Source organism: Actinoplanes sp. DH11, from assembly GCF_020873875.1.
In the GTDB taxonomy this organism is placed as follows: domain Bacteria; phylum Actinomycetota; class Actinomycetes; order Mycobacteriales; family Micromonosporaceae; genus Actinoplanes.
On sequence record NZ_JAHWGU010000001.1, the window covers coordinates 396,489 to 453,740 of the forward strand.

Consider the following 57,252-nt stretch of genomic DNA (forward strand, 5'->3'; position numbering starts at 1 on the left):
GCGTAGGGAGCGCGTGCTCGGCACGCGCTCCCCACCGGGTATCGGCAGGTCTCAGCGGTCGAGGCCCTCGATCGGCTCCTCGAGCAGGCGCGGGTCGTCGATCTTGTCGCGGGGGGCGATGTCCGGCGACACGGAGGCCGAGGGCTTGGCCGCCGGCGCGTGGGCGCCGCCGTGCTTGTCGGAGCGGTGCTTGTCCGAGGGGTGCTTGCCGGAGGACTTGGCGGCGGAGTGGGCGCCCGGCGCGGCGGCGGACTGGTCCGGGGTGGGGTGGGCGGCCTCGGCCGGAGCGCCTGCGGCGCCCGGTGCCGATCCGCCCGGTGCCGCCGCGCCCGGTGCTGCTGCGTCCGGGGCTGCTGCGTCCGGGGCTGATCCACTCGGAGTCGCAGCGTCCGGAACTGCGCCCGGAGCGGGCGAACCAGGGGCAGGCGAACCCGAGTCGGATGTACCTGGGACGGACGAAGCCGGAGCCGGAGTCGACGTGCCGGCGGCCGGGGTGCCGGGGGAGGCGGCCGCCGCGGGCGGGACTTCGACGGAGCGGGCGGGCTGGGGCTGGACCGGGGAGCCGCCGAGTGGCAGGCCGGAGATGTCGGTGCTGAGGTCGTCGAGGTTGTTCCGGAAGCCGCCGACCGGTACCGCGCCGCCCAGACCGGCCGTACCGAGCCCGTCGACGACGGGAGCCCCGGTGCGGGCCCGTTCGCGGCGGTTCGGGGCGGCCGGGGTGCCGGTGTCCTGGGCGACCGGCACGCCGTCCGGACCGAGGGTGGCGACCGCCGGCAGGCCGTTCTGGACCAGGTGGTCGAAGGGCAGGTTGGCGAACTCCCGGGCGAGGATCTCGCCGGTGACCGGGATGGGGCCGGTGGCCTTGCCGCCGTTCCGGGTCTGCTTGCCGCTGTCCGGAAGGGTTCCGCCGACCACGTCGGCGGTGGGCAGCGCCCGGGCCGGCTTCTGATTCTCCAGCCGCGCCGAGCCGGCGGCACCAGCTGCGCCGCCCAAACCGTCGGTTCGCCCGATCGAGTTGTCACCCGGCCGTACTGCCAGGAGCGGGCCCTCGCCCGCCCCCAGGTCGACGAGCGGTTCGCCGCTGAGCGGATCGGAGGCGAGGGGGGTGTGCAGCCGCCAGTTGCCGGTCTGTTCCAGGGCCTGGCCCAGGGGGCTCAACGGTTCCCGGCCGGCGTCCGGCACCGGGTTCGTGTCCGCGAGGGCGGGCGCGGCCCCGAACAGGAGGATCCCGCCGGCGAGCGCTCCGGCACACCACAACTTGCGCACTGATTTTCTCCAAGCCACTTCGGACGATGGGCTGGGTCAATACCCACCAAGTCGGACGAATGGGTTCGGATGGGGCAACGAGTGGCCCCGGGCAGGGGTTCCGGCTGACTACGATTCGCAAACGTGAGTGTCGTGCCGGCGAATGATCGTCCCGAAGCATCAGAGTCCGATAGGGACAGTCGCCCCCACCTGGTGCTCTGTGGCGCCGATGCGCTCGTCTACACGCTCGCCGAGGAGCTGGCGAACTCGCGGCAGCGGATCCGCATCACGGTGATCACTCCGCGTCGCCTCCGGTCCGACGTGCCGGACCTGGCCGGGCTGGCCGACCGGGACGTGGAGTGGCACAAGGCGGACAAGCTGGACGAGCGGGCCTTCGCGGAGGCCGGGCTGGCCGGTGCGTCGGCGCTCGCGCTCGTCATGCCGGACGACATGACGAACCTGCACGCCGCGCTCTGCGCCCGGGAGGTGGAGGAGACGCTGCGGGTGGTGGTCCGGATGTCCAGCCGCGGCCTGGCCAAGAGTGTGGACCGGCTCTTCCCGGACTGCGCGGTGCTCTCCGACGCCGAGATGGCGGCGCCCGCCTTCGTCGCGGCGGCACTGGGGGAGGTCGCGCCGACCCACTTCAGGCGCTCCGACCGTACTCTCTATGTCGCCCACCGCTCCGATGTCCCGGCCCGCCGCGTCGTGCTGACCCTGACCGTCACCGATGCCGCAGGCGAGGTCAGCGTGCTGCCCGCCGAGCCGGAGCCGCGCTGGATGCTCCCCACCGACCTGGTCCTGGCCGAGGCCGTCGGCCGCCCGCCCGGGGAGGACGTGACCCGGCGGCTGCTGACCCGGGCCGGTCGGCGGCGGCGGCCGTTCGCCACGTTCGGGCGTGCCGTGCGCGCCGCGCTGAGCCGCAAGCTCGGCATCGCTGTGATGATCACGATTGCCACGACTCTGGTGGCCGGCGCGGTCCTGAACAGCTACGAGAAACAGCCGCACGGCCTGTGGGGACAGATCTACGTCACCCTGCTGACCGCGGTCGGCTCGTCCGATGTGGAGGCCGACCGCAACTCGGTGGCGCAGGCCGCCCAGCTGGTGCTCACCCTCGCCGGTCTCGCGCTGATTCCGCTGATCACCGCGGCCGTGGTGGACGGCATGGTCAACGCCCGGCTGGCGCTCACCCAGGGGCGGCTCGCGAACGAGTTGCGCGACCACGTGGTGCTGGTCGGTCTCGGTACGGTCGGCACCCAGGTGATGCGGCAGCTGCACGACCTCGGTGTGCGGGTGGTGGCGATCGACCGGAACAAGAACGCGGTCGGCATCAAGGCGGCGCAGCACCGCGGGATCCCGGTGATCGTGGGGGACGCGTCCGCCGACGAGACGCTGCGGGCCGCCGCGATCGACACCTGCCAGGCGCTCGTCGTGCTCTCCACCAACGACCCGGTCAACCTGGAGGCGGCCCTGCGTGCCCGGGCCAACCACGAGGACCTGCGGGTGGTGCTGCGGCTCTTCGACGACGACTTCGCGCAGCGGATGGAGTCGGCGTTCCAGATCAACACCTCGCGCAGCGTCTCCCGGCTGTGCGCGCCGGTCTTCGCGGCCGCCCTGCTGGAACGCGACGTGCACGCCACCATCCCGGTCGACCGGCACGCCGTGCTCGTCGCCACGGTCACCGTCGCGGCCGGATCCCACCTGGACGGCGCGCCGCTGGAACACGCCGACCACCCGGGTGAGGCGCGGGTGCTGGGCATGTCGGCGGCCGGGCAGGAATGGATCGACTGGGTGCCGGACCGGCGCCGGGTGCTCGCCGAGGGCGACCGGGTGCTGGTGGTGGCCCGCCGCGGTGGGCTGCGGGCCCTGTCCGAGCTGGCCGGCCCGCCACTGACCAGCAGTCCTGACCGGCCGGACCGGACCCGCTAGAGCAGCCCGGCCTCGGCGCTGCTCAGCTCGTCCGCCTCGACACCGAGCACGGCCTGCTCGTCCGGCTTGTTGACCAGGACCTCGCTCAGGTACGACTGGACGGTCGGCCCCATCCCGACATCCCGGCCGGCGCGCTCGGAGAGCAGCCACTTGTGCTGGATGATCTGCGAGAAGATCTCCTGCGGCTCCAGCTTGTTGCGCAGGTTCGCCGGCACCGCGCGGACCACCGGCTCGAAGACCTCGGTGAGCCAGCGGTGCGCGGCCTGCTGCTCGTCGGTGAGGTGGCTCTCGGCGCGATAGGTGTCCAGGTCGTTGAGGAGCTGACGGGCCTGGTTCTCCTCGGCGTCCAGGCCGGTGAGCCGCATCAGCCGCCGCGTGTGGTACCCGGCGTCGACGACCTTCGGCCGCACCCGGTAACCGCCGTCCACGGTCGACATGGAGACCTCGGCGACGTCGAAGCCCATCTCGTTGAGGCGGCGGATCCGGCGCTCGATGTGGTGCCGGGCGTCCTTCGCGACCTCCTGCTCGTACGTCACCTCGTGCCACAGCCGCTCGTAGCGCGCCACGATGTCGTCGACCACGGACTCCGGGTCGATCGACTCGTGCAGCAGCTCGGCGGCCTGCAGGTCGAGGCATTCGCCGAAGATGTTCAGCCGCAGGATCTCGATGTCCTCGCTGCGCTGCCCCTCGGAGAGCTTCGGGTAGAGGTTGCCGGTCTCCGCGTCCACCAGGTAGGCGGCGAAGGCGCCCGCGTCCCGCCGGAACAGCGTGTTCGACAGCGAGCAGTCACCCCAGGAGAAGCCGGTCAGGTGCATCCGCACGATGAGGGCGGCGAGCGCGTCCAGCAGGCGGTTCATCGTCTCCGGTCGCAGCACCCGGGAGAAGAGCGCACGGTACGGCAGGGAGAACTGGAGGTGCCGGGTGACGAGCACGGTCTCCAGCGGCTCGCCCTCCTTGGTCTGCCGGTCGGTCGCGATGGCGATCGCCTGCACGGCCGGGAAGTCGATGCGTTCCAGGGCACGGAGCAGGTCGTACTCCTTCTCGGCGATCCGCTCCCGGGTCTCCTTCATCGCGTAGACGGTCCCGTTCAGCTTGACGAACCGGACGACGTGCCGCGAGATGCCCTGCGGCAGCGCGACCAGATGGTCCGCCGGCCACTCCTCCAGGGGAATGTGCCACGGCAGGTCCAGGAGCGCGGGGTCGATGAGGGCGGAGGTGATGCGCACCGCCCAAGTGTGCCCGTTCGCCCGGCGCGTCGCGTCCGTACGTGGCTCGTTACACAGGTGCGAAACAGCCGACGACGTACGGGAGTGGCATGCGACGCAAGACAGGCATCGTCATCGGAGCGTGCACCGCCCTCGCGCTGGCCGGCTCGGCAGCCACAGTGGTGCTCACGCGTACCAGCGATCGCCCGGTCGGCATCTGGCACGAAGCGCCGGCGGTGGCCCGTACCCCCGTGGCGGCGCGGGCGGAATCATCCGCCGCGACCGGCACCGCGGTACCCGGCGCGCCGCGCACGCCGGGCGCGTCGCGGACCGAACAGGCCACGGTGACACCGAGCGCGGCAGCGTCCCCGGCGGTCACTCCGGGCACAGTGGTCCCGCCGGACACGCCCGGCACACCGGGTGCGACCAAGGGCAGCGGCGTGCCCGTGCCGGGCAGCGCGGAACGGCCCGTGGAGTCGGCCGCCGTGACCAGCCGGGAACGGGTCGGCGAGTTGCTGCCGGTCAGCCGGGTCCTGGAGTACCTGACCGGTCCGAAGCGGGAGAAGTTCCACTATCCCGGTGCGTCGTACGTGAAGCTGCACTTCGACCGGATGGCGATGCTGCCCGGCGACTACCTGACCGTGTCGAACCCGAGCCGGACCGAGAGCTACCGCTACGACGCGCCGGAGAAGCTGAACACCGGCGAGGCGGACCGGTGGGCCATGTCGATCACCGGGGACACCGCGATCGTGGAGATGCACCGGGCGGTCAACCCGCTCGGCCTCGGCGATCTGCTCGGCTCCCTCGGTGTCCGCGTCGACCAGGTGGCGCGCGGCTTCGACCGCAAGGAGCTGCGGCGCGAATCCCGCCGAGCCGGATCCGGGCGCGAGCAGTCGGCCAGGCCGGGGCGCGAGCCGGCCAGGCCGGGGCGTGGGCAGGCGGCCGGTCCGGGCCGGGAGGAGTCCGTCTGCGGGGCCGACACCTCCGGCGACGCGGTCTGCTACCAGTCGGCCGACCCGATCGCCTTCACCAAGTCCAAGGCGATCGCCCGGCTACTGATCAACGGCACCGAGCTCTGCACCGGCTGGCGGATCGGCGCCAAGAACCGCATGATCACCAACAACCACTGCCTGACCTCCAACGGCGAGGCGTACGACACCGAGGTCTGGTTCAACTACCAGTGCGCCAAATGCGGCGGGTACGACGTCTTCAAGCCCACCAAGGTCTGGGGTGACAAGGTCGTCGCCACCGACCGGACACTCGACTACACGCTGTTCTCGGTGGACAGTTTCCCGTCCGTGGAGAAGTTCGGCTACCTCATGCTGGACACCGCGCGGCCGGCCCGCGGCCAGGAGCTCTACGTGCCGCAGCACCCGGCGGGGGAGCCCACCCGGATCGCCGGCGCCAAGGGTGACAAGGCGAGCAACTGCACGGTCGAGAACCCCGACTACACCGGGTACGCGGCCCACTCCGACGTCTCGTACTTCTGCGACACCGCGGGCGGCTCGTCCGGTTCACCGGTGCTGTCCCGGCGGACCAACAAGGTGGTCGCGCTGCACCACTTCGGCGGCTGCCCCAACTCCGGTGTGCGGGGAGACCTGCTGGCCGCGAGGTTGCGCCCGTACCTTTAAGTTGTGGGCGTGGTCGAGACGAGCGTGATCCGCGGACGGCGTCCGATGACGTGGTGGCCCGACCTGCTGGCCGTGGCCGCCTTCGCCGGCCTGACCGCGGCCCTGGCCGCCGGTCACCTGCTCGCGTTCGACCAGCGGGTCGCCGACTGGGCGCTCACCCACCAGCCGGGTTTCGTCCACTGGCCGGCCCGGGTGCTCAACTACCTGGGCCAGGGCGGGCAGGTGCTGACCCCGGTCGCGCTGATCCTGACCGGCCTGCTGTTCTGGCGGACCCGGTCGGCCCGGGCGCTGCTCCCGTTCGCGGCGGCGTTCGTGCTGACCTACCTCACCATCGGCCCCGCCAAGATCTTCTTCGACCGGGCGGCGCCGCGCTTCACCGGGCCGGAGAAGACGGTCCTGTTCAACCCGCACGCCGACGGCATCTACGCGATGAGCTACCCGTCCGGGCACATGGGCAACGTCCTGGTCTGGTACGCGGTGATCGCCCTGCTCCTGGCGGCGGTGCTGCGGCGCCCCCTGAACCGCACCGAGTGGCTGGCGATCCGGGTGGCCCCGGTCGTCATCGTCTTCCTCACGACGGTCTACCTGGGCTACCACTGGGTCACCGACTCGGTCGCCGGGGTGCTCCTGGGCGTGGTGCTGGCCCGCCTGATCGACCGCATCCCCTGGGACGCGGTGCCACTGCCGGCGGCGCTGCGGCGGTGGAATCACCCCAGCGGATTGCCGTGAACTACCAGATGTGTGACATCTGGGCTACCGACATTGCTGTTTACGGCAAAGTCGGGCGCTCAGACTGGTGCGCCTCCGCGGAGTACCTGCTTGAGCCGCAGGTCGGCGTCGAGGACGACCAGGTCGGCGCGCAGGCCAGGGGTGATCGCGCCGCGGTCGGTCAGGCCGAGCAGGCGGGCCGGTGTGGTCGAGGCCATCCGGGCCGCGTCCGGCAGCGGGATGCCGGCGGCGACCGCGTTGCGCAGGGCCGCGTCCATGGTGAGGGTGCTGCCGGCGATCGAGCCGTCGCGGACCAGGCGGGCCACCCGGTCGGCGACCACGACCTCCTGGCCGCCCAGCTCGTACTGCCCGTCCGCCATACCCGTGGCGTCCATCGCGTCGGTGACCAGGAGCGACCGGCCGGGTCCGGCGCTGCCCGCGGCGAACGCCAGCATGCCGGGGTGCAGGTGGATGTTGTCCGCGATCAGTTCGACGGCGGCCGTCGAGGAGAGCAGGCCGACCACCGGGCCGGGTTCGCGGTGGTGCGGCGGCCGCATCCCGTTGAAGAGGTGGGTGGCCACGCTCGCGCCCGCTGCCACGCCGGCCAGCGTCTGATCGTACGAGGCGTCGGTGTGCCCGATCGCCGCCAGCACGCCGTGCTCGCGCAGGAACGCGATAGCTTCCAGGGCGCCGGGCAGTTCGGGGGCGACGGTCATCATGCGTACCGCTCCCTCGCCGGCCTTGACCAGTTCGATGAGCTCGCCCGGCACCGGGTCACGCAGGAACTCGGGGTTCTGGGCGCCGCAGCGGACGTGCGAGAGGTACGGGCCCTCGAAGTGGATGCCGGCGAGGACGCCTTCGGCGACGAGCGGGCGGTACGCCTCCGTGGCGTCCCGCATCAGCGCGAACGGCGAGCTGACCAGGCTGGCGAGCAGCGTGGTGGTGCCGTGCGAGAGGTGGAAGGCGGCGGCGCCACGGGCGGCCGCGGCGTCACCGGTGGTGAAGGTGTGCCCGCCGCCGCCGTGGCAGTGCAGGTCCACGAAACCGGGCACGACGATGTCGGACCGGTCGTCGTGCGCTCCGCCGGTCTCGACGGCGCTGATCACGCCGTCCGAAACGGCGACGTGTCCGGGGACGACGCCGGTGGGTGTCACGATGCGGCCCGAGAGGCGGGTCATGTCAGCTCTCCTGGAGCGGGTCGGCGGCAGGCGGGACGAGGGCCAGTGAGTCGAGGGCGAGCAGGGCCGCGCCGAGGCAGCCGGCGGTGTCGCCGAGCGCGGCCCGGACGATCTCCGGCGGGCGGTGGAAGGTGACCCGCTTCGCGAACGCGGCACGGACCGGCCGGAGCAGGTCGTCGCCGGCCTCGGCAAGCCCGCCGCCCAGCACGACCACCCCGACGTCGTAGAGCGCCTGCGCCGTCAGCAGGCCGTCGGCGAGGGCCTCGACCGCGTCCTGCCACACCGTGCGGGCCAGGTCCTCACCGCGGGCGGCGCGGGTGGCCACGTCGAACGCGGTGGCGTCGGGGTTGCCGGACAGTTCCGCGTACCGCCGCCCGATCGCCTTCGCCGAGGTCTCCGCCTCCAAGCAGCCCCGCAGTCCGCAGCCGCACGGCGTACCGCCCGGCCGGACCACGACGTGGCCGAGTTCGCCGGCCGCGCCGTGCGCACCGGGATATCCGGACCCGTCCACCACCAGCCCGGCCGCGATGCCGGTGCCGATCGCCACGAAGAGCACGTGCCGGCGGCCACGCCCGGCGCCGAGGCGGGCCTCGGCGAGGGCACCCACGCGGACGTCGTGGCCGAGCGCGGCGGGCAGGCCGAGGCGCTGCCGGGCCAGGTCACGAAGGGGTACGTCGCGGAAGCCGACGTTCGACGACCAGACGGCGACCCCGGACACCTCGTCGACCACCCCGGGCACCGCGATGCCCACCGCGACCGGGGTGAGCCCGTCGGCGCGTGCCTTGTCGGCCAGCGACCCGGCGATCTCCAGGATGTTCTCGGTGACCGCGGCGGGCCCGCGCTCGGCCCGGGTGGGGTGCCGTTCCTCGTGGTGGACGGTGCCGTCCGGGCGGACCAGCGCGCACTTCATCCCGGTGCCGCCCACGTCGAGGGCGAGGACGGCCTCGGTCATGCCAGGATCACGGATCTGCTGAGGTTGCGGGGGTTGTCCGGGTCGAGGCCCTGCGTGGTGGCCAGGGCCACGGCGACACGCTGCGCCAGGATCAGGTCGGCCATCGGGTCGAGTGGGTCACGACCGCCGAGCCAGCGGCCCAGGGAGGCGTAACCGCCATGGTGCCGGCTGTGCAGGAACGCGGCGCCGGTCCGTTCCACCTCGTCGGCCAGCCCGGTCGGGACCTCGCCGAACGCCCACACCACGCGGCGCGGCCCGGCGATCGAGATCGGGCCGTGCCGGTAGTCCATGGCCTGGTAGGACTCGGTCCAGAAGCCGGCGGTCTCCCGGCACTTGAGGGCGGCCTCCTCGGCGATGCCGACGGTCCAGCCCCGGCCCAGGAAGGTGATCTGGTCGACGAGGGCGGGGTGCACCGGCAGGGGGAGCCGGACGGCGACCTCGGCGTCGGTGGCCGCGGACTCCATGTCCTCGCCGAGGTGGGCCCGGAGCAGCGTGAGCACGCTGGTGGCGAAGCGGGTCTGCACCACCGACTGCTCGTCGGCGAAGTCCAGCACGACGGCGTGGCGGGCGATCCGGGCGGCCGGCTGGGTGCCGTCCGCGGTGAGCACGGTGACCGGGGCGTTCTCCCCGAAGCCGCGCATCACGTCGAGCACCTCGGTGGTGGTACCGGATCGGGTGATGGCGACGAGCCGGTCGTAGCGCCGACCGGCCGGGAACTCGGAGGCCTGGAACGCGTCGGTCTCGCCCTGGCCGGCCTGCTCGCGGAGTGCGGCGTACGCCTTGGCCATGAACCAGGAGGTGCCGCAGCCGACGACCGCGACGCGCTCTCCGGCGGTGGGCAGACCCGGTGACGTTCCGGCTAGTTTCGCGGCCTGCCGCCAGCATTCCGGCTGGGTGGCGATCTCCGCTTTCACATGGGTCATGGCTCGGTTCCTCACCGGTAGTTGCTGCGCATTCGCGCTCGGTTCCCGGGACTTTCGCGCGTTATTGTGCTCATGGCGTTGCCGTGGGGGCAAGTTCCCCGGGCCCTTTGCGCACCGCGTCGCTTTGCTTCCGGGCCTTTCGCGCACTAATGTGCACACACTTATCATGAAACGTGCAGCTGGGAGTGTCGGGTGGACCGGTACGCGCGGTGGAATGCCCTGCTCGAGCTACTCACGGAGAGCGGCCGGGTGACAGTCGAGGAGGCCTCCGAGCGCCTCGACGTGTCCCAGGCGACCATCCGCCGTGACTTCGATCAGCTCGCACAGCAGCAGATGATCACGCGGACCCGGGGTGGCGCCGTTGCCAACGGAGTCTCCTACGACCTGCCGCTGCGCTACAAGAGCGCGAAGCACTCCGCCGAGAAACAGCGCATCGGTGAGGCCGCCGCCAAACTCGTCACCCCCGGCACCGTGGTCGGCCTCAACGGCGGCACCACGATCACCGAGGTGGCCCGGGCGCTGGCGGTCCGCCCCGACCTGAACGCGGTCGGCGAGGGTGCCCAGCTCACCGTCGTGACGAACGCGCTCAACATCGCCAACGAGCTGCTGGTCCGCTCCCGCATGAAGATCGTGGTGGCCGGCGGCGTGGTCCGCCCGCAGTCCTTCGAGGTGGTCGGCCCGCTCGGCGGTGCCCTCCTCAAGGAGGTCACGATCGACATCGTCCTGCTCGGTGTCGACGCGCTCGACGTGGAACTCGGCGCGGCCTCCCACCATGAGGGCGAGGCCGCGATGAACAGCCTGATGGTGGCCCGCGCCAAGAAGGTCGTGGTGATCGCCGACTCGTCCAAGCTGGGCGGTCACGCGTTCGCCCGGATCTGCCCGATCTCCAAGGTGGAGACCCTGGTGACCGACTCCGGCGCGCCACCGTCGGTGGTGGCCGCCTTCCGGGACGCCGGGGTCGAAGTGATCACCGCCTGACGATGCGGGGGAGCGGCGTCACGGGCTTGCGGGAGTGGCCTGACGGGCCTACGGGAGTGGCGCTCTTGCCCTAGTGTGCGGCGAATGACCGCCGTACTCGAGATATCAGGGCTGCGGAAGACCTATCGCGGCCGCAAGGGGGTCCGTAACGCGCTTGACGGCTTCGACATGGTTGTCGAGGCAGGTCAGGTGCACGGGTTCCTCGGGCCGAACGGCTCCGGCAAGACCACCACATTGCGTACGCTCCTCGGGCTGATCAAGCCCAACGACGGCCGGATGGCGATCCTCGGCCGGGAGGTCCCGAGGCATCTGCCGGCGGTGGCCCGCGAGGTCGGCGCGATCGTGGAGAGCCCGCAGTTCTTCGGCAACTTCACGGCCGAGACCACGCTGTCCCTGCTCGCCGACGCCGGCGGCGTGAACCGCAATCGGGTCCACTCGGTTCTCGACCTGGTCGGGCTACGGGACCGGTCCAAGGAGCGGGTGAAGACGTACTCGCTCGGCATGAAGCAGCGCCTCGCCGTCGCCTCGGCGCTGCTCAAGGAGCCGAAACTGCTGATCCTGGACGAGCCGGCGAACGGACTCGACCCGGGCGGCATCCGGGAGATGCGCACGCTGATGCGGACCCTGTCGGAGTCCGGCATGACGGTGCTGCTCTCCAGCCACATCCTCGGCGAGATCCAGCTCATCTGCGACTCGGTCACGATCATCTCGGCGGGACGGCGGGTCACCTCGGGATCGGTCTCCTCGGTGCTGGCGCAGCACACGTCGGGCGGGGTGCGCGTCCGCCTGGAGCCCGGTGTCGACCTGGTCGGTGCGGCGCAGCTGCTGCGCGCGGCAGGTGCGCAGGTCAACCTCGAGAAGGACCACTTCACCGTGGGGAACGCGAGCAACCCGGCGCAGATCACCAAGCTGCTGGCGGAACGGCAGATCTACGTGAGCGAGCTGAGCCCGGTCGCGGCCGATCTGGAGGAGGTCTTCCTGGAGCTCACCGGCACCGCGCCGGTGGCCGGGCACAGCCGGCAGGTGGACGAGACCGTGATGAGCGCCGGCAAGGGTGGGTGGGGACAGTGAGCCTGGCTCGTGCGGAATCCCGGCGGCTGGTCAAGCGGCGGCTGACCAAGGTGATCGTCATCGGTGTGCTGCTGGTGCTGGCCGCGGTCGTGGCCGGTTCCTGGTTCAGCAGCGAGAAGGTCGGCGCGGCCCAGGTGGCGGCTGCCAAGGCCGAGGCGGACCGGAATTACCAGGAGGCACTGCGCAGCGCGGCGGCGGACAAGGAGAAGTGCCTCGCCGCCCAGGGCACCCCCGAGGCGTCGCAGTGGCCGGCGGACTGCAACCAGCTCTTCACGCCGACGATCGAGGACTACAACTACGAGTGGTACATGCCGGCGACGTTCGTGCTGCGCGAGGAGTTCCCCCTCATGGTCGCGGTGTTCGCGCTGGTGCTGGCGGCGGCCGCGTTCCTGGTCGGGGCGTCCTTCGTGGGCGCCGAGTGGAACAGCGGCGGCATGATGAACCTGCTGCTCTGGCGGCCGCAGCGGCTCCGCGTGCTCGGCACCAAGCTGGCCGTCTTCCTGGGCTGGGTGACAGTCCTGGCGCTGGTGCTCGGCGCGGCGTGGACCGGGTTGTTCCGGCTGCTCGCCGAGTACCGCGGCTCCACCGAGAACATGACCTCGGGAGTGTGGCAGTCGTTCGGGCTGACCGGGCTGCGCGGCCTCGCCGTGATCCTGGCGGCCGGCGCCCTCGGGTTCGCGCTGGCCTCGCTGGGCCGGCACACCGGCATGGCCCTGGGCGCGCTCGTCGCTTTCGGCGCCCTGGACATCGGCGCCTACATCATGGCCAGTCTGGCCGGGCTGTCGTTCCCGGACCTCTGGTTCGTGCCGTACTGGTTGATCGCGCTGCTGACCAAGGAGTTCGTCACCACCGACTGGACGTCGTGCGACTACTCGTCGACGGCCGGCTGCGAACCGGCCACCTTCACCATGACGTGGCAGACCGCGAGCATCGGGCTGGCGGCGGTGACAGTGCTCATCGTGGGTGCCTCGATGCTGACGATGCGCAAGCGCGACATCACGTGAGGTAACGTGCGCGGGGGTCGCCGATCGCGTTTATGCTGGTGGCCCCCGCGTAGATCCGTGCCTGCCGATGCCCTGGGAGTGCCATGCAGCCCGCCGCCGAACCGACCGGAGACCAGCCGGTCGAGGAGCAGCAGCACATCCCGGCCCCGCGCAGCCCGGAGCCGGCCGATCCGTCCGATTCAGTCGAGACGTCCGATTTGGCTGAGGCGTCCGATGCGGCCGGGCGGTTCGCACCGGCAGAGCAGGCCGAGGCGGCGCCGAAGGCTGCTCCGGCTCTCACCGAGCGCGAGGAGCAGATCATCGCGTTCGAGTCGAAGTGGTGGAAACACGCCGGCGCCAAGGAACAGGCGATCCGGGACACCTTCGATCTCTCCTCGACCCGCTATTACCAGCTGCTCAACGCGCTGCTCGACAACCCGGCCGCGCTCGCGCACGACCCGGTGCTGATCGGCCGGCTGCGGCGGCTGCGCTCCGCACGGGCACGCACCCGCCGCCGCTGACGCGGCTCACGCCCGACCCGACTCGCGGCCGGACGCGATTCACGGCCGGACGCCGGTCATGGCTGGTGCGTTTCCGCGTACGCCTCCAGCCAGGCCACCTGGGTGGGGTCCAGCGACGCCCGCACCCGCCGCCGGGCGGCCGCCACGTTCGCCGCGGTCACCGTCGACGCCTCCAGCGAGTCCCGCATCGCGGCCAGCGCCGACTCCCGGATCAGCGCGGCGCAGTCGGCTGCCGAGAAGCCCTCCAGGTCGGCGCCGAGTTCGTCCAGGTCGACCGCCGGATCCAGTGGCACCGACCGGGCCGACGCCCGCAGGATCGCCGCCCGCGCCTCGCCGTCCGGTGGCGGCACGTAGACCAGCCGCTCCAACCGGCCCGGCCGCAGCAGTGCCGGGTCGATCAGGTCCGGCCGGTTGGTGGCGCCGATGACCACGACGTTGCGCAGGTCCTCCACCCCGTCCAGCTCGGTGAGCAGCGCGGCCACCACACGGTCCGCGGTGCCGCCGTCGGTGGCCTGACCCCGGGTCGGCGCGAGCGCGTCCACCTCGTCCAGGAAGACCAGGGTCGGCGCCGCCTCCCGGGCCCGGCGGAACAGCTCCCGCACCGCGCGCTCGCTGTCACCCACCCATTTGCTGAGCAGCTCGGCGCCCTTCACCGACAGCACGTTCGCCTTGCCGGTGCCGGCGATCGCCTTCACCAGGTAGGTCTTGCCGCAGCCGGGCGGGCCGTAGAGCAGCACGCCGCGCGGCGGTGACACCCCGAGCCGGGCGAACGTGTCCGGGTAGGTCAGCGGCCACAGCACCGACTCGGTGAGCACCTGCTTCACCTCGACCATGTCGCCGACGTCGTCGAGCGTCACCTCGGCCACCTCGAGGGTGGACTCGGCCATCGAGGTGGGGCGGACCACGTCCAGCGCCGCCTCGAAGTCGGCCATGGTGACGGTGGGCGAGTCCGGCACGGTGCCGTTGCCGACGTGACGCAGCGCCGCGCGCACCCCGGCCTCGCGGGTGAGCGCGCCCAGGTCGGCGGCGACAAATCCGGGGGTACGCCCGGCGACGTCGTCCAGGCGCACATCCTCGGCGAGCGGCATCCCGCGGGTCAGCACGCCCAGCTGCTCGCGGCGCATCGCCGCGTCCGGCAACGGGACGGTCAGCTGCACCGCGAGCAGGTCCGGTGCCCGCAGCGCCGGATCCACCGACTCGGGCCGGCTGGTCGTGCAGATCACCGCCGCGCCGCCGGCGACCGTCTCCGCCACCACCTGCCGGAACACCGTGGAGATCGGGCCCGGCTCCTCCCGCGGCGCCAGCGACTCCACGTCCGAGATCAGCAGGACCGCCGGGCGCTCGGCGAGCACCTCCCGGCCCAGCTCCCGCAGCCGGGCCGCCGCCGCGTTGTTGGTGAGCGCGGCCAGCTCCGGGCCCCAGACCGGGTGCACCTTCGCACCGACCTCGGCGCCCACCGCCCGGACCAGCGCCGACTTGCCGGAACCGGACGGTCCGGAGATCAGCACGCCGAGCGTGACCTTGGTGCCCAGCCGAGCCAGCACCTCACCGTGGTTGAAGCCCAGGTCGAGCAGTTCTTCCAGCTCCTTGGCCTGGGCGCGGAGGCCGGGCAGGTCGTCCAGGCCGGGCGGCGGCACCTCCGGGTCGGTGGAGGCGGGTGCGCCGGTGACCGGCGAGACCGCGGCCGGCGTCGGGCCGGCCGTGACCGGACCGTCCTGCCAGGCCACGACCGTGTCCATGGTGACCAGCGCGGCGTCCGGGCCGGACAGTTCGGTGACGGTCAGCAGGGCGCTCGTCCACGCGTACCCCACCCGGTTGGCGAGGCTGCGCCGCGCCGCCTCGACCAGGCCGCGGTCCGCCGCGCCGGGCAGCACGTCCTGCGGGAGCAGCGAGACGTCGTCGCCGGTGCTGACGACCTTGCCGAGCAGGGCCAGGCGCAGCATCTCCGGTGACACCACCGCGACGATCTCCACCGGACCGGTGAGCGTCACCCGGCGTGCCTCGACCACCGGTGCCGGTGTGACGGTGACCTGGCCGCCGTCGCGCAGGCCCAGGTTGCCCAGGATCAGGTCGTCGGCGTAGAGCAGGGCCCGGCTCGCCGACGCCTCCGCCCGGGCCACCAGGCCGGCCGTGGTGCGTGCGCCGGTGAGGCGGACCGGATCGCCCGGCCGCAGCGCCAGCGCGGCCATCACCTCCGGGTGCAGGCGGACGATGCCGCGGCGCGCATCGAGCGCGGCCGGCCGCAGCGTCACGGTCAGCGTGAGATCGTCAGCCACGCGGAAGCCTCCGGGTTGATCGTCAGGGCCCTCGGACGTCCACGCTATCCGCCGCGCGCCCCTCGGGCTTGCCTGCGGGTTCACAGGCATCGCTCAGCCGGTCCGGACTAGCGTGGGCGCCATGTCTGCCCTGACCGCCGGGTTGCGCAAGCTGCCCCGGCTGACCCGGCGCCGGGCGATCGTCGCCGCGGTGGTTCTCGTGCTGCTCGCCGCCGCGGCCGTCTGGGTGGTGCGCTCCGACGACCAGGAGTGGATCGCCGAGGACCTGCGCCTGACCGTCCGCTCCGGCCCGGCCGGTGACGAGCCGGTCGACCTGGACGCGCGCTTCTACCTCCCGGAGGGCCGGTCCGGCAAGGTTCCGGCGGTCCTGCTGGCGCACGGGTTCGGCGGCACCAAGAGCTCGGTCAGCTCGGACGCGGAGTCCCTGGCGTCCCGGGGCTACGCGGTGCTGACCTGGACCGCCCGCGGGTTCGGCCGCAGCGGCGGGGAGATCCACCTGGACAACCCGGACTACGAGGTCAAGGACGCCCAGGGCCTGCTCGACTGGCTGGCGGCCCGCCCCGAGGTGGCGACCGACGCGGCCGGCGATCCCACGGTCGGCGTGGTCGGCGGGTCCTACGGCGGCGCCCTCGCCCTGCTGCTGGCCGGTCAGGACCAGCGGGTCGACGCGATCGTCCCGTCGATCACCTGGAACGACCTGGGCACCGCGTTCCTGCCGCAGTCCGCGGCCGTCGACACGACAGGCGTGTTCAAGAAGTCGTGGGCCGGCCTGTTCTTCGGCAACGGCTCCTCCTCGGCCGAGGAGCTGCTCATGCCGCAGCGGGCGCCGGTCCCGGTCACCGGCGACCCGGCGTGCGGGCGCTTCGCCGCCGACGTCTGCGGGGCGTACCTGCAGATGGCGACGACCGGCGTCCCGGACGAGAAGACCCTCGCCCTGCTCCGCAAGTCCAGCCCGGCCACCGTGCTCGACAAGATCAAGGCGCCGGCGCTGCTGATCCAGGGTGCGGTCGACACGCTCTTCCCGCTCTCCGAGGCGGACGCGAACGCCCGCGGGATCGCCGCGACCGGCACCCCGGTGCGGGTGGCCTGGTTCACCGGCGGGCACGACGGCGGCGCCGGGCCGACCTCCGACTCCGACCGGGTCAAATACCTCACCGTCCAGTGGCTCGACCACTACCTGAAGGGCGAGGGTGACCCGCCCGGTGACGGTTTCACCTGGTCACGGGTGGCCGGTTTCAGCGCGCTCGACCGGGGCCTGGTGACCAACGGGTACTCCGCGGACGCGTACCCCGGAATGGCCGGAACCGGACGCACCCAGATCTCTCTCGCCGGCGAGGCGCAGCCCGTCGCGAACCCGCCGAACGGCAATCCCGGCGCGCTGAGCTCGCTCCCCGGCATCGGCGGTCGCCTCACCTCGGTGCTCAGCGGTGGCGTCGCGATGGACGTTCCCGGTCAGTTCGCCAGCTTCACCTCCGAGCCGCTGCCGGCCGGCGTCGAGGTCGGCGGCTCGCCGGCGCTGCGGCTGCGTGCCGCCTCACCGACCGGCGAGGCGACGCTCTTCGTCAAGCTCTACGACGTCGACCAGAACGGCGCGGCCACCCTGAGCGCCGGCCTGGTCGCGCCGGTGCGGCTCACCGGCCTGCCGGCCCGCATCGAGCAGGCGCAACCGGTGACCGTCACCCTGCCGGCAGTCGTGCGCCGGATCGAGGCCGGGCACACCCTGCGCGTCGCCGTCGCCACCTCCGACCAGGCGTTTCTCACCCCGGCGCAGCCGGCCACGTACACCGTCGCGGTCGAACCCGAACTCACCCTGCCCACCCTGACCGGCACGCCGATCGCCTCGCCGGCGGCGATCTGGTGGTACGCGCTCGCCGGCGTCGTCGCCGCCATCCTGATCGGCCTGGCGGTGGTCCTGCTGGTGATCCGCCGCCGGCACCGCCGCCGGGAGATCTCCGTGCACGAGGCGTACGCGGAGACGCCGCTCGTCGTGAACGGGCTGCGCAAGGCCTACGGCGACGGGTTCGTGGCGGTGCAGGAGATCGGCTTCACCGTCGAGCGGGGCCAGGTCGTCGGCCTGCTCGGCCCGAACGGCGCCGGCAAGACCACCACGCTGCGGGTGCTGATGGGCCTGACCACGCCGACCGCCGGTGAGATCTACGTGTTCGGGCACCGGCTCGTCCCGGGCGCGCCAATCCTGTCCCGGGTCGGCGCGCTCGTCGAGGGCCCCGGCTTCCTGCCGCACCTCACCGGGCACCAGAACCTCCAGGCGTACTGGCAGGCCACCGGCCGGCCCTGGGCGGACGCCCGCTTCGACGAGGCGCTGGAGATCGCCGGCCTGGGCGCCTCGGTGCACCGGCGGACCAAGAACTACAGCCACGGCATGCGGCAGCGACTCGCCATCGCGCAGGCCATGCTCGGCCTGCCCGAGCTGCTGGTCCTCGACGAACCCACGGACGGGCTCGACCCGCCGCAGATCGCCGAGATGCGCCGCGTCCTGCAGCGTTACGCCACCGACGGCCGGGCCGTGCTCGTCTCCAGCCACCTGCTCGCCGAGGTGGAACAAACCTGCACCCACGCCGTCGTCGTCAACAAGGGCCGGATCGTCGCGTCCGGCCCGGTCGACGACATCGTCGGTGACTCGCCGTCGGTGCAGCTCGACGTCAGTGACGTACCGGCCGCCACCCGGGTCCTCGAAGAGCTCGGCGTGCGCTCGGTGACGCCGGAGGGCCCGTCCGGCCTGATCGTCGACATGAACGGCACGCCCCGCGCCGCACTCGTCGCCTCCCTGGTCTCCGCCGGGGTGGGCGTCGACCGGCTGGTGCCGCGCCGCCGGCTCGAAGACGCCTTCCTGGCCCTGGTGGGCGACAACTCGCGGGGAAGTGGGGACCGATGAGCGCTTCATCCGCAACCGGGTACCGGGCGTCACGCACGCTGCCGATCTGGGCCGAGGTGCGCCGGCAGGCCTCCCGCCGCCGCACCCAGCTCGCCCTCGGCTTCATGATCCTGCTGCCGCTGATCATGCTGGTCGCGTTCGAGATCGGTACCCCGGGCGACGACGACGACGGCGACGGTGGTGGCGCGTTCAGCAGCATCGCCGACCTCGCCACCTCCGGCGGGCTCAACTTCGCCCTCTTCGCGCTCGCCGTCTCCGCCGGCTTCCTGCTCGTCGTGGTCGTCGCCCTCTTCTTCGGCGACACCGTGGCGAGCGAGGCGAGCTGGGGCAGCCTGCGCTACCTGCTGGCGATCCCGGTGCCGCGGGCCCGGCTGCTCGGCGTCAAACTGATCGTCGCCGGGGCGTACTCGCTGTTCGCCCTTCTCCTGCTCACCGGCACCGGCCTGCTCATCGGCACCCTGCGGTACGGCTGGGGCCCGCTGGGCAGCACCATTGCCGCCGAGGTCCCCTCCTCGCAGGGCCTGCTGCGGCTGCTCGGCATCGTCGCCTACCTGGCCGTCACGCTGCTCGTCGTCGCCGGTCTCGCCTTCCTGCTGTCCGTGCTGACCGACGCCGCCCTGGGCGCCGTCGGCGGGGCCGTGATGCTCTGGATCCTCTCCAGCATCCTGGACCAGATCACTGCGCTGGGCGCCCTGCGCAACCTGCTGCCCACCCACTACACGGACGCTTGGCGGGGGCTGCTCTCCACCCCGGTCCAGACCGAGGACCTGGCGAAGGGCGCGATCTCCGCCGTCGTCTACGCGACCCTGTTCTGGGGGTTGGCGTTCTACCGCTTCACCCGCAAGGACGTGACCTCCTGACATCGGCCGGGGAGTTTCCGGGCAGACGACTTGCTCACAGCTCGGGAACTCGTGGTGATGATGGTGGGATCTCGTCGTAAGCTTCGGGAAACAACTGAATACCTCATCCAGAGGGGCAGAGGGAACGGCCCGATGAAGCCCCGGCAACCACCGTGCATGTCTCGATGACGAGGCCGCGCCCGGCAGGTGCTAATTCCGTCCCCGTTCCGGCAGGTCGCCGCGGGGAAAGATGAGAGGAAAGCCTCGATGACGTCTGCCGTCAGTGCACCCGCAACCACCTCCAGCTCGCCCGCTCGCGGGTTGATCTGTCGCGCCTGCGGTGCCGAGTACCCGCTCGCCGCGCAGCACGCTTGTTACGAATGTTTCGGCCCGCTCGAGGTCGCCTACGACGAGGCGGCGCTCGCGCGGGTGACCCGGGCCGAGATCGAGGCGGGCCCGCAGAACATCTGGCGGTACGCGGCGCTGCTCCCGGCCGGCCAGGACCCGGCCACCCGGGTGACGCTGGACCCGGGCCTGACCCCGCTGGTGAGTGCTCCGGCGCTGGCCGCGGCGATCGGCCTGCGGGCGCCGCTGTGGGTGAAGGACGATTCGCAGAACCCGACACACTCGTTCAAGGACCGGGTCGTCTCGGTGGCCCTGACCGCGGCCCGGGAGCTGGGCTTCACCCGGTTCTCCTGCGCCTCCACCGGCAACCTGGCGAACTCGGTGGCCGCGCACGCCGCCCGCGCCGGGGTGCCGAGCATCGTCTTCATCCCGTCCGACCTGGAGCAGGGCAAGATCATCACGACCGCTGTCTACGGCGGTGACCTGGTCGCGATCGACGGGTCCTACGACGACGTGAACCGGCTGTGCAGCGAGCTCGTGGAGACTGACGAGTTCGAGGACACCGCGTTCGTGAACGTGAACGTGCGGCCGTTCTACGCCGAGGGTTCGAAGACCCTGGGGTACGAGGTGGCCGAGCAGCTGGGCTGGCGCATCCCGGCCCAGGTGGTCATCCCGATGGCTTCCGGCGAGCTGCTGACCAAGATCGACAAGGCGTTCAGCGAGCTGGTCGAGATCGGACTCGTGGAGGCGCCGGAGGGCGGCTGGACCGTGTTCGGCGCGCAGTCGCAGGGCTGCAACCCGATCGCGACCGCGCTGCACAACGACACCGATGTGATCACTCCGGTGAAGCCGACCGGCATCGCGAAGTCGTTGAACATCGGTGACCCGGCCGCCGGGCCGTACGCGATCGAGGCGGTCAAGCGCACCGGTGGCTGGATGGACTACGCCGACGACGACGAGATCCGGGCCGGCATCAAGCTGCTCGCCGAGACGACGGGTGTCTTCGCCGAGACCGCCGGTGGCACGACGGTGGCCGTACTCAAGAAGCTCGTCGAGAGCGGCAAGCTGGACCCGGAGAAGGAGACCGTCGTCTACAACACGGGCGAGGGTCTGAAGACTCTGGACGCGATCGCCGGCCAGGTTGGACCGACCCACACGATCAAGCCGTCGCTGAAGGGCGCGCGCGAGGCCGGCCTGCTCGGATAACTGTCAGTAACCGGTTATCTGCCGGTTGTGGAGAAATACCTCCTGCGAGGACTTGCGACCCGATCTCCGGATGGGCAGGATGCTCTACGCGGGAGGACGCGACGCCGTACGAGGCTCCTCACCTGGACATTGGCGACAATCTCCGAGGAACCCAACGATCCAGCGCTGACCCACATGGCTTCGTGCCGGAGGCGCTGTGCGTCCGTCCTCCCGACCAAATCAGCCCCCGCCGCCTCAGCCGCTTGAGCCGCGCCGGAAGAGTCGCTGGATCCAGGGCCGCAGGGGTTCGAACTCGGGATAGTTGCCGTCGGCCAGCCCGGCCCGCTTCTCGAAGTGGTTGCGCACCCCGTAAGACCTGGTGAGCAGGATCGACCAGCCGCAGGCCAGCCAGTACGCGGGCCAGAACAGCGGACCCCACGCGGCGTACTGCGCGGCGTGCCGGCTCTCGTGGCGCAGCAGTTTCGCGCGCCGCGGATCGAGCAGCCACTCCGCGCTGCGTCTCGTGATGATCACCGAGCCGACTGTGAAGCAGGACGCCGGTGGTTTCCGGAAGCGGTAGTTCTCGGCGATCAGGATGCCGTCCGGCCCGCGCTTGATCGTGGTGCCGGTCAGCTTCGCGATCAGCAGGCCGATGCCGGTGGTGCCGTTGACGGCGGTCAGGACCGTCCGGGTCCGCGGCCTCATCAGATCCGCCGTCGCATCTGGAGCTCGGTGAGCGCGGGCACGGTGGGGTGCGGCAGACGGACGCCCGTGTCGGTGAAACCCAGCTTCTCGTACGCCCGGACGGCCCGCTCGTTGCCGACCACCACCTCCAGCATCAACTCGTCCCGGCCGGCCTGCAGCGACCAGTCGGCCACCGCGTCGACGAGCTGGGCCAGCACCTTGCCGCCCCGGTGTGTCGGTGTCAGGTAGACCGCGAAGACCACCGTGCAGTGTGGCTCGTCGGGCACCACGGTCCCGCCGGCGTGCCCGATGAACGGGCCGTCCTTCGGTGCGGCGACGAACTGGGCGGTCCCGAAGCCGGTGGCGGCCTGGCGGATCCGCTGCCGGTAGCTCTCGTGCGGACGGGCCGCCGCCTGGGCCAGGGTCTCCAGGAAGGCGAGCGGGCTGTCGGCGAGCATCTCCAGGCGCAGCGCACGCATCCGGCTCGTGTCGTCCGGTGTGACCCGGCGTACGGTCCAGTTGTCCATGACGTCCTCCATACCCGGCGGCACCCGCCCGGGCAACCCTGAGCTGGGCTTTCAAGATCCTTCCCGGAATGCCGGGCTCACCCGCTGGTTTCGCGGGAAGATGGATTTCTTGCACTCGCCACCGGGGAGTGCTAAACAAGTGATTGGCACTCGCGCCATGTGAGTGCCAGCAGGTCGGGACGGTGGGGTTCCGGTCGAAGCGCTGCCATCGGCGCCTCGACACGAAACCGGTCGTCGCGGGCTATCCGGCTCGGCCTGAGGACGTCACATCGCCAGGTGGTGACGTCCACAGACTTCCTCAACGTGCGGAGAGCGGGGCCGACGAGGCCCGGCACCGCGGATGTCCGGGAGGACAACGCCGTATGGCCAAGATCATCGCATTCGACGAGGAGGCTCGTCGGGGCCTCGAGCGTGGCATGAACCAGCTTGCCGACGCCGTCAAGGTGACGCTCGGCCCCAAGGGTCGCAACGTCGTGCTCGAGAAGAAGTGGGGCGCCCCCACGATCACCAACGATGGTGTATCCATCGCCAAGGAGATCGAGCTCGAGGACACCTTCGAGAAGATCGGCGCCGAGCTGGTCAAGGAGGTCGCGAAGAAGACGGACGACGTCGCCGGTGACGGCACGACGACCGCGACCGTCCTCGCCCAGGCGCTGGTCCGTGAGGGTCTGCGCAACGTCGCCGCCGGCGCCAACCCGATGGCCCTGAAGCGGGGCATCGAGGCCGCCGTCGCGAGCGTCTCCGAGGGCCTGCAGCAGCTGGCCAAGGACGTGGAGACCAAGGAGCAGATCGCCTCCACCGCCTCCATCTCCGCCGGTGACTCCACGGTCGGCGAGATCATCGCCGAGGCCATGGACAAGGTCGGCAAGGAAGGCGTCATCACCGTCGAGGAGAGCAACACCTTCGGTCTCGAGCTCGAGCTCACCGAGGGCATGCGCTTCGACAAGGGCTACATCTCGGCGTACTTCATGACCGACGCCGAGCGCATGGAGGCCGTCTTCGACGACCCCTACATCCTGATCGCCAACAGCAAGATCTCCGCGGTCAAGGACCTGCTGCCCGTCCTCGAGAAGGTCATGCAGTCCGGCAAGCCGCTGGTCATCATCGCCGAGGACGTCGAGGGCGAGGCCCTGGCGACCCTGGTCGTGAACAAGGTCCGTGGCACCTTCAAGTCCGTCGCCGTCAAGGCCCCGGGCTTCGGTGACCGCCGCAAGGCCATGCTCGAGGACATCGCCATCCTGACCGGTGGCGCCGTCATCAGCGAAGAGGTCGGCCTCAAGCTCGACGCCGCCGACCTGACCCTGCTGGGCCAGGCCCGCAAGGTCGTCATCACCAAGGACGAGACCACCATCGTCGACGGTGCCGGCAACGCCGAGCAGATCCAGGGCCGGGTCAACCAGATCCGCGCCGAGATCGAGCGCTCGGACTCCGACTACGACCGTGAGAAGCTGCAGGAGCGCCTGGCCAAGCTGGCCGGCGGCGTTGCGGTCATCAAGGTCGGCGCGGCCACCGAGGTCGAGCTCAAGGAGCGCAAGCACCGCATCGAGGACGCCGTTCGCAACGCGAAGGCGGCCGTCGAGGAGGGCATCGTCCCCGGTGGTGGCGTCGCGCTGGTTCAGGCCGGCAAGACCGCGTTCGACAAGCTGGACCTGGTCGGCGACGAGGCCACCGGCGCGAACATCGTCAAGGTCGCGCTCGACGCCCCGCTGCGTCAGATCGCCGTGAACGCCGGCCTCGAGGGTGGCGTCGTGGTGGAGAAGGTGCGCAACCTCGCCGCGGGTCACGGCCTGAACGCCGCGACCGGTGAGTACGTGGACCTGCTGGCCGCGGGCATCATCGACCCGGCCAAGGTCACCCGCTCGGCGCTGCAGAACGCCGCGTCGATCGCCGCGCTGTTCCTCACCACCGAGGCCGTCGTGGCCGACAAGCCCGAGAAGAACCCGGCTCCGGCCGGCGCCCCGGGCGGCGGTGACATGGACTTCTGAGTCCAGTCGTAAGAACGGGCGGTCCGCTGCGAGGCGGGCCGCCCGTTTTTGTGTCACCGGCCAGGCTGACGAGCCCTGCCGCCGCGCCGATGCGCCTCGCCGCCGGGCGGGTGTGCCTTGCCGCCCGGCGGTTGTGCCTTGCCTCCCGGCCGGTGTGCCTTGCCGCCGATCCAGTGGAGGACGACGCCGGCCAGGGCGATCGCCGCGCCGGTGCGGATCACGGTGATCAGATCCGGACCCGTGGTGGGGAGTGGGCCGGCCGGCGGGGGCGGATCCGGCGCGCTCGGTTGCGGTGCGGGCGAGCCGGGGTCAGGTGCGGACGCGCTCGGGTGGGGTGCGGGCGAGCCCGGGTGAGGTGTGGACGGGCCCGGACCGGGTGCGGACGGGTCCGGTGAACCGGCTGTGCCGACCTCGATCACGATGGTTGCCTGCGCCAGGTTCCCGTCGGCGTCCACCACCGTGTAGGTGAACGTGTCGATCCCGGTGAACCCGGGCGCCGGCGTGTAGGTGACGCTGCCGTCCGCGTTCAACACGACCGTGCCGTGCGCCGGGGTGCCGACCCGGATGACGGTCACCGGCCGGCCCTGCTGATCGGTGCCGGGCAGCGGGATGCCGACCCGTTCACCGGGCTTGGTGGCCGCCGACCTGTCCGGGACCGTCGGTGGCACGGAGGGACGCACCGACGGCAGCACTGACGGCGGCACCGACGGCAGCACCGACGGCGGCACCGACGGCAGCATCGACGGGGGGACCGACGACGGAGCTGGCGATGGCACGGACGGCAGCACGGACGGCAGCACCGGCGGGGGGACCGGCGACGGAACCGTCGGCGGCACTGACGACGGCAGGGGTGGTGACACGGTCGGCGGTGTGGTCGGGGGTGGGCCCGTCACGAGCACGGTGATACTGCCGGTGGCACTGTTGCCGGCGGTGTCGCGTACCCCGTACGAGAAAGTCTCCGTCCCCGCGAACCCCGCCTGCGGCGCGTAGCGGACCCTGCCGTCGGCGGTGATCGCGGCCGTGCCGTGGCCGGGCGTGCCCACCGCCGACACCGTCAGGGCCTCCGCCTCCGGATCGGTGTCGTTGGCGGCCGCCGCGATGTGCACGGCCGTGCCGGAGGCGGTGGTCACCGTGTCGGCGACCGCCACCGGCGGGCCGTTGATCGTGATGGTCACCAGGCCGATGTCGGTACGCCCCAGATCGTCGGTGACCACGTAGGTGAACGTGTCCTGCCCGGTGCGGCCGGCCGCCGACCGGTAGGTGAGCGTGCCGTCCGTGCCCAGCACGGCGTCGCCCTTGCCGGCGGCGGTCGCCGACGCGACGCTCAGCACTTGTCCGGTGTTCGGGTCGTGGTCGTTGGCGAGCACTGCCAACGGTGTGGTGACCTGGGGATGTGCCAGGAAGGTGTCGTCCACCGCGATCGGCGCGGCGTTACGCACCGTGATGGTGATGACGGCCGAGGAGGCCAGCCGTTCCGGGTCCTCGATCGTGTAACTGATGGCATCGGTGCCGTGGAAACCGCTCGCCGGGGTGTAGGTGAGTGTGCCGCCGGCGCCGCGCACGACGGTGCCGTGCGCGGCGGAGGTCACCCCGGTCAGCGTGATCGGGTCGGTGTTCGGGTCGTCGTCGTTGGCGAGCGGGCTGATCGTGATCGGTGTGCCGGTGTCGGTGGTGGCCGCGTCCGCGCGGGCCACCGGCGCCGAGTTGACCACGCCGATCGTGACGGTGGTGCTGGACGAGCCGAGGCCGTCGCTCAGGGTGTAGCCGAAGAGGTCGGCGCCGCGATGCCCGGCGCCGGGCGTGTAGGTGATCTTCCGGCCCGGGCCGACGGCCGCAGTGCCGTGCGCGGGCAGTGCGGTGACGCCGATGGTCAGCGGGTCGCCGTTCGGGTCGTCGTCGTCGTTGGCCATCACGTCGATGGCGAGCGGCACGCCGGCCTGCACGGTCGTCGCGTCGGGGCGGGCCACCGGCAGCCCGTTCGACACGGTCACGGTGATCCGCCCGGTGTCGCTGCCGCCGCGGCCGTCGTCGATCGTGTAGGTGAAGTGGTCAGTACCGGAGAAGCCGACGTCCGGGGTGTACCGGACCGTGCCGTCCGGCCGCACCACGGTGGTGCCGTTCGACGGGTTGCTCGCGCCGCTCACCCGCAGCGTGTCCGGCGGCAGGTTGGCGTCCGAGACGTAGGTGCGTACGTCGACGTCGAGGTACCGGCCGTACGGGGTGCCCACGGTCCCGTCGGCGGCTGCCGGTGCGGCGTTCCCCACGGTCACCGTGACGTTCGCGTCGGAGGTGCGCCCCCCGCCGTCCCGCATCGTGTAGGGGAACGTGACGGTCCCGGAGAAGCCGGCCGGCGGCTGGTAGCGGACCCGCCCGCCGGCCATGGTCCCCGGCGCGCCGACCGAGTGGAGGATCTTCACGTCGCCGAGGTTGGGGTCCGTGTCGTTGGCCAGTACGTCGATCAGCGCATCCGTCTGGAACGGCGTGCCCACCATGTCGTCGGCCGCGGTCGGCGCGGCGTTCTCGACGTCCACGTAGACGTCGCCGACCGCCTGCCCGCCATGGCTGTCCTCGATCGTGTACGTGAAGTGCGCCTGGCCGCTGAAGGAGACGTCCGGGGAGTACGTGACAAGCGGGCCGACCCGGGTGACGGTGCCGGCGCCGGGCTGCGGCTGGCCGACGGCGATCACGGTGAGCGAGTCGCCGAAGGCGGAGTTGGGGTCGGTGTCGTTGACGAGCACCGGGACGACCACCGGGGTGGCGGGCGGTGCGTTGCGCATGTCCTCGCCGGCCACCGGCAGGGCGTTCGCCGTGGTCACGGTGATCGTGGCGGTGCCGGTGCCGCCGTGGGAGTCGTCCACCTCGTACGTGAACGTGTCCGCCCCCGTCCAGCCCGGCACCGGGGTGTAGCCGACCGTGCCGTCGGCCCGCACCACCGCGGTGCCGCGGGCCGGTGCCGAGACGATCGAGATCAGCAGGTCGGAGGCGTCGTCGTCGGGGTCGGAGTCGTTGGCGCGCACGTCGATCGCGACGGGTGTGCCGTTCGTGGTGGTGGCGCTGTCCGGCACCGCGGACGGTGGCGAGTTCACCGCGAGGGAGGCGGTGGCGGTGTCGTTGCCGCTCACCTGGTCCCGGCCGGTGCCCGTGGCCGTCACGGTGGCTACCGCGTCCGGTGCGGCGGTGGGGCCGGCCACGGCGGGGACCGTGACGACGGCCTGGTGTCCGGGGAGCAGCGGGCCGAGCAGGCAGGTGATGACCTGGCCCGCGGCGGTGCAGCCGGCGGGTGGCGGGCCCGGCGTCAGGCCCGCGGGCAGCACGAGCGAGGCCCGGGCGGCGGGTTCCTGGTCCGGGCCGGTGTTGCGGACGGTCGCGGTCCAGGCCACCGGGGTGGGTGTGGCGGCGCGCCGGACGAACGCGGGGGTGGCCGTCAGGGCGGCCGCCAGGTCGGCGTCCGGGCGCAGCACCGTGCTGGCCGTGCTGCTGCCCACGGCGGCGACGGCCACGCTGGTGGTCCGGCCGGTGTATCCGACGTTCACCAGGTTGGTGACGGCGTACCCGGCCGGGGTGTTCACGTCGACCGTGACGCGCAGGGTGACGTAGGTGGTGCCGAGATACGGGATGCTGCCGAGCCGGAACACGGCGGTGCCGCCGCCGGCCCGACCGCCGTCGGCGTCGTCGGCGTCGGTGACCGCCGTGTCCGCGATACGCAACGACCCGGGGACGTACGTGGTGTGCACGGGGATCGCGTCGGTGATCGTCACCCCGTCGGCGATGTCGTTGCCCACGTTGCGCACCGTGATCCGGTACTCGATCTCGTCGCCCGGCACCAGGGCACCGCCGTTCACGTCGGTCCCGGTCATGGTGGTGACGATCTTGGGGGCGTACAGGTCGATGGCGATCGTGACGACGCCCGGGTAATAGGTCTCGCCGGCCGTGGTCATGGTCAGGGTGGCGCTTGTCGCGGCGTTGCCGAGCACCCCCGAGGCGTCGAACTGGTCGATGTCGACGCCGAACAGGTTCCGCTGGTTCGGGCCGCGTCCGCCGATGACCGCCCCGCCCTCGCTGACCGTGCTGTTGAAGGCGTTGTTCGCCGGATTCGCCGCGTCGCTCAGGGTCCGGCCGTTCAACCGCAGGCCGTCGCCCGTCTTGCCCAGGTCGCCCTCGTACGCGACGGCGCCCACCTCGGCACGCACCGGTCCGCTGTGCGGCGTCTCCAGCCCGGTCACCGGGATCGACACACTGCCCGAGTCGATCGAGCCGAAGCCGTCGTAGATCCGGAGGCTGCGCAGATCCTCGTCGGGATGGGAGTACGCGATCACCAGCGTCCAGCCGGCATAGCGGTCGGTGCCTCGACCGGACTGGATGTCGGCCACCCCGTACACGCCGTTGCCCGCGCCGGCCACCAAAGCGGTCACGTCGGCGAATCCCTGGTACGCCCCGGTCGTGTTGATCATGTAGAGGTCGGTGGCCGTGATCGGCTTCCACGCCGTACCGGCCGGTGTCCGGAACCGCACCCTGTCCTTGTTCGCCGGGGCCGGCGCTGCCGCACCGAGCAAGGAGCCGACGGCGTCGCCGGCCCTGGGGTCGGCGCCCCAGTACAACCCGGCGAAGAGCACCGTGCTGCCGGTGGGCATGTCGATCGTGGCGGTGCTGTCGTTGAAGGTCGCCGGGTCGCCGTCGGCGTTCGTGAAGACCATCGGATAGCCGTTGTCGTTGAGCTCCTCACCGAGACTCGACCCGATGCCGTCGCGCGCCGCCGTGCAGGCCGGTGTGAGCAGGTGCACCGGGCAGGTCAGGTTCGCGTTGCCGCGCAGCATGATCGCGCCGTTCGCGTTGACGTCGAACCGAGTGGTGAACGGCGTCGTGATGGCGGCTGCCACCTGCTCCGGCGGCAGCGTCGTCAGCATCACGGCAAGGACGAGAAGAAGGATCCCGGCGGTCCGCGCGCGCACGTCCTCACGCTAAGGAGGCGTGCCGCAGGCCGTACCGGAATGCCGTTTTTCGTCCATATGCAGGACGCCTGATCGCGCTAACCTGGGACAGGTGCGTGATCCTTCGGTTTCCCGGAACTCGGCCGGCCGGCTCTCCCCGATCCGGCGGACGGCCGACCTGCGCCGCCTCCGGAACGAGCAGTTCGACGTCCTGGTCATCGGCGGCGGTGTCACCGGCGCCGGCGCCGCGGTGGACGCCGCCTCCCGCGGGCTCAAGGTCGCCCTTGTCGAGGCGCGTGACTTCGCCGCCGGCACGTCGAGCAGGTCGAGCAAGCTCATCCACGGCGGTCTGCGCTATCTCGAGCAGCTCGAACTGCACCTGGTGCACGAGGCGCTGACCGAGCGCGGGCTGCTCGCCACGCGGCTGGCGCCGCACCTGGTGCGCCCGGTGCCGATCCTGGTGCCGCTGCCGGCGGCCGGCATGGCGCAGCGCACCTGGCAGCGGGGTTACTACGGGCTCGGTGTCGCGGCGTACGACGTCTTCGCCGGGATCTTCGGGCCGGGCCGGGGCATGCCGCTGCACCGGCACCTGAGCCGCGACGGCGCCCGTCACCTCTTCCCGAGCCTGCGCGCCGACAAGATCAGCGGGGCGATCCGCTACTACGACGGCCAGGTCGACGACGCCCGCCTCGTGGTCAACCTGGCCCGGACCGCGGCCAGCCTGGGCGCGGCAGTGGTGACGAGCGCCCGGGTCACCGGTTTCGTGCGCGAGGCGCGCGAGGTGGTCGGCGTGCGGGTCCGTGACCTGGAGGCCGCCGGTTCGGAGGAGTTCGAGGTCCGCGCCCGAACCGTCGTGGCGGCGACCGGCGTGTGGAGCGACGACATGTCGCAGATGCTCCGCGACGTCGGGGTGCGTCCCGGCCTGCGGGTCCGCGCGTCGAAAGGCGTGCATCTGGTGGTGCCGCGATCGGCGATCACCGGTGACGCCGGGCTGATCCTGCGCACCGCCACCTCGGTGCTCTTCGTCATCCCGTGGGGCGGTCACTGGATCATCGGCACCACGGACACCGACTGGCAACTCGACCGCTCGCACCCGGCGGCCTCGGCGCGCGACATCAGGTACCTGCTGGACCAGGTCAACACGGTGCTGGACCGGCCGCTCACCACCGACGACATCGAGGGCGTCTACGCCGGCCTGCGCCCGCTGCTCTCCGGCGAGGCCGACTCGACGTCGAAACTGTCCCGCGAGCACGCCGTGGTCGAGCCGATGCTGGGCCTGCTCATGGTCGCCGGCGGGAAGTACACGACGTACCGGGTGATGGCCGCCGACGTGATCGACCGGGCGGCCCGCCGGCTGGGCGGCCCGGTGCAGCCGTCGCGCACCGACCAGTTGCCGCTGCTGGGCGCGGACGGCTATGCCGCCGCCTGGCGCGACCGGCATGATCTGGCCCGGCGGCACGGCGTCACCGCAGGGGTGGTCGAGCACCTGCTGGAGCGGTACGGGACGCTCACCGTGCACCTACTCGCGATGATCGCCGCCGACCCGTCGCTGGCGACCCCGCTGGCCGGCGCCCCGGAGTACCTGGCCGCCGAGGTGGCGTACGCGTCACTTGCCGAAGGCGCCCTGCACCTGGACGACGTGCTCACCCGGCGCACCCGGATCTCGATCGAGACGGCGCACCGCGGCATGGAGTCGGCCGAGCACACCGCCCAGATCATGGGCGAGGCCCTGGGCTGGGACGAGACCGTCCGGCAGCGGGAGGTCGAGCACTACGTGGCGCGGGTGGCGGCCGAGCGGCAGTCGCAGACCATGCCGGACGACGCGACCGCCGACGCCGCCCGGCTCGGTGTGCCGGACGTGCGCGGGCTCGCCGCCGACCGGCGGGTCGAGCTGCTCGAGCTGGATCTTTGATCCTCGTCGACGAACCACTCTGGCCGGGGCGCGGCCGGCTCTGGTCGCACCTGGTCAGCGACGTGTCGTTCGACGAGCTGCACACGTTCGCGGAGATGCTCGGCACGCCCCGGAGAGCGTTCGACCGGGATCACTACGACATCCCGGAGCAGCGGTTCCGCAGCGCGCTCTGGCTGGGCGCGACCCTGCTCCCGTCCCGCGACCTGGCGGCCCGGCTCCGGGCGGCGGGCCTCCGCCGCCCCAAGCACCTGTCGGGGCGGCGCTAGCGGGTGATCCACCGGCGGTGGGCGTCCATGTCGACGTTGCTGCCACAGATCACGGTGACCACGTGCCGGCCGGCGAAGCGGCCGGGGTCCGCCAGCACGGCGGCCACGCCCAGCGCCGCGGAGGGTTCCACGACGAGTCCGGCATGCTGCCAGAGCATCCGGATGCCGGTGACGATGGACGTCTCGTCGACGAGAACGGCGTCGTCGGCCACCCGCAGCAGGTCGTTGAGCACCTCGGGGATGGGGTGCCGGCCGGCGACGCCGTCCGCGATGGTGTCGACGGTGGCGGTGGTGACGACGCGGCGCTCATGCCAGGAACGGGTCATCGCGGGGGCACCACGGGGCTGCACGCAGACGACCTCGACCTCCGGCCGCAGAGCCTTCAGCACGTGGCCCACGCCGGTGGCCATCGCGCCGCCACCCAGAGCGATCAGGACGGCGTCGGCGGAGGTGGCACGATCCACCAGCTCCAGGCCGATGGTCGCGGCGCCCTCGCACGTCTCGATGTCCAGGCTGTCCTCGACCAGCCGGATGCCGCGCCGCCGCGCGATGGCCGCCGCCTGCTGCCGGGCCATCTCATGGTCACCGTCGACCAGCTCGAGCGCCGTGCCGAGTGCCCTGATCCGGTCGAGCTTGGCCGGGGACGCCCGCCGGGCCGCCACCACCGTCACGTCGATGTCATGACGCCGGCCCGACCATCCGAGCGCCCAGCCGAGGTTGCCCGCGCTGGCGCACACCGCGGCGGTCTCGCGCCGGCCGCGGAGCAGGTTCGCGACGAGTTCGGTGCCCCGGCCCTTGAAGCTGCGAACCGGGTTGGCGGTCTCCAGCTTGATACTGACCGCGCAACCCAGCGCGCGGCCCAGGGCCTCGCACCGATACAGCGGCGTATCCAGGAACACCGGATCGATCACGTGCCGGGCCGCGCGGATCCGTTCCAGATCCAGCCGAGTTCCGATCATGACCTGCCGATCCGCGCGGGCTGAACGCTCCTCAGGCGAGCTCTTCGAGCTCTTTCTTCAGGTTGGCCTGGGCGCGATCCTCCCACTCGGCGCGGATTTCGGGGTGCCGGTAGATGGAGGGCAGTTCGAGAAGGGCTTCGAGCACCCGGGTACGGGCGGCCCGGAACGCGTCGTCCGGCACGTGCGCGTACTCCCGGCGGATGGCGCTGGTGTACCTCGCGTACTTCTCCTCGTCGGCGGCGAGGATCGCCAGGTCGGCGTCGCAGAGCAGCTCGCCGTCCGGGTCGGTCTCCGCGGTGGCGTGTCCCGCGGTGAGCCCGACCAGCCGGGCCACCTCGGTCGCCACCTCGTCGGGGGCACCCAGGCTGAGCAGCAGGCCCTCGGCGAACTCGGCGCTGTCCCGCTCGTTGGCGTCACCGAGCGCCCGCGGGTCGTAGACGGCGTCGTGCAGCCAGGCCGCCAGGCGTACCCGGTCGGGGTGCGGCGCCAGCTCGGCGTACCGGTCCACCACGTCCAGGACGGCGGCGAGATGTGTCACGTCGTGATAGTGCCGTTGCGGCTCGGTCCAGCGTCCGACCAGGTAGTTCGCGGCAGCGTCCAGGTCGGCGTCGCTGGTGGTGGCGCCGGCGCCGCGCGCCGCCGCCCGGAAACGATCGGGCAAAGATGTCACAGTCGTATCCTGGCACGTAGTTTGATCACATGATCGCAGCTCTGGCCCGCGGCCGTGCGGGTCTGATGCTCGCGCTGCAGTCGGGGCTCGCGGCCGGGCTCGCCTGGTTCGTCGCACACGATCTCCTGAGCCGGCCGATGCCGTTCTTCGCGCCGATCGCCGCGGTGATCACGCTCGGTTCCTCGGTGGGCCAGCGTCTGCGCCGCACCTCCGAGCTGGTGATCGGCGTCGCGGTCGGCATCGGGATCGGTGACGGCATCATCCTGCTGATCGGAAGCGGACCGGCCCAGATCGGGCTGATCGTGCTGCTGGCCGTGCTGCTCGCGACCGCGGTCGGCGGCGGCGCTCCACTGATCGTGCAGTCGGCCTCGTCGGCCGTGCTGGTCGCCACCCTCACCTCGACCACCGAGCAGCCGTGGACGCGCTTCCTGGACGCTCTCGTGGGCGGCGGGATCGGTCTGGCGGTGATGAGCCTGCTGCTGCCGCTGAACCCGCTCACGGTGGTGTCCCGGGCCGCCGACCCGGCGCTGCGGGCCTTCACCGACGGCCTGCACGAGGCGGCCCGCGGGCTCGCCGCCCGGGACCCGGACGTGGTTCAGGCGGCGCTGGAACGGTTGCGCGCCGCGGAGCAGACCTTCGACGCCTTCCGGTCGGCCATCGAGGCGGCCCGGGAGAACGTGGCGTTCGCGCCCGCCCGGTGGCGCAGTCGTGGTGCGCTCGCCCAGTACGTCGAGGGCGCCGCCCAGCTCACGTACGCGCTGCGCAACGTCCGCGTGATGCTCCGCCGGGCGCACACCGCGCTGAACGACCAGGAACCGATCCCGGACGTGCTGCCCGCCTCGATCGAACACCTCGGTGACGCGGTCGACCTGCTCCGGCAGGAATGGGACCGGGGCGTGGAACCGCTCGCCACCCGGGAGCGGGCCCTGCGGGCGGTGGCCGAGTCGGGGAAGGCGTACCAGGCGGGGGTCGGCTACTCGGGCGGTGTCGTGGTGGCGCAGGTGCGTACCGCTGTCGCGGACGTGCTCCGGTCGACGGGCATCGAGTACGCCGAGGCGACCCGGCTGGTCCGGCACGCGGTGGGCTGGCGTGGCCGTCCGCACCGCGCTCGCAAGAAGCGGCATCCTGGGGCGGGCTGAACGCGACGCCGGTGACTACGCTGGCGGTCATGGCCGACGTCTCACCGCCGGAAAACGCGGCGCCACCGGAAGACCCCGCGCCGCCGCGGAGCACGGACCCGGTCCCGCCCTACCCGGAGACCACCGAGGCGATGGCGAGCGCGCCGATCCCGGGCCGGCGCATCGGCTGGCGGCGCTGGCTGCCGGTCACCGCGGTGATCGTGCTGATCGCCTCGGCGGCGATCGGCATGCTGGTCTTCCTCGGCTACTCGATCGGCGTCACCGGCCTGGCCATCGGCCTGACCGCGGCCATCCTGCCGGTCCCGCTGCTGGCCAGCGCGTTCGCGTGGCTCGACAGGTACGAGCCGGAGCCGGTGAAGTACCTGGTCTTCTGCTTCGCCTGGGGCGCCGCCGTGGCGACCGCGGTGGCGCTGGTGGTGAACACCGGGGCGGCGTACCTCTTCGACAAGATCGGGCTGCCCGACGCGCTGGTGGCGGTGCTCGTCGCCCCCTTCATCGAGGAGTCGATGAAGGTGCTGGGACCGCTGCTGCTCTTCCTGCGCCGCCGGGCCGAGTGGTCCGGCATCACCGACGGCATCGTCTACTGCGGGCTCTCCGCGCTCGGCTTCGCGATGGTCGAGAACGTGCTCTACCTGGGCGGGCACGGCTACGCGACGGGCGCCGACGAGTACGGGCCGGCGACCGGCCTGCAGAACGTCTTCCTGATCTTCATCGTGCGGATCCTGTTCACCGGCTTCGCGCACCCGCTCTTCACCTCGATGGCCGGCATCGGCCTGGGCATCGCGGCGCGGTCCGCGGACCGCAACGTGCGGTGGCTCGCCCCGATCGCCGGCCTGCTGGCCGCGATGATCCTGCACGGGCTCTTCAACCTGCTGCCGACGCTCTCCTCGGCGACCGGCGAGACCCTGATCATGCTGTACGGGTACCTCGGCTTCATGGTCCCGTTCTTCTTCGCCGTGGTCGGTTTCGCGATCGCGCTGCGCAGCTGGGAGGGCCGGCTGGCCGAGCGGGTGCTGCCGCTCTACGTCTCGACCGGCTGGTTCGCCCCGCCGGAGGTGGCCTCGCTCGCCAGCCTCGGCCGCCGGCACTCGGCCCGGGAGTGGGCCAAGCGGGTCGCCGGTCCGCCCGGGCTCCGGGCGATGCGCAGTTTCCAGTTCGCGGCCACCCGGCTGGCGCTGCTGCGCGACGGCATGCAGCGCGGGCTGACGCACAAGCCGAAGGATCTGGAGCGGGCCACGACCGAGGAGCGGGAGCTGCTCGCCGCGATCACCGGCTACCGGTCGGTCTTCGCCGGGCGTGACCCGCAGACGCCGCCGGCCTGGTGGGACGGGCACCACTACCGGATCACCTTCCCGGACGGCGCGGTGCGCCCGGTGGCCCCGCCGGCCGAGCCGGTGATGCCGGTCCCGATCAGCCTGGCCCCGGTCTACGCGCACCCGGGCTACCCCGGTCCCGGTTATCCGGGACAGGGCGGTCATCCAGGCCAGGGTGGTTATCCGGGCCAGGGCGGTTATCCAGGACAGGGCCACCCCGGGTATCCGCCGAACCCGAACCTCGGACATCCCGCGAGCCCGACCGGATACCCCGGAAGCCCGCCGCCTTACCCGCCCGTACAGCCACCCTATTCGCCCGTACAGCCGCCTTATTCGCCCGCGCAGCCGCCGCCTTATTCGCCCGCGCAGCCGCCGCCCGGTGACGTCCGGCCTCAGAGGTAGAGGCCGGTCCCGTCCGCGTCGACCCGGGTCGCCGCGACCGCGTGCACGTCCCGTTCGCGCAGCAGGACGTACTCCTTGCCGTGCAACTCCACCTCGGAGCGGTCATCCGGGTCGAACAGGACACGGTCGCCGACGACGATCGAGCGCACGTTCGGCCCCACCCCGACCGCGACGGCCCAGGACAGGCGGCGCCCCATCGAGGCGGTGGCGGGGATGACGATGCCCGCGGTGGATCGGCGTTCGCCCTCGCCGCCGTCCTGACGGACGAGGACGCGATCGTGCAGCATCCGGATCGGCAGTCCGGTGTCGGTACTCACAGACGGAGACGGTACGCCCGTGACGAACGGCTCTTCACCGCCGGGCAGGGCATGGCCGGACGGTGATTCCGGCATCGGGGCACTACCGTGATGGACGGGTACGCGGGGCACGGACGAGGGGGTCGGCGGTTGAACCGCTTGCAGCGGGTCCGGGACAACTTGAAGAAGGCGTACGAGGCCGGGCGCGATTCGGTGCGCACCGCCCGTGACGAACGCCCCGCACCCGACCGCGACGAAGTGAGCACCGACTTCTCGCCGCGCCACCCGGAACCGGAGATCGTGCACAACTCGACGAACAGCCGTGACGACGCCGACGTGCCGCAGCCGCTGCGGATCGCGGCCGCCTGGAGCTGGCGGCTCATCGTGGTCGGCGTGGTTGGGCTGGCCCTGCTCCGGCTGATCGGCATGGTCAGTGTCGTGGTGATCCCGCTCGCCATCGCGCTGCTGCTCACCGCGCTGCTCGGGCCGGCCGTCGGCTGGTTGCTGCGGCTGCGCCTGCCCCGGTCGCTCGCCACGTTCCTGGTGCTGGTGGGCGGCCTGGCCGCGGTCGCGGGCACGCTGACGCTCGTGGTGAACCAGTTCATCGACGGCCTGCCCAATCTGACCGAGAACGCCAGCGCCGGTGTCCGGCAGATCCAGAACTGGGCACGGACGGGACCGCTGCACCTCTCCGACGCGCAGGTGGACTCGGCGATCGATTCGGCGCAGGAGTGGGTCAACTCGAACACCTCGCAGCTGACCTCGACCGGCATCTCCACCGCGGCCACCCTCGCCGAGGTGGCGACCGGCCTGGTGCTGGTGCTTTTCGCGACCTTCTTCTTCCTGCGTGACGGCCGCCGGATCTGGCGGTTCATGGTGCGCCTGCTCCCGGTGAACGCGCGCTGGTCGATCGCCGACGCCGGTGACGCCTCGTGGGCGACCCTGGGCGCCTACGTCCGGGCGACCGTGCTGGTGGCCTTCATCGACGCGGTCGGCATCGGCCTGGCCCTGCTGGTCCTGGACGTGCCGTTCCCGTTCCCGCTGGCCGCGCTGGTCTTCCTCGGCGCCTTCATCCCGATCGTCGGCGCCAGCATCTCCGGCACGGTGGCCGTGCTCGTCGCCCTCGTCGATCAGGGCTGGCTGATCGCGCTGCTCACGCTGGGTGCGGTGATCCTGGTGCAGCAGTTCGAGGGGCACGTGCTCCAGCCACTGATCATGGGCCGGGCCGTCTCCATCCACCCGCTCGCGGTGATCGTCGGGATCGCCTGCGGTGTGGTGCTGGCCGGCATCATCGGCGCCCTCGTGGCGGTCCCGTTGATCGCGGTGCTGAACACCGGGGTGCGACGGCTGTCGCGGCGCCGCCCGGAGGTCCCGCCGGACGCGGTGGTCGTCCCGTCCGGGGGCGCCTGACGCCGTGGTGTTCGTCCGGTCCGCGGCCGCCTGACACCGTGGTGTTCGTCCGGTCCGCCGCATCGGGCATCTGAGCGACGAGGCCGGGACCCGATCGGGGTCCCGGCCTCGGGTGTCACAGAGCGTGGGCGGTCAGGCGGTGGCCACGTTCAGCGCGATCTCGTTGACGCCGACCGTGACGTCGACCGCGAGCTCGCCGTTGCCGTGCCGGCTCAGCGCCCGCACAGTCCAGGAACCGGGCGCGGCGAAGAAGCGGAAGACGCCCTCGGGCGACGAGACGACCTCGGCGGTGAACTCGCCGGACGCGTCGAGCAGCCGGACGTACGCACCGCCGACGGCCTCACCGTCGGCGTTCGTCACGATGCCGGTGATCACGGTTTCCCGGGTCAGGTCCACGCTGCTGGGGAGGGGCGCGGACTGATCGGGGGCGGCGCAGCCGGCCGTGACGTTGGTGGCGGGAGAAGTCATGGTCACGCCTTTCCGGGTTCGTCGCCGAGGGCGATCGGGACACCGATGAGCGAGCCGTACTCGGTCCACGAACCGTCGTAGTTCTTCACGTTCTCGTGGCCGAGCAGCTCCTTGAGCACGAACCAGCTGTGCGAGGAGCGCTCGCCGATGCGGCAGTACGCGATGGTGTCCTTGCTGCCGTCGAGGCCGGCCTCGCCGTAGATCTTGGCGAGCTCCTCGTCGGACTTGAAGGTGCCGTCCTCGTTGGCGGCCTTGCTCCACGGCACGCTGATCGCGGTCGGGATGTGACCGGCCCGCTGCGACTGCTCCTGCGGCAGGTGCGCCGGTGCGAGCAGGCGACCGGCGAACTCGTCGGGGCTGCGCACGTCGACCAGGTTCTTCACGCCGATCGCGGCGACGACCTCGTCGCGGAAGGCACGGATCTCGAGGTCCGGCTCCTTCGCGTTGTAGACGGTCTTGGTGCGGCTCGGCACGTCCTTGGTGTACGGACGGGCGTCCAGCTCCCACTTCTTGCGGCCGCCGTCGAGCAGCTTCACGTCGCCGTGGCCGTACAGCTTGAAGTACCAGTACGCGTACGCCGCGAACCAGTTGTTGTTGCCGCCGTAGAGGATCACCGTGTCGTCGTTGGAGATGCCGCGCTCGGAGAGCAGGGCGGAGAACTGCTCCTTGTTGACGAAGTCCCGGCGGATCGGGTCCTGGAGGTCCTTCTTCCAGTCGATCTTGATGGCGCCCGGAATGTGGCCGCCGTCGTAAGCGGTGGTGTCCTCGTCGACCTCGACGAAGACGATGCCCGGCGTTTCCAGGTTCTTCTCGGCCCAGTCGGCCGAAACGAGTGCGGTGTCGCGACTCATCGGGTCACTCCCTTGATGGTGGGTGATGGGTGAGTCAGCGCACGGAGACGTTTCTGTCGCACTCCGCGCGGGACCCATGGTTAGGTCGGATCACGGGCTGCTGTGCGACGGCGCCACTGCCGGGCAATCAGATATGCCGGCCTAGAAAGAGGAGGTGCTCAGCACCGGTGGCCCCGTCAGATGACAGGGCGACACAGGCACGCGGCCACGCGGCACAGGTCGACCGCGCGCCTTTTCGTGAGCAACAGGCTCATGCGACCGACCCTACCAGCGGGCCCGCAGCGTGGAACAGCACCGACCACCATCCGGGATCGGACGATCACAGTCCGGCCGCGGACAGGTTCACGTTGTCCGCGCCGGCGGTCACCCGCAGGCCCTCCGGGAGCACCTGCACCTCCCGCACGACCAGGTTCAACGGCAGCGCGGGGATCTTCACATCGTAGGCCAGCGCATCGATCATGGACTGCAGGAACGGGAAAGCCGGCAGGTCCTTCGACGTCACCTCGGAGAAACGCACCCGGAGCGAGCCGTTGTCGACGGTCAGGTTCGTGTTGCCGGTGACCTCCAGCGGCTGCTGCCCGGGAATCGGGAGCTGCACCGTGGCGATCAGCTTGCCGTCCTGCTCGGACAGCTTCACATTGTCCTGGGCGACGAGCGCGGTCAGTTCCTCGTACCCGATCGTGCCCGCACCCGTCACCGTGCCCGCGACGACGTCGCCCTGCCCGGTGCGCAGCGTGTTCAGCGGAGCCCGCACGTCGCGCGCCCGGATGTCGAGCAGCGACATGTTCACCGTGCCGCTGCGGCCGTCCGGCGCCGCGAAGTCCGGCAGCTCGATCCGGATCTCGTCGTAGTCACCGCTCGCGACCTGGGTGAGGAAGGGGACACCGGCGATGGTGACCTCGGGCGGGCCGCTCGTGGCGTTCTGTGCCCGCACCTCGTCGTCGATGCGGCCGGCCAGCACCCGTTCCGCGTAGGCCGCACCCGCCCGGTCCAGCACCACCACGCCGGCGACCAGGAGCACCAGCAACACGACGACGGTAGTGAGCAGCCTCCGCCTCCTGCGCCCTGCGGCCACGATGCCTCCCGGTTCGCCCGATGTCTGGGAAACGTACATGCCCCCGTCGGGGGTCCGGCGAAACGGCTGCTTCTCCTGCAGGCGGAACGGCTGCCTCAGGAGAGATAGAGATGAACCAGGGCGTACGCCGCCGCCGCCGTCAGCGAGAAACCGCCGAGCGGGCCGTGCATGTGCCGGGCCAGCCACAGCGTGGGCGCGTCGCCGGCCAGGCGCCGCCCCGCCTCACCGAAATTCACCGCCAGGTCGATCAGGATCGCCGCCACCGCCGCCACCAGGCCGAGCACCGCACCCTTCGCCGGGGTGAACGGGAAAACCAGGTAACTGCCGAGCATGGCGGCCGCGAGAGTGCCGACCATGGCGCCCAGCACGATGCCCGCCGCGCCACGCGGCACCTGCGCCGCGATCCGCGGCTTCGGGAACACGGCGTCGGTGAGCCGGGCGACGGCAAGCGCCAGACCGGCGCCGACACAACACACCAGAATGGCCTGCGAGCCGATCGGCTGCCGGGTCAGGACGATCAGGACCGCGTACGCCACCACGCCGAACACGATCAACGCGGTCGTCCGGTAGGTGTCACTGATCCGCTGCCGGTCCTCGGCCCGCACCGCCTGGCCGACCAGGGCCGCCACCGTGCCCGCCGCACCCGTCCAGAACAGCGGCATCAGCGCCGCCGTGTCACCGCTCACCGCCAGGTAGTCGGCGACGAGCGCGGTCACCGCCACGACCGCCGCGGTGGGCACGACCGCGGGCGGCTGCAACGCCATGGTCCAGGACAGCACGCAGAGCAACTGCACACCGAAGAGCACGACGGCGTACGACGTACGCGCGCCCGGACCGACAGTCAGCGAACCCAGCACCAGGGCCACGGCGAGCAGCCCGGCGAAACCCGCGATCGCGATCGACAGCTTCGGCCGGACCGGGATGACCTCGATCTCCTCGAACTCGTCGTCGTCCGGGTCGTCGGGTTTACCGTCCGCCTCCTCGTCGGGGACAGCGCCGAAGAGCCCGGGCTTCGCCCGGCCCGGGTTCATCCGTGCGACCTGCTGGGAGGCTTCGGCGTCCCAGGGATCGTCCTGCGGCATGGAGGGGAACACGACTGCGATCGTGCCAGACCCGTGACCCAGGTCCCAATCAGTGCCGCTTCACCCGCCGCATCCCGCCTCGCATCGCCCCGTTGCGTCACCGGCGTGCGTCAGGCATGTGACGGCCCGGAGTCCGGTAAAAGGTCGGTTAACGAATCGGCCTTTCAGTCACCTTCTCCGCGTTCTCTACGTCACTTGCCGGTTCGACCAGGGCGTCCGGAGTGATGCATCGGTTAAGGTAAGCGCAACCCACCCGTCGGTGACGCCGGGCCCAGTTCCTCCGGTGGCACAGCCTTGAGCTGCGCAAACCGGGTCACCCGAGCGGCCTTTGGTGCCGCGAGGACGGAGGTGAGTGTGGAGATCCTTCTGCTGGTGACGGCACGTGCCGGTGAGCCATCCGCCGTGCTGCCCGCCCTGGACCTTCTACCCCACTCTGTACGAACCGCTCCGCGCGACGTCCGCACCCTGGTGTCCGGGCCCAGCCCCGACGCCGTGCTGGTCGACGCCCGCTCCGAGCTTTCCGAGGCACGTGCGACCTGCCGCATGCTGCACGCCACCGGCATCGGTGTCCCGCTTCTCGCGGTCGTCACCGAGGCCGGCCTGATCGCGCTCAACGCCGACTGGGGTGTCGACGACGTCATCCTGGCCAGCGCGGGCCCGGCCGAGGTGGAGGCCCGTCTGCGGCTCTGCGTCGGCCGCCTCAACAACGCGACGGCCGGTGCCGGCGGTTCCATCCGCGCCGGTGAGCTCAACATCGACCCCGACACGTACGCGGCGAAGCTCAAAGGCCGCCCCCTCGACCTCACGTACAAGGAGTTCGAGCTCCTCAAGTTCCTCGCACAGCACCCGGGCCGGGTCTTCACCCGCGACCAGCTGCTGCGTGAGGTCTGGGGTTACGACTACTTCGGCGGCACCCGGACCGTCGACGTGCACGTGCGGCGCCTGCGCGCCAAGCTCGGCTCGGAGTACGAGTCGATGATCGGCACCGTCCGCCAGGTGGGCTACAAGTTCGTGGTCCCCCCGTCCGGCCGCCAGCTTCCCGACCACGACCCGGTCTCGATCCCGGTCTGACCGGTCTCGATCCCCGCCCGACTGGTCTCGATCCCCGCCCGACTTACGAGGTGACTACGGTGCAGCCGGTCCGTGCTGCGGACCGGCTGTCCGCGTCCGAGATCAACGACGTCCTCGCCCTGGCCGCCGCGGCGGCCGAGGCGGACGGCGTCCACCCGCTCTCCGAGGACGTCGTCCTCCGGGTCCGCGGCGACGCGCCCCACCCCGGCGTGCACCTGCTCTCCTACGCGTCACCCGAACGTCTGGCCGGGTACGCGTACGTCTCCGAAGGCTCCGGCGAACTCGTCGTCCACCCCCAGTTCCGGCGCCGCCGCCACGGCACCGCCCTGCTCGCCGCCGCAGGCACCGGCCCCCTCAGCTTCTGGGCGCACGGCGACGACCCCGGCGCCGCCGTCTTCGCCGACCGCAACGGCTTCACCCGCGCCCGAGTCCTCTGGCAGATGCGCCGCTCCCTGCTCGAGCCCCTGCCCGAGATCCCGTTCCCGCCCGGCGTGACAGTGCGCCCCTTCCAGCCCGGCACCGACGAACAGGCCTGGCTCGACATCAACGCGCGCGCTTTCGCCCACCACCCGGAACAGGGCCGCTGGACCCACACCGACCTGCTGGCCCGCGAGGCCGAACCCTGGTTCGACCCGGCCGGCTTCCTGCTGGCAGTCCCCGACCCGGATCAGCCCTCCGCCCCGGGCCCGGCCTCCGGTTCGGGTTCCGCTTCGGGCCTGGCTTCGGGTTCGGGTTCCGCTCCGGGCCCGGCCTCGGGTTCGGGTTCCGCTTCGGGCCCGGCTTCGGGTTCGGGTTCCGCTTCGGGCCCGGCCTCCGGCTCGGGTTCCGCTTCGGGTTCTGGCGCGGCCTCGGGCTCCGGCAAACTCGCAGGTTTCCACTGGACGAAGATCCACCCCGCTGAGGGCACCGACCCGGCGATCGGCGAGATCTACGTACTCGGCATCGACCCCACCGGCCACCGCCGCGGCCTGGGCGCAGCCCTGAGCGTCGCGGGTCTGACCTACTTGGCGGGCCGAGGCCTGACGATCGCCAACCTCTACGTGGACGAATCCAACGAGGCAGCCGTGAAGCTCTACCGGCGCCTGGGCTTCCAGATCCACAAAACCGACATCAGCTACCAGCGCCCGTAACCGAGCTCTCCCACACCCCCTTCGTACCGCGCCGGCCTCTCGACCGGAACGATCATCGAACCACCCCAGCGACCCGGTCCACCGCAATCTCAGCGGATGCTGCCCACGCTCGCCCACTCAGCTGCCGCCGACCCCATCAGCCGGCCGGTTAGTGGCGATCAGCGCCAGCTGTCACTGGTGGTTGTCGGGGAGCGGTGTGGGCAGCCATGGGTGACAGCCGGTTCGGGTCTTGCTGGCTGGCTGTCGCTGGTGGTTGTTGGGGAGCGGTGTGGGCAGCCATGGGTGACAGCTGGTCTGGGTCTTGCTGGCTGGCTGTCGCTGGTGGTTGTTGGGGAGCGGTGTGGGCAGCCATGGGTGACAGCCGGTTCGGGTCTTGCTGGCCGGCTGTCGCTGGTGGCTGTCGGGGAGCGGTTTCAGCAGCCACCAGTGACAGCCCGGCCGGCTGGCTCCTGCTTGCGATCCTGACAAAGAGGGCCCCGGCCACTGCGAGCGCAAGCCGCGCCCGGCACCGGCCGATGGCGTTTGCGCGGGCGAAGCAACCCGAGGCAGTCCGCGCCCAAGGGGTGTTGGCTGAAGATCGCCAGAGGGAAAAGCGCCGGCACGAGGAAGCTTCGACACGGATGAACCTGGGGCGCCGGAGGCCGGCCCCGCACCGCGCTGGAGGCCCGCACCGCGCTGGAGGCTGGAGGCCCGCACTGCGCTGAAGGCCCGCACCGCACCGACGGCCCGAACCGCGCCGGAGGGCCCGCACCACCTCGGAAGCCCGCACCGAAGCGCAGCTCCGAAGCACCGCACCCAAACCCGCACCCCCCGCCACGCCTGCGCGGGTTCCTCCCATCCGGCATGGCGCAACAGACCCGCGGGGCAGCCGCACAAAACACGGTCATCCACCGCGACGACCCCCGCCCCCGGCAACCGGCCGCCAGCTGATCGGAAACCGGCCCGCTGTGGCCTCGGTAACAAGCACACTGTGAGTCAGCTGGAAGATCCACCAGGTAACAACGGCGCAGGAATGATAACGGCGAGGACAACGGTATATCTCGCGGAGGTCACGACCGTCCGTATTTTTCCGACATTCCGGATGGCAAGGGCGCGGTTCACTTAACGGACAACTGGCGCTTCGGGGATGGCTACCTTCTGGGGTTTACCTGTTCACCCTCAGTTCATTTGTGACCGGCTAACCGGTCACTTCGCGCTCTTAGCTTTCCCAGTGTCAGCCGGGAGCGACCGGTTGATGTGTCAGCCGGTGAGTCTCCGGCTGCAGATACCCGAAGGGACAACCGTGAAGCTCCAGCGGTCCGGTTTCGTGGCCGGCATTGCTTTGACTGCGACGATCGCACTCACCGGGTGCGGCTCGGACAACGAGGCGCCGGCGGCGGAGGGTGGCGCGTCTGCCGCCCCCGGTAGCTGCGTCAGCGGCAGCCTGACGGCGCAGGGCTCCACCGCCCAGAAGAACGCCATGGACGAGTGGATCAAGGCGTACCAGACCCAGTGTGCCGACGGGAAGGTCGACTACCAGGGCACCGGTTCCGGTGCGGGTATCGAGGCCTTCATCGCCGGTACCGCCGACTTCGCCGGTTCCGACTCGGCCCTCAAGGAGGACGAGCAGCCGCTCGCCGACGCCAAGTGCGTGGGTGGCAAGGCGCTCAACCTTCCGATGGTCATCGGCCCGGTCGCGGTCGTCTACAACGTCGAGGGCGTCGACGGCCTGCAGCTGTCGCCCGCCACCCTGGCGAAGATCTTCGACGGCAAGATCACCAAGTGGAACGACGCGGCGATCGCCGCCGAGAACTCCGGTGCGAAGCTTCCGGACGCCACCATCGAGTCGGTGCACCGCTCGGACGAGTCCGGCACCACCGACAACTTCACCAAGTACCTGAGCAAGACCGCCGAGGCTGACTGGCCGCACGGCAACGCCAAGGCGTGGAAGGCCAAGGGCGGCACCGGCGCGGCCAAGTCCGACGGTGTGGCGAGCAAGATCAAGAGCACCCCGAACACCATCTCGTACGTCGAGCTCTCGTTCGCCGAGAACAGCGACCTCCAGATGGCGAAGATCAAGAACGGCGCCGGCGAGTACGTCGAGCTGACCGGTGAGAGCGCCGGCAAGACCTTCGAGAACGCCACCGTCAAGGGCACCGACGGCGACCTGGCCCTCGAGCTCGACTACGCCACCACCACCCCGGGCGCGTACCCGATCGTGCTGGTGACCTACGAGATCGCCTGCAGCAAGGGCTCTCCGAAGGCCAAGGAGATCCAGTCCTTCCTGAAGTACACCTCGAGCACGGCCGGCCAGACGGCCCTCGCCGAGCTGGGTTACGCCCCGCTGCCCGAGACGCTGCGGACCAAGGTCGAGGCCTCGGTCGCCACGATCTCCTGACCCTTCGTCAATCCCTCCGAGACGACAGCGAGCGCGCAGATGGGTGACAACCCCTCCCGCTCGGTGAACGCCACCGCCGGCGACCTGGGTGTGACTTCTGATCACGCCCGGGGCGCCGGCTCCGGTGTGTCCCCGAGCAGCTACCAGGAGCCCCCGCAGGGTGGCGGTGGCGCCCTGCCCAAGAAGGCACGGTTCTCGATCGAGACAGGTTTCCGTGGCCTGTCCACGGCCGCGGGTGCGATGGTGCTGGTCATCATCGTGGCCATCGCGGTGTTCCTGGTGTCGAAAGCGGTGCCGGCCCTGCAGGCCAACACCGCGAACTTCCTGACCGAGAAGACCTGGTTCCCGAACGACACGGAACCGGTTTTCGGTATCGCCGCGCTCGCCTTCGGCACGGTGCTCAGCTCCGTCATCGCGCTCGTCGTCGCGGTGCCGATCGCGCTGGCCATCGCGCTGTTCCTGTCGCACTACGCGCCCCGCCGGCTGGCCACGCCGCTGGGCTTCGTGATCGACCTGCTGGCGGCCGTGCCCAGTGTGGTCTTCGGCCTCTGGGGACGGGATGTCCTGCAGCAGCCGGTCCGGGACTTCTCGGTCTGGCTCAACAACTACTTCGGCTGGCTGCCGATCTTCGGCGGCGAGGGCCCGTTCGGGCAGTCGATCATGCTTGGTGGCCTGGTGCTGGCGATCATGGTGCTGCCGATCGTCACGTCGCTGTCCCGCGAGGTCTTCCAGCAGACCCCGGGCATGAACGAGGAGGCGGCACTCGCCCTCGGCGCCACCCGCTGGGAGATGATCCGGACCGCGGTCCTGCCGTACGGCAAGCCCGGTGTGATCGCCGCCGTGATGCTCGGCCTCGGCCGTGCCCTCGGTGAGACCATCGCCCTGGCGCTGACCCTCGGCATCACGTTCAACATCTCGTTCAACCTGATCGAGAACGGCGGCAACTCGATCGCCGCCAACATCGCGAACACCTTCGGTGAGGCCAACGCCACCGGACGAGGCGCCCTGATCGCATCCGGCCTCGTACTCTTCGCGATCACCCTGGTGGTCAACATGACGGCGCGGGCGATCATCTACCGCCGTCGCGAGTTCCGGGACAGTGCCGCATGAGCCTTCTCGAGCAGGAAGCTGCCGGCGTCGTGATGACGCCGGACAACATCCGGACCAAGCAGCTGCCGATCGCCGTCAACCTCGGTGTCGCCGCCGCCGCACTCGTCGTTTCCGCGGTGGTCGTGCTCGGCACCGGCATCGGCAACTGGGTGCTGGTCCTGGTGCTAGGTCTGGTCGCCTACCTGGTCGGCCTCTTCTTCGCCGCGAGCCGCGTCGAAGGCAAGCGGGCCGCGAAGAACCGCACCATGCAGTCGCTGATCTACGCCGCCTGTGTCCTCGCGGTGCTGCCGCTCGCCTCGGTGGTCTGGACCCTGGTCTCCAAGGGCTTCGAGCGCCTGGACGGCAACTTCTTCAGCACCTCGATGAACAACATCAGCGCCCGGGATCCGCAGGGTGGCGCGTACCACGCCATCATCGGCACCCTGGAGCAGGTCGGCATCGCCACCCTGATCGCCGTGCCGCTCGGCGTGCTCGGCGCGATCTACCTGGTGGAGTACGGCCGGGGCCGGTTCGCCAACACGGTCCGCTTCTTCGTCGACGTCATGACCGGTATCCCGTCGATCGTCGCCGGTCTGTTCATCCTCTCCTTCTGGGTGCTGATCGTCAGCCCGTGGTTCAACGACGGGAACCCGCGCTTCTCCGGTTTCGCCGCCTCGCTGGCGCTGACCGTGCTGATGCTGCCGACGATCGTCCGCTCGACCGAGGAGATGCTGCGCCTGGTGCCGGGGCCGCTGCGGGAGGGCTCGTACGCGCTCGGCGTACCGCAATGGAAGACGATCCTCAAGGTCGTCCTGCCGACCGCCCTGCCCGGCATCGTCACCGGTGTCATGCTGTCCATCGCGCGTGCCGCGGGTGAGACCGCGCCGGTCCTGCTCGTCGCCGGTGGCGCCGCCGCCATCAACTTCGACCCGTTCGCCGGTAACCAGCAGTCGCTGGCGCTCTTCGTGTACCAGCAGGCGGGCGACGCCTCCCGGTACGCACCGGCCCGGGCCTGGACGGCCGCGCTCACCCTGGTGGCGCTGGTCCTGATCCTCACCATCGCCGCCAAGCTGCTCGCCCGTCGCAACAAGCTGTCCCGTTAAGAGGTGTCATCAATGGCCAAGCGCATCGAGGCGAGCAACGTCTCCTCCTACTACGGCTCGTTCAAGGCGATCGACAGCGTCTCCATGACGGTCGAGCCGAAGACGATCACCGCCTTGATCGGCCCGTCCGGCTGCGGCAAGTCGACGTTCCTGCGGTCGATCAACCGCATGCACGAGGTGCTGCCGGGCGCCCGGATCGAGGGTCGTCTGACCATCGACGACCAGAACATCTACGACCAGGACGTCGACGTGACGGCCGTACGTCGCATGATCGGCATGGTCTTCCAGCGGCCTAACCCGTTCCCGACCATGTCGATCTACGAGAACGCGGTCGCCGGCCTCAAGCTGAACGGCGTCAAGAAGAAGTCGCTGCTCGACGACGCCGCCGAGAAGTCGCTGCGTTCCGCGAACCTCTGGGACGAGGTCAAGGACCGCCTCGACCGTCCCGGCGCCGGCCTCTCCGGCGGCCAGCAGCAGCGCCTCTGCATCGCCCGCACGATCGCCGTCGAGCCCCAGGTCGTCCTGATGGACGAGCCCTGCTCCGCGCTCGACCCGATCTCCACGCTGGCGATCGAGGACCTGATGTTCAAGCTGAAGGACCGCTTCACGATCATCATCGTGACGCACAACATGCAGCAGGCCGCCCGCGTCAGCGACAAGACCGGCTTCTTCTCGATCGACAAGACCGGCGACCCGGGGCGCCTGATCGAGTACGACGACACCCAGAAGATCTTCAGCAACCCGTCCCAGAAGAAGACCGAGGACTACATCACCGGCCGCTTCGGCTGATCAATCACGGTCACAGGGCCGGTCCGGCATTTGCCGGGCCGGCCTTTCTCATGGGCGGACGAGCACCGGCACCCCCGCCGAAGCCACCCCGTCCCGTCCGCTCCCGCCACCTGACGGTCCATGCCCCGGCGCTTCCCGCCGCCGGCCCCGGCGTGTGCCGCCCGCCGGCCCCGATGTTTCCCTCCGCTGGCCCCGGCGTCGGCAAGGAGGCAGCGGGCCAGCCGGGGGCCGGTGCTGGCGGCGGGCGCCGACGGAGGGACGGTGCTGGGTGGGCTGCGCTGGGGCCGGGCGGCGCTGTTGATCTGCTAGCGGTGCGAAATCGCGGTTTCAACCCCTTGATCACAGCGATTTCGTAGCGCTAGCAGATCAACATCTCGCCAGGCACAGCGCGCGGCGCCACCGCGGCTGGTAGCGCGTGTCAGCCGGGGATCTGGAAGGTGACCTGGCCGTCGGGGTTCACGTCGATCCGGGGCTGGACCGGAGTGCCGGCGTCCCGGTGTGCGGCCGCCGCGACCACTTCCTCGATCGTCCCGCAGGCGGCCAGCTGACGCAGGGTGTGCCGGGTGGGTGGCAGCATCGGCAGGTCGTCGGCGTCGCCGGGGTCGATCCACGCGGTCCGGTCGGCCTCGCCGGACACGTCCTGGGTGTGCTGTGCCTCCGGCAGCAGGGCCGCGAAGAACCAGGTGTCGAACCGTTTCGGCTCGAACTCCGGGGTGATCCACCGAGACCAGGGCAGCAGCAGGTCGTCGCGCAGGCGCAGGCCGCGGCGTTCGAGCAGGTCGGTCATGCTGAGCTCGCGGCCTTGCACGGCAGCCCGGTCGGCCTCCCACCCGGCGTGCCAGGCCGAGTCGACGGACCCGGCGGAACCGGCCGCACCGGACCCGGCCGCACCGGACCCGGCGGAACCGGCCGCACCGGACCCGGCCGCACCGGACCCGGCGGCACCGGAACCGGCGGCATGAGCGGAATCGGCAAGGTCGGTGGGGGCGGCCGAAGCGGTGAGGCCGGCGACTGTGCGGTCCGGTTCGGTGTGGGGGCCGGCCAGCAGGACGCCGGTTTCCTCGAAGAGTTCGCGGGCGGCGGCGCCGACCACGGCGTGTGCCTGGTCCTCGGGTACGCCGAGGCGGGCGGCCCAGTCGGTGCGGATGGTGGCGGGCTGGTCGGTCGGGTCGACGACGCCGCCGGGGAAGGCGTACACGCCTCCGAAGACCATGGTGGTTACACGTCTCAGCACGTACACCTGGAAAGCGGAACCGGACGGCCGCAGCAGGACCACCGTGGCCGCCGGCCGGGCCGTCGCGGGCGGGCCGGTGAATTCGCGGGCCCGTTGCAGCATCGCGGGTGGGAGGACCATGTCGTCGGGGGAGGGCGGCATCGAAGCGGTCACCTGTCGATCGTCCCACCGGGGGCGGCTGGGGCGATACGGTATCGATCATGAACGGACAGAAGGTGCGCTGGGGCATTCTCGGCCCCGGCGGGATCGCCAGCACATTCGCCGCCGACCTGCCGCTGGTGGAGGGTGCCGAGCTCGCCGCCGTGGGATCGCGTTCGAAGGCGAGCGCGGAGGCGTTCGCGCAGCGGCACGGTTTCGCGCGGGCGCACGGTTCCTACGCGGATCTCGCCGCCGACGACGGTGTGGACATCGTGTACGTGGCGACGCCGCACGCGTTCCACCTGGACGCCGCGCTGCTCTGCCTGGAGGCGGGCAAGGCGGTGCTGGTCGAGAAGCCGATCACGCTGGATCTGGCCAGCGCGGCGCAGCTGATCCAGACCGCGCGGGACAAGAACATCTTCCTGATGGAGGCCATGTGGATGCGCTGCAACCCGGCCATCCGCAAGATCGCCGAGCTGGTCGACGAGGGCGCGATCGGCTGGCTCAGCGCCGTGCACGCGGACTTCGGGCTGCAGGGCCCGTTCGACGCGTCGCACCGGCTGCGTGACCGGGAACTGGGCGGTGGCGCGCTGCTCGACCTCGGCGTCTACCCGATCCATCTGACGCATCTGCTGCTCGGCACGCCGTCGACCGCGCACGCCTGGGCGCATCTCACGCCGGAACGGGTGGACGAGAACACCGGTGTGCTGCTCGGGTACGACGCCGGCGCGGTGGCCGCCCTGACGTGCAGCATCAACGGCGCTAGCCGGAACGCGGCGTCGATCACCGGCACCGACGGCCGGATCGACCTGCCGAGCGGTTTCTTCGTGCCGCGCAGCTTCGTGCTGAACCGCCCGGACCGGGAGACGGAGACTTTCGAGTTCCCGTTCGAGGGCAGCGGCTACCAGTTCGAGGCGGCCGAGGCGCAGCGCTGCTTCCTCGCCGGTGAGTTGGAGAGCCCGCTGGTCTCGCACGAGACGACGCTCGAGGTGATGGGCCTGCTGGACGCCCTGCGCGAGCAGATCGGCGTCTTCTACTGAGTACCGCTCCTGCGCGCGGACGGGTGCCGTCCGCGCGCAAGTGAGCGGGAGGACGGCACCCGCGCACAGGAGAGCGGGGGGGCGGGCCGCCCGCTCAGAAGAGCGGGCGCACCACCACGTAGATCAGGCAGGCGATCAGGGCGGCGGCCGGGAACGTGGTCACCCAGGCGATGATGATGTTGCCGGCGACGTTCCAGCGGACCGCGCTGAGCCGCTTGGTGGCGCCCACGCCCATGATCGCCGAGGTGATGGTGTGTGTGGTCGAGATCGGCGCGTGCAGCACGAGCGCGTTGAAGTAGAGCACCGAGCTGGCGACCGTCTCCGCGGCGAAGCCCTCGGCCGGCCCCAAGTCGATGATCTTGCGGCCGAGGGTGCGGATGATCCGCCAGCCGCCGGAGTAGGTGCCGAGCGCCAGCATCGTCGCGGACGCCCAGTAGACCCATTCCGGGATGTGCGTCGCGGAGCTCTGGTATCCGCCGGTGTAGAGCGCCAGCACGACGATGCCCATCGTCTTCGCCGCGTCCTGGATGCCGTGACCGACCGCCATCGCCGCGGCGGAGAACGTCTGCGCGAGCCGGAAGCCCCGGTTCAGCTTGCCGGGATGCCCGCGCCGGAAGATCCACATGATCGCGACCATGAAGACGAAGCCCAGCATCAGGCCGACAACCGGTGAGACCACCATCGGGATCAGCACCTTGTTGACGATGTTGCCCCACTGCACCTCGCCGATCGACGCGATCAGGGTGGCGCCGACCAGGCCGCCGAAGAGCGCGTGCGACGAGCTCGAGGGCAGACCGAAATACCAGGTGATCAGGTTCCAGGCGATCGCGCCGAGCACGCCGGCGAAGACGATGCCCAGGCTGGGTACGCCGACCGGCAGCTCCACCAGGTCGTCACCGACCGTCTTGGCGACCTCGGTGCCCAGGTGCGCGCCCACGAAGTTGCCGACCGCGGCCATCAGCAGCGCCACCCGCGGAGTGAGCGCCCGGGTGCTGACGCTCGTGGCGATCGCGTTGGCGGCGTCGTGGAAGCCGTTGGTGTAGTCGAACACCATCGCGGCGATGATCACCGCCGCGACGGCGACGAATGCGGGATCCAAGGCTTAGGACTCCTTGACCGCGATGGTCTCGACGGTGTTCGCGACGTGCTCGAACGCGTCGCAGGCCGCCTCGAGCTCGTCGACGACCTCTTTCATCTTGAGCACCGTGAGAGCGTCGTACTCACCGGAGAAGAGGCGCACGAGCAGCATCCGGTAGGCCCGGTCGCCGTCGTTCTCCAGCCGGTTGATCTCGATCCAGTACTCCTCGAGGCCCTTCATCGAGCGCAGCCGGGGCATCGCCTCAGCGGTGATCTTCGCCTGCTGGTCGAGGACGGTCACCAGCTCGTGCATCTCCCGGGGCAGCGACGGCAGGTCGGTCAGCCCGTAGAGGTAGAGCAGGTTGCCGGCCGCCTCCAGGTGGTCCATCACGTCGTCGAGTTGGGAGCCCAGCGAGTAGATGTCCTCCCGGTCGAACGGGGTGATGAAAGTGGAGTTGATCTTCTTGTAGAGCTCATGGGTGATGGAGTCGCTGTCGTGCTCCACGTCGCTGAGCCGGTCCGACACCGATTGCACGTCCACACCGGGCAGAGCCAGCTCGTTGAGCAGCTCCGTCCCCTTGACCAGGTTGTAGGCGGCCTTGGTGAAGAGCTCGTAGAACACGCCCTCGACCGGGCGGAAGGAAAACTTCACGGCGTGGACCTCTATCGACGGCTCTTAGTTGGATCTCCGTTGGCATGCTATCGGTCCACGCTGGTTGACCCGTTCGCCACGGTCCTAAACGGTCTCGTGACGGCCGGTCGTGCGGCGGGCGTTGGGCCGGGGCGTGGCACGGCGTACCGCCCTGGTCGGAAGGTGTGGCATCGGGGTGCTGGAGACCGGGTGCCGGCGCAGGTGCCTGGCGAGCCCGGCGAGGTCGGTGTCGGCGATCACGTCCACGCCTGCCGCGCCGAGCTCGCTCCAGACGGCGGCACGGGCCCGGCGGGGACCCTGGGACAGGCCCGAGATGCGTACCGTCCGGCCGTCCTCGTGTGCGGCGCGGATCATGGCGTGCAGCTGGTGCCGTTCCTCGGCGGTGATCGGGTCCAGGCCGTCCCAGCCGAACAGCCGGGTCCACGGCTCGCTGATCGTCGGGACCAGGGTGGGTGGCGCCGACCAGGAGCCGAGGTCGTCGAAGGTGCCCTCGGCGAACGCGTACCTGTCGTCCTGGGCGGCGAGCAACTCGCGGACGTCGACGATCCCGGCCACCGTCACGGTCACCGCGCCCGGTGTAAGGACGCCGTCGCGGCACCGGCTGAGCAGGCTCGCGTGGTCGCGCAGCTGCTGGTCGAGCATCCGATAGGCGCGGAAGAGCGTCTCGGTGTCCCGGCTGGGCCCACCGAACTCGATCACCAGCCGGAACGGGGCCCGCTGGTCGCGCCAGAGCCGCCCGGACCCGGCCTGTGCGCGGGTGAAGAGTGGGGCGAGGACCAGCCGGCGCAGCGTACGCCCGGGTTGCGGGGTGCCCGGCCCGAGGAACAGCTCGCCGTGCGGTCCCGGCACCACCGGAACCGTCATCCCGGTCAGGCCGAGCTTGAGCACCGCGGGCAGCGGATCGGCGTCGGTGTCCCGCAGCAGCCCGTGCCCGGCCGTCAGGCAGGGGCGGGACCGGCGGCGCACCACGACCGAGACGGCGCCACCGGCGCCGGCGAGCCCGGCCAGGCTGCCCGCGATAGTCGCCACGTCGCGCACGGTTCACCATCCCGATACATCCGATTTGCGTGTTTTATACTGTGGCACAGGTGATACCCGGAGCCGGTCATCTCGCGCAGAATTCGTCCATGCCGTCTGCGACCGGGTTCGAGTTCGAGGCTCAGCGCCCATACCTGATCTCCGTCGCCTACCGGATGCTCGGCAATCGCGCCGAGGCCGAGGACGCGGTGCAGGAGGCCTGGCTGCGCTTCGCCCAGCAGACCGAGGAGATCCGGGACCCGCGGGGCTGGCTCACCACGGTCACCGCGCGGATCTGCCTGGATCAGCTCAATTCGGCACGTGTACGCCGGGCGGCGTACCCCGGGCAGTGGCTTCCGGCGTACGTGGTCGACCCGGTCGCGGGCCCCGCCGAACAGGCCGAACTCGCCGATCAGGTGAGCGTGGCCCTGCTCGTGGTCCTCGAACGGCTGACACCCGAGCAACGGGTGGCGCTGGTGCTGCACGACGCGTTCGCGGTGCCGTTCGAGGAGGTCGCCACGGTCCTCGACACCACGCCCGCGGCGGCCCGGCAGCACGCCTCCCGGGGCCGTCGCGCGGTCGCCGCCGGCGGGGTCCGGCACACCGCCGGTCCGGCCGAGCAGCGCCGGGTGCTCACCGCGTTCCTGACCGCGGCGCAGAGCGGCGACGTGCACGCGCTCGCCGCCGTGCTGGCACCCGACGTGGTGGCGATCAGCGACGGCGGCGGCCTGGTCCGTACCGCGATCAACGTGGTCGGCGGCGCCGACAAGGTGGCCCGCTTCTACGTCGGGCTGCTCGGTCGCAAACTGGCCGGGTTCACCGACATCAAGGTCGATCCGGTGGAGGTCAACGGTGGTGCCGCGATGCTGCTGCGCGGCACCCGGCCGGACGGGCAGCCGCTGCTCGCGGTGCTCACGGTCGCGGTCGACGAGGGCCGCATCACCGGTCTGTTCAACCAGCAGAACCCGGAGAAGCTGTTACTGGGTGACCTCTGACAGGTGCTTGCGGTAGTGCGTGGCGAACGGCTCCGAGCCGTCGCCCAGCGCCACCATCAGGTGCTCCGCTGCCGCCCGGGCGTGGCCGACCAGGTCGTCCGGGTAACCGAAGGCCTTGCGGTGCTCCGCGAACTCGTCCTCGTCGCGGAGCTCCACGAGACCGGTCTCCCGGCGGCGCACCGCGTCCAGGTCGAGATCGACGATGTGCACGGTGTCACCCTCCCAGCGCGCCGGGGTGGTGATGTCGCAGTAGACCTCACTGGTCCGCGGCGGCGGGTTGAACATGCCGGTCCACCACGCGTAGTGCGGGATCAGCAGCACGAACGGAATCTGCTCCACCGAGGGCCGGCCGTGGTAGACAGAGGCTGTCCCGCGGGTCACACCCACCCAGATGCCCAGGTCGTCCTCGGCCAGTCGGCGTGCCGGGTAATCACGATGAGCCGAACCGTCGTACTTCGTGTAGATGACCCGGACCATCTCGCTCGGCATGAGGTGCACCCTAGCGGTGGTCCGGTTCTGTCGGTGGTGGCGGGTACGGTTCCTGCGTGCCCGCAGCAACCCGAAAAAAGGTGACCGCCGGAGAGCTCCTCGCCGCAGCGGTCGGTGCCGTCCCCGGCGGCACCTCCCGCCCCGGTCAGCAGGCCATGGTCGAGGCGATCGACAAGGCCGTGAAGGACAAGGAGCACCTGCTCGTGCAGGCCGGCACGGGCACCGGCAAGAGCCTCGGCTACCTCACGCCGTCGCTGCTCGTGGACGGTCCGGTGGTGGTCTCCACGGCCACCCTCGCGCTGCAGAACCAGCTCGTCGAGCACGACCTGCCGCGCCTGATCACCGCCGTGGAGCCGGTCCTCGGCCGCAAGCCCACCTTCGCCGTCCTGAAGGGGCGCCACCACTACCTCTGCGCGGCGAAACTGGAGCACGCCGACGAGGAGGCGCCGACCGACACACTCTTCGACGACGCGCCGGCGCCCCGGGCCGGGCAGTGGCTCGGCGAGGCCGGCCGGCTCGGCAAGCAGATCCATCGGATCCGGTCCTGGGCCGGCAAGACCGAGACCGGTGACCGCGACGAGCTGGACCCGGGCGTCGACGAGACGGCGTGGAAACAGGTGTCCATGCCCGCGCGGGACTGTGTCGGCGCCGGTCGCTGCCCCTACGGCGCGGAGTGCTTCGCCGAGGCGTCCCGGGTCCGCGCCCGCGAGGCCGACATCGTCGTCACCAACCACAGCCTGCTCGCCGTCGACATGCTCGCCGAGCACCAGATCGTCCCGCCGCACAAGCTGCTCGTCGTCGACGAGGCGCACGAGCTGGCCGAGCGGGTCTCCTCCGCCGCGCAGGCCGAGCTGACCCCCGAGGCGATCGAGCGGGCCGGCCGGCGCGCCCGCACGATGGTCCCACCGGCCAGCGCCGAGCAGCTCGCCGAGGCGGCCGACGCGCTCACCGTCGGCCTCGCCGAGGCGCCCGCCGGCCGGCTCACCACCGGCCTGCCGGACCAGCTGCGGATGGCGCTGACCCTGCTCGAGTCGGCCACCCGGGCCGGGCTCTCGGCGATCGGCGAGGTGAAGTCCGACGACTCCGACCCGGTCGGCAAACAGCAGGCCAAGGCGGTCCTCGACGAGATCTTCAACACCGCGCAGCGGCTGCTGGAGGAGGATGCGAGCGACGTCGCCTGGGTGGAGAAGTCCGACCTCGGCAACGGCCGGCGCGCGCTCGTGGTGGCACCGCTCTCGGTCGCCGGCACCCTGGCGCAGAGTCTCTACGCGGACCGCACCGTGGTGGTCACCTCGGCCACGCTGACCCTGGGCGGCCGGTTCGACACGGTGGCCCGGTCGCTCGGGCTGCCCGCGGCCGCACCCGGTCCGGACGGCGCGCCCACCTCCGGCGACGGCTGGACCTCGCTGGATGTCGGTTCCCCGTTCGACTACCCGAAACAGGGCATCCTCTACGTGGCGTCACACCTGCCCCGGCCGGCCCAGTCCGGCCTGCCCGACGCGGCGGGCGCGGAGCTGCTCAAGCTGGTCGAGGCGCTCGGTGGGCGTACTCTCGGGCTCTTCTCCTCCCGCAAGGCCGCGACCCAGGCCGCCGAGCTGTTGCGCGCCAAGACCGACCTGCCGATCCTGTTGCAGGGCGAGGAGACGCTTCCGATCCTGGTCCGCAAGTTCCGGGAGGACAAGTCGAGCTGCCTCTTCGGTGTGATGTCCCTGTGGCAGGGCGTCGACGTGCCGGGCGACTCCTGCCAGCTCGTGGTCATCGACCGGCTGCCGTTCCCGCGCCCCGACGAGCCGCTCGCCGCCGCCCGCTCCGCCGCCGTGGACGCGAACGGCGGCTCCGGTTTCGCCTCGGTGAGCGTGCCGATCGCCGCGGTCCGGCTGGCGCAGGGCGTGGGCCGGCTGATTCGGTCGAGCGGCGACAAAGGCGTGGTGGCGGTGCTCGACTCGCGCCTGGAGACGGCCCGCGGCTACGGGGCGTTCCTGCGCAAGTCGCTGCCCCCGTTCTGGTACACGACACGCACCGACGTGGCGCTCGGCGCCCTGAACCGCCTCGCCCGGAGCTGACCGTGAAAATGATCGCCTGCACGTTCCTGCTCGACCGCACCGGCGGCGTGCTGCTGCAACTGCGCGACGACAAGGCCCCCTACTACCCGAACGTGTGGGGCCTGCCCGGCGGCGAGATCGAGCCGGGGGAGACACCGGCCGAGGGTGCCGCCCGCGAGCTGC

The 57,252-nt window shown here is 71.2% G+C and carries 48 protein-coding genes and 1 riboswitch (1 of these 49 cut by a window edge); of the genes, 26 read left to right on the forward strand and 22 right to left on the reverse strand.

All coding sequences use genetic code 11. The features are described from left to right. Positions 1-51: 51 nt before the first annotated feature. A complete protein-coding gene (locus LPA41_RS01915; RefSeq protein WP_229067830.1) occupies positions 52-1,266 on the reverse strand; it encodes a hypothetical protein in 1,215 nt (404 codons plus the stop codon). Positions 1,267-1,389: 123 nt separating this feature from the next. On the opposite strand from LPA41_RS01915, the gene LPA41_RS01920 reads away from it, so the two are divergent. After that, on the forward strand, positions 1,390-3,171 hold the full coding sequence (locus tag LPA41_RS01920) for a TrkA family potassium uptake protein (RefSeq protein WP_229067831.1): 1,782 nt from the start codon (positions 1,390-1,392) through the stop codon (positions 3,169-3,171). Here the strand turns inward: LPA41_RS01920 and LPA41_RS01925 are convergent. Beyond that, positions 3,168-4,397 (reverse strand): DUF4032 domain-containing protein, encoded by a 1,230-nt coding sequence (locus LPA41_RS01925; RefSeq protein WP_229067832.1) that lies wholly within the window; start codon positions 4,395-4,397, stop codon positions 3,168-3,170. The two genes, LPA41_RS01920 and LPA41_RS01925, sit on opposite strands and share 4 nt — an antisense overlap. A gap of 89 nt (positions 4,398-4,486) precedes the next feature. Here LPA41_RS01925 and LPA41_RS01930 point away from each other — a divergent pair, with 89 nt between their 5' ends. Together LPA41_RS01930 and LPA41_RS01935 are read left to right on the forward strand one after the other, a co-directional pair. Continuing rightward, positions 4,487-6,007, forward strand: coding sequence for a serine protease (locus LPA41_RS01930; protein ID WP_229067833.1), 1,521 nt, complete (start codon positions 4,487-4,489; stop codon positions 6,005-6,007). 45 nt (positions 6,008-6,052) lie between these two features. Further along, positions 6,053-6,736: a phosphatase PAP2 family protein gene (locus LPA41_RS01935; RefSeq protein ID WP_255689118.1), complete on the forward strand. Its 684-nt coding sequence runs from the start codon at positions 6,053-6,055 to the stop codon at positions 6,734-6,736. A 59-nt stretch (positions 6,737-6,795) separates the two neighbouring features. Here the strand turns inward: LPA41_RS01935 and nagA are convergent, their stop codons facing one another. From nagA to LPA41_RS01950, 3 genes are read right to left on the reverse strand one after another with little or no spacing between them, the layout of a single operon-like run. Beyond that, positions 6,796-7,893, reverse strand: a complete 1,098-nt coding sequence (gene nagA / locus LPA41_RS01940) for an N-acetylglucosamine-6-phosphate deacetylase (RefSeq protein ID WP_229067835.1) — start codon at positions 7,891-7,893, stop codon at positions 6,796-6,798. Position 7,894: 1 nt separating this feature from the next. Next, positions 7,895-8,845, reverse strand: coding sequence for an ROK family protein (locus LPA41_RS01945; RefSeq protein ID WP_229067836.1), 951 nt, complete (start codon positions 8,843-8,845; stop codon positions 7,895-7,897). Continuing rightward, positions 8,842-9,768 (reverse strand): SIS domain-containing protein, encoded by a 927-nt coding sequence (locus LPA41_RS01950; protein WP_229067837.1) that lies wholly within the window; start codon positions 9,766-9,768, stop codon positions 8,842-8,844. Before LPA41_RS01950 ends, LPA41_RS01945 begins: the two co-directional genes overlap by 4 nt. A gap of 192 nt (positions 9,769-9,960) precedes the next feature. Here LPA41_RS01950 and LPA41_RS01955 point away from each other — a divergent pair, with 192 nt between their 5' ends. The 4 genes from LPA41_RS01955 (at position 9,961) to LPA41_RS01970 (ending at position 13,321) form a co-directional block, all read left to right on the forward strand. Next, positions 9,961-10,746 (forward strand): DeoR/GlpR family DNA-binding transcription regulator, encoded by a 786-nt coding sequence (locus LPA41_RS01955; protein WP_229067838.1) that lies wholly within the window; start codon positions 9,961-9,963, stop codon positions 10,744-10,746. An 84-nt stretch (positions 10,747-10,830) separates the two neighbouring features. Further along, on the forward strand, positions 10,831-11,817 hold the full coding sequence (locus LPA41_RS01960; RefSeq protein WP_229067839.1) for an ATP-binding cassette domain-containing protein: 987 nt from the start codon (positions 10,831-10,833) through the stop codon (positions 11,815-11,817). Next, on the forward strand, positions 11,814-12,821 hold the full coding sequence (locus LPA41_RS01965) for an ABC transporter permease (protein ID WP_229067840.1): 1,008 nt from the start codon (positions 11,814-11,816) through the stop codon (positions 12,819-12,821). The genes LPA41_RS01960 and LPA41_RS01965 overlap by 4 nt, the downstream gene beginning before the upstream one ends. Before the next feature lie 83 nt (positions 12,822-12,904). Further along, on the forward strand, positions 12,905-13,321 hold the full coding sequence (locus tag LPA41_RS01970; protein ID WP_229067841.1) for a DUF3263 domain-containing protein: 417 nt from the start codon (positions 12,905-12,907) through the stop codon (positions 13,319-13,321). A gap of 56 nt (positions 13,322-13,377) precedes the next feature. On the opposite strand, the gene LPA41_RS01975 is transcribed toward LPA41_RS01970, so the two are convergent. Beyond that, on the reverse strand, positions 13,378-15,597 hold the full coding sequence (locus tag LPA41_RS01975) for an AAA family ATPase (protein ID WP_229067842.1): 2,220 nt from the start codon (positions 15,595-15,597) through the stop codon (positions 13,378-13,380). A gap of 121 nt (positions 15,598-15,718) precedes the next feature. Here LPA41_RS01975 and LPA41_RS01980 point away from each other — a divergent pair, with 121 nt between their 5' ends. The 3 genes from LPA41_RS01980 to thrC all read left to right on the forward strand — a co-directional run bounded on the left by LPA41_RS01980 (position 15,719) and on the right by thrC (position 20,880). Then, the gene (locus LPA41_RS01980) at positions 15,719-18,490 is read left to right on the forward strand and encodes an alpha/beta fold hydrolase (protein ID WP_229067843.1); all 2,772 of its coding nucleotides are present in this window, start codon (positions 15,719-15,721) and stop codon (positions 18,488-18,490) included. Continuing rightward, positions 18,487-19,350 (forward strand): ABC transporter permease, encoded by an 864-nt coding sequence (locus LPA41_RS01985; protein ID WP_229067844.1) that lies wholly within the window; start codon positions 18,487-18,489, stop codon positions 19,348-19,350. Before LPA41_RS01980 ends, LPA41_RS01985 begins: the two co-directional genes overlap by 4 nt. 100 nt (positions 19,351-19,450) lie before the next feature. Next, positions 19,451-19,586: riboswitch (SAM riboswitch) on the forward strand. A 10-nt stretch (positions 19,587-19,596) separates the two neighbouring features. Continuing rightward, positions 19,597-20,880 carry a threonine synthase gene (gene thrC / locus LPA41_RS01990; protein WP_229067845.1) on the forward strand — a complete coding sequence of 428 codons (1,284 nt, stop codon included), beginning with the start codon at positions 19,597-19,599 and terminating at the stop codon, positions 20,878-20,880. Between the two features lie 234 nt (positions 20,881-21,114). Here thrC and LPA41_RS01995 read toward each other — a convergent pair whose 3' ends face one another. Both LPA41_RS01995 and LPA41_RS02000 read right to left on the reverse strand, forming a co-directional pair. Continuing rightward, complete coding sequence (locus LPA41_RS01995) at positions 21,115-21,564, reverse strand: hypothetical protein (protein ID WP_229067846.1); 450 nt, start codon at positions 21,562-21,564, stop codon at positions 21,115-21,117. After that, positions 21,564-22,070, reverse strand: coding sequence for a GNAT family N-acetyltransferase (locus tag LPA41_RS02000; RefSeq protein WP_229067847.1), 507 nt, complete (start codon positions 22,068-22,070; stop codon positions 21,564-21,566). The genes LPA41_RS01995 and LPA41_RS02000 overlap by 1 nt, the downstream gene beginning before the upstream one ends. A gap of 362 nt (positions 22,071-22,432) precedes the next feature. Between LPA41_RS02000 and groL the strand changes: the two genes are divergently transcribed. After that, entirely contained in the window at positions 22,433-24,055 is a 1,623-nt protein-coding gene (groL, locus tag LPA41_RS02005) for a chaperonin GroEL (RefSeq protein WP_229067848.1), read from the forward strand. A gap of 53 nt (positions 24,056-24,108) precedes the next feature. Here groL and LPA41_RS02010 read toward each other — a convergent pair whose 3' ends face one another. Then, positions 24,109-29,004: an Ig-like domain-containing protein gene (locus LPA41_RS02010; RefSeq protein ID WP_229067849.1), complete on the reverse strand. Its 4,896-nt coding sequence runs from the start codon at positions 29,002-29,004 to the stop codon at positions 24,109-24,111. 91 nt (positions 29,005-29,095) lie between these two features. On the opposite strand from LPA41_RS02010, the gene LPA41_RS02015 reads away from it, so the two are divergent. Both LPA41_RS02015 and LPA41_RS02020 read left to right on the forward strand, forming a co-directional pair. Continuing rightward, entirely contained in the window at positions 29,096-30,895 is a 1,800-nt protein-coding gene (locus tag LPA41_RS02015; RefSeq protein ID WP_229067850.1) for a glycerol-3-phosphate dehydrogenase/oxidase, read from the forward strand. Then, positions 30,892-31,161, forward strand: coding sequence for a DUF4031 domain-containing protein (locus tag LPA41_RS02020; protein ID WP_229067851.1), 270 nt, complete (start codon positions 30,892-30,894; stop codon positions 31,159-31,161). Before LPA41_RS02015 ends, LPA41_RS02020 begins: the two co-directional genes overlap by 4 nt. Here LPA41_RS02020 and LPA41_RS02025 read toward each other — a convergent pair. Further along, the gene (locus tag LPA41_RS02025) at positions 31,158-32,120 is read right to left on the reverse strand and encodes a threonine/serine dehydratase (RefSeq protein ID WP_229067852.1); all 963 of its coding nucleotides are present in this window, start codon (positions 32,118-32,120) and stop codon (positions 31,158-31,160) included. The two genes, LPA41_RS02020 and LPA41_RS02025, sit on opposite strands and share 4 nt — an antisense overlap. A 31-nt stretch (positions 32,121-32,151) precedes the next feature. Further along, positions 32,152-32,790 (reverse strand): metal-dependent phosphohydrolase, encoded by a 639-nt coding sequence (locus LPA41_RS02030; protein WP_229067853.1) that lies wholly within the window; start codon positions 32,788-32,790, stop codon positions 32,152-32,154. Positions 32,791-32,819: 29 nt separating this feature from the next. Here LPA41_RS02030 and LPA41_RS02035 point away from each other — a divergent pair, with 29 nt between their 5' ends. Together LPA41_RS02035 and LPA41_RS02040 are read left to right on the forward strand one after the other, a co-directional pair. Beyond that, entirely contained in the window at positions 32,820-33,929 is a 1,110-nt protein-coding gene (locus LPA41_RS02035; RefSeq protein ID WP_229067854.1) for an aromatic acid exporter family protein, read from the forward strand. A 29-nt stretch (positions 33,930-33,958) separates the two neighbouring features. After that, positions 33,959-35,644: a PrsW family intramembrane metalloprotease gene (locus LPA41_RS02040; RefSeq protein ID WP_229067855.1), complete on the forward strand. Its 1,686-nt coding sequence runs from the start codon at positions 33,959-33,961 to the stop codon at positions 35,642-35,644. Here the strand turns inward: LPA41_RS02040 and LPA41_RS02045 are convergent. Beyond that, the gene (locus LPA41_RS02045) at positions 35,635-35,931 is read right to left on the reverse strand and encodes a co-chaperone GroES (RefSeq protein ID WP_229068099.1); all 297 of its coding nucleotides are present in this window, start codon (positions 35,929-35,931) and stop codon (positions 35,635-35,637) included. The genes LPA41_RS02040 and LPA41_RS02045 overlap by 10 nt on opposite strands. Positions 35,932-36,099: 168 nt before the next feature. Between LPA41_RS02045 and LPA41_RS02050 the strand changes: the two genes are divergently transcribed. After that, complete coding sequence (locus LPA41_RS02050; RefSeq protein WP_374238105.1) at positions 36,100-37,350, forward strand: AI-2E family transporter; 1,251 nt, start codon at positions 36,100-36,102, stop codon at positions 37,348-37,350. A gap of 132 nt (positions 37,351-37,482) precedes the next feature. Here the strand turns inward: LPA41_RS02050 and LPA41_RS02055 are convergent, their stop codons facing one another. The 5 genes from LPA41_RS02055 to LPA41_RS02070 all read right to left on the reverse strand — a co-directional run bounded on the left by LPA41_RS02055 (position 37,483) and on the right by LPA41_RS02070 (position 40,826). Then, positions 37,483-37,818 (reverse strand): DUF1416 domain-containing protein, encoded by a 336-nt coding sequence (locus LPA41_RS02055; protein WP_229067857.1) that lies wholly within the window; start codon positions 37,816-37,818, stop codon positions 37,483-37,485. A 2-nt stretch (positions 37,819-37,820) separates the two neighbouring features. Then, positions 37,821-38,669 carry a sulfurtransferase gene (locus tag LPA41_RS02060; RefSeq protein ID WP_229067858.1) on the reverse strand — a complete coding sequence of 283 codons (849 nt, stop codon included), beginning with the start codon at positions 38,667-38,669 and terminating at the stop codon, positions 37,821-37,823. A 176-nt stretch (positions 38,670-38,845) separates the two neighbouring features. Next, complete coding sequence (locus LPA41_RS43185; protein WP_374238090.1) at positions 38,846-38,974, reverse strand: Ms5788A family Cys-rich leader peptide; 129 nt, start codon at positions 38,972-38,974, stop codon at positions 38,846-38,848. A 14-nt stretch (positions 38,975-38,988) separates the two neighbouring features. Then, on the reverse strand, positions 38,989-39,699 hold the full coding sequence (locus LPA41_RS02065) for a DUF2993 domain-containing protein (protein WP_229067859.1): 711 nt from the start codon (positions 39,697-39,699) through the stop codon (positions 38,989-38,991). A gap of 140 nt (positions 39,700-39,839) precedes the next feature. Then, entirely contained in the window at positions 39,840-40,826 is a 987-nt protein-coding gene (locus LPA41_RS02070) for a hypothetical protein (protein WP_255689126.1), read from the reverse strand. 354 nt (positions 40,827-41,180) lie between these two features. Between LPA41_RS02070 and LPA41_RS02075 the strand changes: the two genes are divergently transcribed. The 6 genes from LPA41_RS02075 to pstB all read left to right on the forward strand — a co-directional run bounded on the left by LPA41_RS02075 (position 41,181) and on the right by pstB (position 48,385). Next, positions 41,181-41,897, forward strand: a complete 717-nt coding sequence (locus tag LPA41_RS02075) for a response regulator transcription factor (RefSeq protein ID WP_229067861.1) — start codon at positions 41,181-41,183, stop codon at positions 41,895-41,897. 59 nt (positions 41,898-41,956) lie between these two features. Beyond that, positions 41,957-43,027, forward strand: coding sequence for a mycothiol synthase (mshD, locus tag LPA41_RS02080; RefSeq protein WP_229067862.1), 1,071 nt, complete (start codon positions 41,957-41,959; stop codon positions 43,025-43,027). Positions 43,028-44,309: 1,282 nt separating this feature from the next. Then, on the forward strand, positions 44,310-45,404 hold the full coding sequence (gene pstS, locus LPA41_RS02085; RefSeq protein ID WP_229067863.1) for a phosphate ABC transporter substrate-binding protein PstS: 1,095 nt from the start codon (positions 44,310-44,312) through the stop codon (positions 45,402-45,404). A 39-nt stretch (positions 45,405-45,443) separates the two neighbouring features. Continuing rightward, a complete protein-coding gene (pstC, locus tag LPA41_RS02090) occupies positions 45,444-46,514 on the forward strand; it encodes a phosphate ABC transporter permease subunit PstC (RefSeq protein WP_229067864.1) in 1,071 nt (356 codons plus the stop codon). 32 nt (positions 46,515-46,546) lie between these two features. After that, on the forward strand, positions 46,547-47,596 hold the full coding sequence (gene pstA, locus LPA41_RS02095) for a phosphate ABC transporter permease PstA (RefSeq protein WP_374238106.1): 1,050 nt from the start codon (positions 46,547-46,549) through the stop codon (positions 47,594-47,596). 12 nt (positions 47,597-47,608) lie between these two features. Continuing rightward, entirely contained in the window at positions 47,609-48,385 is a 777-nt protein-coding gene (gene pstB, locus LPA41_RS02100; protein WP_229067866.1) for a phosphate ABC transporter ATP-binding protein PstB, read from the forward strand. A 418-nt stretch (positions 48,386-48,803) separates the two neighbouring features. Here pstB and LPA41_RS02105 read toward each other — a convergent pair whose 3' ends face one another. Beyond that, a complete protein-coding gene (locus LPA41_RS02105) occupies positions 48,804-49,739 on the reverse strand; it encodes an NUDIX hydrolase (RefSeq protein WP_229068100.1) in 936 nt (311 codons plus the stop codon). 80 nt (positions 49,740-49,819) lie between these two features. Between LPA41_RS02105 and LPA41_RS02110 the strand changes: the two genes are divergently transcribed. Next, positions 49,820-50,797, forward strand: a complete 978-nt coding sequence (locus LPA41_RS02110) for a Gfo/Idh/MocA family protein (RefSeq protein ID WP_229067867.1) — start codon at positions 49,820-49,822, stop codon at positions 50,795-50,797. A 94-nt stretch (positions 50,798-50,891) separates the two neighbouring features. Here LPA41_RS02110 and LPA41_RS02115 read toward each other — a convergent pair whose 3' ends face one another. The 3 genes from LPA41_RS02115 to LPA41_RS02125 form a co-directional block, all read right to left on the reverse strand. After that, a complete protein-coding gene (locus LPA41_RS02115; protein WP_374238107.1) occupies positions 50,892-51,851 on the reverse strand; it encodes an anion permease in 960 nt (319 codons plus the stop codon). 48 nt (positions 51,852-51,899) lie between these two features. After that, positions 51,900-52,526, reverse strand: a complete 627-nt coding sequence (locus LPA41_RS02120; RefSeq protein ID WP_229067869.1) for a DUF47 domain-containing protein — start codon at positions 52,524-52,526, stop codon at positions 51,900-51,902. Between the two features lie 84 nt (positions 52,527-52,610). Next, complete coding sequence (locus LPA41_RS02125) at positions 52,611-53,555, reverse strand: hypothetical protein (RefSeq protein WP_229067870.1); 945 nt, start codon at positions 53,553-53,555, stop codon at positions 52,611-52,613. 98 nt (positions 53,556-53,653) lie between these two features. Between LPA41_RS02125 and sigJ the strand changes: the two genes are divergently transcribed. Then, the gene (gene sigJ / locus LPA41_RS02130) at positions 53,654-54,538 is read left to right on the forward strand and encodes an RNA polymerase sigma factor SigJ (protein ID WP_229067871.1); all 885 of its coding nucleotides are present in this window, start codon (positions 53,654-53,656) and stop codon (positions 54,536-54,538) included. Here the strand turns inward: sigJ and LPA41_RS02135 are convergent. Further along, positions 54,521-55,027 (reverse strand): DUF402 domain-containing protein, encoded by a 507-nt coding sequence (locus LPA41_RS02135; protein ID WP_229067872.1) that lies wholly within the window; start codon positions 55,025-55,027, stop codon positions 54,521-54,523. The genes sigJ and LPA41_RS02135 overlap by 18 nt on opposite strands. Before the next feature lie 155 nt (positions 55,028-55,182). Here LPA41_RS02135 and LPA41_RS02140 point away from each other — a divergent pair, with 155 nt between their 5' ends. Both LPA41_RS02140 and LPA41_RS02145 read left to right on the forward strand, forming a co-directional pair. After that, a complete protein-coding gene (locus tag LPA41_RS02140; RefSeq protein WP_229068101.1) occupies positions 55,183-57,090 on the forward strand; it encodes an ATP-dependent DNA helicase in 1,908 nt (635 codons plus the stop codon). 8 nt (positions 57,091-57,098) lie between these two features. Continuing rightward, positions 57,099-57,252, forward strand: partial view of an NUDIX domain-containing protein gene (locus tag LPA41_RS02145; protein ID WP_229068104.1) — the 5' portion only. 251 nt of this gene lie beyond the right edge of the window; 154 of the gene's 405 nt are visible here — the first part of the coding sequence; the start codon lies at positions 57,099-57,101; its stop codon lies off the right edge, out of view.

Excerpts from the sequence above, each read along its gene's own strand:
- LPA41_RS43185 (WP_374238090.1), bottom strand. The coding sequence starts at position 38,974 with ATGGTGGTCGGTGCTGTTCCACGCTGCGGGCCCGCTGGTAGGGTCGGT.
- thrC (WP_229067845.1), top strand. The coding sequence starts at position 19,597 with ATGACGTCTGCCGTCAGTGCACCCGCAACCACCTCCAGCTCGCCCGCT.
- LPA41_RS02105 (WP_229068100.1), bottom strand. The coding sequence starts at position 49,739 with ATGGTCCTCCCACCCGCGATGCTGCAACGGGCCCGCGAATTCACCGGC.
- nagA (WP_229067835.1), bottom strand. The coding sequence starts at position 7,893 with ATGACCCGCCTCTCGGGCCGCATCGTGACACCCACCGGCGTCGTCCCC.
- pstA (WP_374238106.1), top strand. The coding sequence starts at position 46,547 with ATGACGCCGGACAACATCCGGACCAAGCAGCTGCCGATCGCCGTCAAC.
- LPA41_RS01970 (WP_229067841.1), top strand. The coding sequence starts at position 12,905 with ATGCAGCCCGCCGCCGAACCGACCGGAGACCAGCCGGTCGAGGAGCAG.
- LPA41_RS02045 (WP_229068099.1), bottom strand. The coding sequence starts at position 35,931 with ATGCTGCACGATCGCGTCCTCGTCCGTCAGGACGGCGGCGAGGGCGAA.
- sigJ (WP_229067871.1), top strand. The coding sequence starts at position 53,654 with ATGCCGTCTGCGACCGGGTTCGAGTTCGAGGCTCAGCGCCCATACCTG.
- groL (WP_229067848.1), top strand. The coding sequence starts at position 22,433 with ATGGCCAAGATCATCGCATTCGACGAGGAGGCTCGTCGGGGCCTCGAG.
- LPA41_RS02115 (WP_374238107.1), bottom strand. The coding sequence starts at position 51,851 with ATGGTGTTCGACTACACCAACGGCTTCCACGACGCCGCCAACGCGATC.
- LPA41_RS01960 (WP_229067839.1), top strand. The coding sequence starts at position 10,831 with ATGACCGCCGTACTCGAGATATCAGGGCTGCGGAAGACCTATCGCGGC.
- pstB (WP_229067866.1), top strand. The coding sequence starts at position 47,609 with ATGGCCAAGCGCATCGAGGCGAGCAACGTCTCCTCCTACTACGGCTCG.
- LPA41_RS02055 (WP_229067857.1), bottom strand. The coding sequence starts at position 37,818 with ATGACTTCTCCCGCCACCAACGTCACGGCCGGCTGCGCCGCCCCCGAT.
- LPA41_RS01980 (WP_229067843.1), top strand. The coding sequence starts at position 15,719 with ATGTCTGCCCTGACCGCCGGGTTGCGCAAGCTGCCCCGGCTGACCCGG.
- LPA41_RS02060 (WP_229067858.1), bottom strand. The coding sequence starts at position 38,669 with ATGAGTCGCGACACCGCACTCGTTTCGGCCGACTGGGCCGAGAAGAAC.
- pstC (WP_229067864.1), top strand. The coding sequence starts at position 45,444 with ATGGGTGACAACCCCTCCCGCTCGGTGAACGCCACCGCCGGCGACCTG.
- LPA41_RS01945 (WP_229067836.1), bottom strand. The coding sequence starts at position 8,845 with ATGACCGAGGCCGTCCTCGCCCTCGACGTGGGCGGCACCGGGATGAAG.
- LPA41_RS02135 (WP_229067872.1), bottom strand. The coding sequence starts at position 55,027 with ATGCCGAGCGAGATGGTCCGGGTCATCTACACGAAGTACGACGGTTCG.
- LPA41_RS02025 (WP_229067852.1), bottom strand. The coding sequence starts at position 32,120 with ATGATCGGAACTCGGCTGGATCTGGAACGGATCCGCGCGGCCCGGCAC.
- LPA41_RS02040 (WP_229067855.1), top strand. The coding sequence starts at position 33,959 with ATGGCCGACGTCTCACCGCCGGAAAACGCGGCGCCACCGGAAGACCCC.
- LPA41_RS02140 (WP_229068101.1), top strand. The coding sequence starts at position 55,183 with ATGGTCGAGGCGATCGACAAGGCCGTGAAGGACAAGGAGCACCTGCTC.
- LPA41_RS02110 (WP_229067867.1), top strand. The coding sequence starts at position 49,820 with ATGAACGGACAGAAGGTGCGCTGGGGCATTCTCGGCCCCGGCGGGATC.
- LPA41_RS02070 (WP_255689126.1), bottom strand. The coding sequence starts at position 40,826 with ATGCCGCAGGACGATCCCTGGGACGCCGAAGCCTCCCAGCAGGTCGCA.
- LPA41_RS01995 (WP_229067846.1), bottom strand. The coding sequence starts at position 21,564 with ATGAGGCCGCGGACCCGGACGGTCCTGACCGCCGTCAACGGCACCACC.
- LPA41_RS01930 (WP_229067833.1), top strand. The coding sequence starts at position 4,487 with ATGCGACGCAAGACAGGCATCGTCATCGGAGCGTGCACCGCCCTCGCG.
- LPA41_RS01935 (WP_255689118.1), top strand. The coding sequence starts at position 6,053 with ATGACGTGGTGGCCCGACCTGCTGGCCGTGGCCGCCTTCGCCGGCCTG.
- LPA41_RS01950 (WP_229067837.1), bottom strand. The coding sequence starts at position 9,768 with ATGACCCATGTGAAAGCGGAGATCGCCACCCAGCCGGAATGCTGGCGG.
- LPA41_RS01985 (WP_229067844.1), top strand. The coding sequence starts at position 18,487 with ATGAGCGCTTCATCCGCAACCGGGTACCGGGCGTCACGCACGCTGCCG.
- LPA41_RS02035 (WP_229067854.1), top strand. The coding sequence starts at position 32,820 with ATGATCGCAGCTCTGGCCCGCGGCCGTGCGGGTCTGATGCTCGCGCTG.
- LPA41_RS02000 (WP_229067847.1), bottom strand. The coding sequence starts at position 22,070 with ATGGACAACTGGACCGTACGCCGGGTCACACCGGACGACACGAGCCGG.